The 55628-nt window shown below is 64.5% G+C and carries 58 protein-coding genes and 1 tRNA gene (1 of these 59 running past the window's edge); 26 read left to right on the plus strand and 33 right to left on the minus strand.

Annotation, left to right across the window (positions count from 1 at the left end; translation table 11 throughout):
- The 3 genes from FJ957_RS00005 to FJ957_RS00015 all read left to right on the plus strand — a co-directional run.
- Window positions 1-1200: VCBS domain-containing protein (locus FJ957_RS00005; protein WP_181180457.1), on the plus strand; the 1200-nt coding region annotated here is incomplete at its 5' end.
- A gap of 18 nt (window positions 1201-1218) precedes the next feature.
- Window positions 1219-2958, plus strand: a complete 1740-nt coding sequence (locus FJ957_RS00010; protein ID WP_246685738.1) for a type I secretion system permease/ATPase — start codon at window positions 1219-1221, stop codon at window positions 2956-2958.
- The gene (locus FJ957_RS00015; protein ID WP_140827154.1) at window positions 2955-4286 is read left to right on the plus strand and encodes an HlyD family type I secretion periplasmic adaptor subunit; all 1332 of its coding nucleotides are present in this window, start codon (window positions 2955-2957) and stop codon (window positions 4284-4286) included. The genes FJ957_RS00010 and FJ957_RS00015 overlap by 4 nt, the downstream gene beginning before the upstream one ends.
- A gap of 31 nt (window positions 4287-4317) precedes the next feature.
- Here the strand turns inward: FJ957_RS00015 and FJ957_RS31725 are convergent, their stop codons facing one another.
- The 9 genes from FJ957_RS31725 to FJ957_RS00055 all read right to left on the minus strand — a co-directional run bounded on the left by FJ957_RS31725 (window position 4318) and on the right by FJ957_RS00055 (window position 14083).
- Window positions 4318-4476, minus strand: coding sequence for a hypothetical protein (locus tag FJ957_RS31725; protein ID WP_181180458.1), 159 nt, complete (start codon window positions 4474-4476; stop codon window positions 4318-4320).
- A gap of 480 nt (window positions 4477-4956) precedes the next feature.
- Complete coding sequence (locus FJ957_RS00020; RefSeq protein WP_140827158.1) at window positions 4957-5943, minus strand: ABC transporter permease; 987 nt, start codon at window positions 5941-5943, stop codon at window positions 4957-4959.
- Window positions 5940-6926, minus strand: a complete 987-nt coding sequence (locus FJ957_RS00025; protein WP_140827161.1) for an ABC transporter permease — start codon at window positions 6924-6926, stop codon at window positions 5940-5942. The genes FJ957_RS00020 and FJ957_RS00025 overlap by 4 nt, the downstream gene beginning before the upstream one ends.
- On the minus strand, window positions 6923-8467 hold the full coding sequence (locus FJ957_RS00030; RefSeq protein WP_140827163.1) for a sugar ABC transporter ATP-binding protein: 1545 nt from the start codon (window positions 8465-8467) through the stop codon (window positions 6923-6925). Before FJ957_RS00030 ends, FJ957_RS00025 begins: the two co-directional genes overlap by 4 nt.
- A gap of 200 nt (window positions 8468-8667) precedes the next feature.
- Window positions 8668-9702: an ABC transporter substrate-binding protein gene (locus FJ957_RS00035; protein ID WP_140642493.1), complete on the minus strand. Its 1035-nt coding sequence runs from the start codon at window positions 9700-9702 to the stop codon at window positions 8668-8670.
- A 72-nt stretch (window positions 9703-9774) separates the two neighbouring features.
- On the minus strand, window positions 9775-10686 hold the full coding sequence (locus FJ957_RS00040; RefSeq protein WP_140827165.1) for a sugar phosphate isomerase/epimerase: 912 nt from the start codon (window positions 10684-10686) through the stop codon (window positions 9775-9777).
- A 19-nt stretch (window positions 10687-10705) separates the two neighbouring features.
- Window positions 10706-12232: a mannitol dehydrogenase family protein gene (locus tag FJ957_RS00045; RefSeq protein WP_246685739.1), complete on the minus strand. Its 1527-nt coding sequence runs from the start codon at window positions 12230-12232 to the stop codon at window positions 10706-10708.
- On the minus strand, window positions 12229-13011 hold the full coding sequence (locus tag FJ957_RS00050) for an SDR family oxidoreductase (protein WP_140827169.1): 783 nt from the start codon (window positions 13009-13011) through the stop codon (window positions 12229-12231). The genes FJ957_RS00045 and FJ957_RS00050 overlap by 4 nt, the downstream gene beginning before the upstream one ends.
- Window positions 13012-13183: 172 nt before the next feature.
- Window positions 13184-14083, minus strand: a complete 900-nt coding sequence (locus FJ957_RS00055) for a MurR/RpiR family transcriptional regulator (RefSeq protein WP_140827171.1) — start codon at window positions 14081-14083, stop codon at window positions 13184-13186.
- A 313-nt stretch (window positions 14084-14396) separates the two neighbouring features.
- Here FJ957_RS00055 and FJ957_RS00060 point away from each other — a divergent pair, with 313 nt between their 5' ends.
- The gene (locus tag FJ957_RS00060) at window positions 14397-15581 is read left to right on the plus strand and encodes a Gfo/Idh/MocA family oxidoreductase (protein ID WP_140827173.1); all 1185 of its coding nucleotides are present in this window, start codon (window positions 14397-14399) and stop codon (window positions 15579-15581) included.
- Between the two features lie 7 nt (window positions 15582-15588).
- A complete protein-coding gene (locus FJ957_RS32400) occupies window positions 15589-15711 on the plus strand; it encodes a hypothetical protein (RefSeq protein ID WP_281405135.1) in 123 nt (40 codons plus the stop codon).
- A gap of 43 nt (window positions 15712-15754) precedes the next feature.
- Here FJ957_RS32400 and FJ957_RS00065 read toward each other — a convergent pair whose 3' ends face one another.
- Window positions 15755-15934, minus strand: coding sequence for a hypothetical protein (locus tag FJ957_RS00065; RefSeq protein WP_140827174.1), 180 nt, complete (start codon window positions 15932-15934; stop codon window positions 15755-15757).
- Between the two features lie 288 nt (window positions 15935-16222).
- On the opposite strand from FJ957_RS00065, the gene FJ957_RS00070 reads away from it, so the two are divergent.
- A complete protein-coding gene (locus FJ957_RS00070) occupies window positions 16223-16657 on the plus strand; it encodes a hypothetical protein (protein WP_140642478.1) in 435 nt (144 codons plus the stop codon).
- Between the two features lie 203 nt (window positions 16658-16860).
- On the opposite strand, the gene FJ957_RS00075 is transcribed toward FJ957_RS00070, so the two are convergent.
- The 3 genes from FJ957_RS00075 to FJ957_RS00085 all read right to left on the minus strand — a co-directional run bounded on the left by FJ957_RS00075 (window position 16861) and on the right by FJ957_RS00085 (window position 19204).
- Window positions 16861-18051, minus strand: coding sequence for an NADH-quinone oxidoreductase subunit D (locus FJ957_RS00075; RefSeq protein ID WP_140827176.1), 1191 nt, complete (start codon window positions 18049-18051; stop codon window positions 16861-16863).
- A 63-nt stretch (window positions 18052-18114) separates the two neighbouring features.
- Complete coding sequence (locus FJ957_RS00080) at window positions 18115-18504, minus strand: hypothetical protein (RefSeq protein ID WP_246674331.1); 390 nt, start codon at window positions 18502-18504, stop codon at window positions 18115-18117.
- Between the two features lie 88 nt (window positions 18505-18592).
- Entirely contained in the window at window positions 18593-19204 is a 612-nt protein-coding gene (locus tag FJ957_RS00085; RefSeq protein WP_140827179.1) for an alpha-ketoglutarate-dependent dioxygenase AlkB, read from the minus strand.
- Window positions 19205-19299: 95 nt separating this feature from the next.
- Here FJ957_RS00085 and FJ957_RS00090 point away from each other — a divergent pair, with 95 nt between their 5' ends.
- Window positions 19300-19530 (plus strand): KTSC domain-containing protein, encoded by a 231-nt coding sequence (locus tag FJ957_RS00090; protein WP_140827181.1) that lies wholly within the window; start codon window positions 19300-19302, stop codon window positions 19528-19530.
- A gap of 17 nt (window positions 19531-19547) precedes the next feature.
- Here FJ957_RS00090 and FJ957_RS00095 read toward each other — a convergent pair.
- Window positions 19548-19637 (minus strand) — tRNA-Ser (locus tag FJ957_RS00095).
- 441 nt (window positions 19638-20078) lie between these two features.
- Here FJ957_RS00095 and FJ957_RS00100 point away from each other — a divergent pair.
- From FJ957_RS00100 to FJ957_RS00115, 4 genes are all read left to right on the plus strand, one after another.
- Window positions 20079-20774 (plus strand): DUF2569 family protein, encoded by a 696-nt coding sequence (locus tag FJ957_RS00100; protein ID WP_140827183.1) that lies wholly within the window; start codon window positions 20079-20081, stop codon window positions 20772-20774.
- A gap of 70 nt (window positions 20775-20844) precedes the next feature.
- Window positions 20845-21171, plus strand: a complete 327-nt coding sequence (locus tag FJ957_RS00105) for a hypothetical protein (RefSeq protein WP_140827184.1) — start codon at window positions 20845-20847, stop codon at window positions 21169-21171.
- 258 nt (window positions 21172-21429) lie between these two features.
- Window positions 21430-22419 carry a BMP family ABC transporter substrate-binding protein gene (locus FJ957_RS00110; RefSeq protein WP_140827187.1) on the plus strand — a complete coding sequence of 330 codons (990 nt, stop codon included), beginning with the start codon at window positions 21430-21432 and terminating at the stop codon, window positions 22417-22419.
- Window positions 22420-22575: 156 nt separating this feature from the next.
- Window positions 22576-23034, plus strand: a complete 459-nt coding sequence (locus tag FJ957_RS00115) for a GNAT family N-acetyltransferase (protein WP_140827190.1) — start codon at window positions 22576-22578, stop codon at window positions 23032-23034.
- A gap of 71 nt (window positions 23035-23105) precedes the next feature.
- Here FJ957_RS00115 and FJ957_RS00120 read toward each other — a convergent pair whose 3' ends face one another.
- Window positions 23106-23513: a hypothetical protein gene (locus FJ957_RS00120; protein WP_140827193.1), complete on the minus strand. Its 408-nt coding sequence runs from the start codon at window positions 23511-23513 to the stop codon at window positions 23106-23108.
- A gap of 20 nt (window positions 23514-23533) precedes the next feature.
- Complete coding sequence (locus tag FJ957_RS00125; RefSeq protein WP_127306341.1) at window positions 23534-23743, minus strand: SlyX family protein; 210 nt, start codon at window positions 23741-23743, stop codon at window positions 23534-23536.
- A 209-nt stretch (window positions 23744-23952) separates the two neighbouring features.
- Between FJ957_RS00125 and FJ957_RS00130 the strand changes: the two genes are divergently transcribed.
- The 6 genes from FJ957_RS00130 (at window position 23953) to deoA (ending at window position 30179) form a co-directional block, all read left to right on the plus strand.
- A complete protein-coding gene (locus FJ957_RS00130; protein ID WP_140827196.1) occupies window positions 23953-25485 on the plus strand; it encodes an ABC transporter ATP-binding protein in 1533 nt (510 codons plus the stop codon).
- Window positions 25482-26621 carry an ABC transporter permease gene (locus FJ957_RS00135; protein WP_140827197.1) on the plus strand — a complete coding sequence of 380 codons (1140 nt, stop codon included), beginning with the start codon at window positions 25482-25484 and terminating at the stop codon, window positions 26619-26621. Before FJ957_RS00130 ends, FJ957_RS00135 begins: the two co-directional genes overlap by 4 nt.
- 1 nt (window position 26622) lies before the next feature.
- Complete coding sequence (locus FJ957_RS00140; protein WP_140827198.1) at window positions 26623-27594, plus strand: ABC transporter permease; 972 nt, start codon at window positions 26623-26625, stop codon at window positions 27592-27594.
- Window positions 27595-27670: 76 nt separating this feature from the next.
- Complete coding sequence (gene cdd / locus FJ957_RS00145; protein ID WP_095766692.1) at window positions 27671-28063, plus strand: cytidine deaminase; 393 nt, start codon at window positions 27671-27673, stop codon at window positions 28061-28063.
- The gene (locus FJ957_RS00150) at window positions 28060-28863 is read left to right on the plus strand and encodes a purine-nucleoside phosphorylase (protein ID WP_140827199.1); all 804 of its coding nucleotides are present in this window, start codon (window positions 28060-28062) and stop codon (window positions 28861-28863) included. The genes cdd and FJ957_RS00150 overlap by 4 nt, the downstream gene beginning before the upstream one ends.
- Window positions 28863-30179: a thymidine phosphorylase gene (gene deoA / locus FJ957_RS00155; protein ID WP_140827200.1), complete on the plus strand. Its 1317-nt coding sequence runs from the start codon at window positions 28863-28865 to the stop codon at window positions 30177-30179. The genes FJ957_RS00150 and deoA overlap by 1 nt, the downstream gene beginning before the upstream one ends.
- 6 nt (window positions 30180-30185) lie before the next feature.
- Here deoA and FJ957_RS00160 read toward each other — a convergent pair whose 3' ends face one another.
- From FJ957_RS00160 to FJ957_RS00170, 3 genes are all read right to left on the minus strand, one after another.
- A complete protein-coding gene (locus FJ957_RS00160) occupies window positions 30186-30752 on the minus strand; it encodes a TIGR02281 family clan AA aspartic protease (protein WP_140827201.1) in 567 nt (188 codons plus the stop codon).
- 106 nt (window positions 30753-30858) lie between these two features.
- Window positions 30859-31488, minus strand: coding sequence for a uracil phosphoribosyltransferase (upp, locus tag FJ957_RS00165; protein ID WP_140827202.1), 630 nt, complete (start codon window positions 31486-31488; stop codon window positions 30859-30861).
- Window positions 31489-31645: 157 nt separating this feature from the next.
- Window positions 31646-32620, minus strand: coding sequence for an adenosine deaminase (locus FJ957_RS00170; RefSeq protein WP_140827204.1), 975 nt, complete (start codon window positions 32618-32620; stop codon window positions 31646-31648).
- Window positions 32621-32788: 168 nt separating this feature from the next.
- Between FJ957_RS00170 and ubiE the strand changes: the two genes are divergently transcribed.
- The 3 genes from ubiE (at window position 32789) to coaBC (ending at window position 36731) form a co-directional block, all read left to right on the plus strand.
- Entirely contained in the window at window positions 32789-33565 is a 777-nt protein-coding gene (ubiE, locus tag FJ957_RS00175; RefSeq protein ID WP_140827208.1) for a bifunctional demethylmenaquinone methyltransferase/2-methoxy-6-polyprenyl-1,4-benzoquinol methylase UbiE, read from the plus strand.
- 43 nt (window positions 33566-33608) lie between these two features.
- On the plus strand, window positions 33609-35183 hold the full coding sequence (gene ubiB / locus FJ957_RS00180; RefSeq protein ID WP_140827212.1) for a 2-polyprenylphenol 6-hydroxylase: 1575 nt from the start codon (window positions 33609-33611) through the stop codon (window positions 35181-35183).
- 75 nt (window positions 35184-35258) lie between these two features.
- On the plus strand, window positions 35259-36731 hold the full coding sequence (coaBC, locus tag FJ957_RS00185) for a bifunctional phosphopantothenoylcysteine decarboxylase/phosphopantothenate--cysteine ligase CoaBC (protein WP_210243226.1): 1473 nt from the start codon (window positions 35259-35261) through the stop codon (window positions 36729-36731).
- Window position 36732: 1 nt separating this feature from the next.
- On the opposite strand, the gene FJ957_RS00190 is transcribed toward coaBC, so the two are convergent.
- From FJ957_RS00190 to FJ957_RS00225, 8 genes are all read right to left on the minus strand, one after another.
- The gene (locus FJ957_RS00190; protein ID WP_140827216.1) at window positions 36733-38169 is read right to left on the minus strand and encodes an MFS transporter; all 1437 of its coding nucleotides are present in this window, start codon (window positions 38167-38169) and stop codon (window positions 36733-36735) included.
- Between the two features lie 222 nt (window positions 38170-38391).
- Window positions 38392-39396, minus strand: coding sequence for a hypothetical protein (locus FJ957_RS00195; protein WP_140827220.1), 1005 nt, complete (start codon window positions 39394-39396; stop codon window positions 38392-38394).
- An 8-nt stretch (window positions 39397-39404) separates the two neighbouring features.
- Window positions 39405-40415: a hypothetical protein gene (locus FJ957_RS00200; RefSeq protein WP_140827224.1), complete on the minus strand. Its 1011-nt coding sequence runs from the start codon at window positions 40413-40415 to the stop codon at window positions 39405-39407.
- A gap of 395 nt (window positions 40416-40810) precedes the next feature.
- Window positions 40811-41287, minus strand: a complete 477-nt coding sequence (locus FJ957_RS00205) for a DUF992 domain-containing protein (RefSeq protein ID WP_140827228.1) — start codon at window positions 41285-41287, stop codon at window positions 40811-40813.
- Window positions 41288-41499: 212 nt separating this feature from the next.
- Window positions 41500-42351 (minus strand): tetratricopeptide repeat protein, encoded by an 852-nt coding sequence (locus FJ957_RS00210; RefSeq protein WP_140651413.1) that lies wholly within the window; start codon window positions 42349-42351, stop codon window positions 41500-41502.
- Between the two features lie 133 nt (window positions 42352-42484).
- Window positions 42485-42751 carry a 30S ribosomal protein S21 gene (rpsU, locus tag FJ957_RS00215; protein WP_027165252.1) on the minus strand — a complete coding sequence of 89 codons (267 nt, stop codon included), beginning with the start codon at window positions 42749-42751 and terminating at the stop codon, window positions 42485-42487.
- A gap of 179 nt (window positions 42752-42930) precedes the next feature.
- Window positions 42931-43317, minus strand: coding sequence for an SET domain-containing protein-lysine N-methyltransferase (locus FJ957_RS00220; protein WP_140827231.1), 387 nt, complete (start codon window positions 43315-43317; stop codon window positions 42931-42933).
- A 111-nt stretch (window positions 43318-43428) separates the two neighbouring features.
- Window positions 43429-44187 (minus strand): SDR family oxidoreductase, encoded by a 759-nt coding sequence (locus tag FJ957_RS00225; protein WP_140827233.1) that lies wholly within the window; start codon window positions 44185-44187, stop codon window positions 43429-43431.
- 252 nt (window positions 44188-44439) lie between these two features.
- On the opposite strand from FJ957_RS00225, the gene FJ957_RS00230 reads away from it, so the two are divergent.
- The 5 genes from FJ957_RS00230 to FJ957_RS00250 all read left to right on the plus strand — a co-directional run bounded on the left by FJ957_RS00230 (window position 44440) and on the right by FJ957_RS00250 (window position 49940).
- Entirely contained in the window at window positions 44440-45693 is a 1254-nt protein-coding gene (locus FJ957_RS00230) for a sarcosine oxidase subunit beta (RefSeq protein ID WP_140827234.1), read from the plus strand.
- 72 nt (window positions 45694-45765) lie between these two features.
- Window positions 45766-46062, plus strand: coding sequence for a sarcosine oxidase subunit delta (locus FJ957_RS00235; RefSeq protein WP_140827237.1), 297 nt, complete (start codon window positions 45766-45768; stop codon window positions 46060-46062).
- Window positions 46059-49052, plus strand: coding sequence for a sarcosine oxidase subunit alpha (locus FJ957_RS00240; protein WP_140827241.1), 2994 nt, complete (start codon window positions 46059-46061; stop codon window positions 49050-49052). The genes FJ957_RS00235 and FJ957_RS00240 overlap by 4 nt, the downstream gene beginning before the upstream one ends.
- Window positions 49045-49629 (plus strand): sarcosine oxidase subunit gamma, encoded by a 585-nt coding sequence (locus FJ957_RS00245; RefSeq protein ID WP_140827245.1) that lies wholly within the window; start codon window positions 49045-49047, stop codon window positions 49627-49629. Before FJ957_RS00240 ends, FJ957_RS00245 begins: the two co-directional genes overlap by 8 nt.
- A gap of 86 nt (window positions 49630-49715) precedes the next feature.
- Entirely contained in the window at window positions 49716-49940 is a 225-nt protein-coding gene (locus FJ957_RS00250) for a hypothetical protein (protein WP_140827249.1), read from the plus strand.
- 84 nt (window positions 49941-50024) lie between these two features.
- On the opposite strand, the gene FJ957_RS00255 is transcribed toward FJ957_RS00250, so the two are convergent.
- The 6 genes from FJ957_RS00255 to FJ957_RS00280 all read right to left on the minus strand — a co-directional run bounded on the left by FJ957_RS00255 (window position 50025) and on the right by FJ957_RS00280 (window position 54389).
- Window positions 50025-50258, minus strand: a complete 234-nt coding sequence (locus FJ957_RS00255) for a DUF680 domain-containing protein (protein WP_140827253.1) — start codon at window positions 50256-50258, stop codon at window positions 50025-50027.
- Between the two features lie 168 nt (window positions 50259-50426).
- Window positions 50427-51071: a TetR/AcrR family transcriptional regulator gene (locus tag FJ957_RS00260; protein ID WP_140827257.1), complete on the minus strand. Its 645-nt coding sequence runs from the start codon at window positions 51069-51071 to the stop codon at window positions 50427-50429.
- Between the two features lie 141 nt (window positions 51072-51212).
- Complete coding sequence (locus FJ957_RS00265) at window positions 51213-51989, minus strand: SDR family oxidoreductase (protein WP_140827261.1); 777 nt, start codon at window positions 51987-51989, stop codon at window positions 51213-51215.
- 18 nt (window positions 51990-52007) lie between these two features.
- Window positions 52008-53045, minus strand: coding sequence for a phosphotransferase family protein (locus FJ957_RS00270; protein WP_140827265.1), 1038 nt, complete (start codon window positions 53043-53045; stop codon window positions 52008-52010).
- The gene (locus FJ957_RS00275) at window positions 53042-53527 is read right to left on the minus strand and encodes a MaoC family dehydratase (protein ID WP_281405136.1); all 486 of its coding nucleotides are present in this window, start codon (window positions 53525-53527) and stop codon (window positions 53042-53044) included. Before FJ957_RS00275 ends, FJ957_RS00270 begins: the two co-directional genes overlap by 4 nt.
- 46 nt (window positions 53528-53573) lie before the next feature.
- Complete coding sequence (locus FJ957_RS00280) at window positions 53574-54389, minus strand: SDR family oxidoreductase (protein WP_140827269.1); 816 nt, start codon at window positions 54387-54389, stop codon at window positions 53574-53576.
- Window positions 54390-54498: 109 nt separating this feature from the next.
- Here FJ957_RS00280 and FJ957_RS00285 point away from each other — a divergent pair, with 109 nt between their 5' ends.
- Window positions 54499-55628: the 5' portion of an acyl-CoA dehydrogenase family protein gene (locus FJ957_RS00285; protein ID WP_140827275.1), read on the plus strand. Its footprint extends 112 nt past the window's final position; the window shows 1130 of its 1242 coding nt (coding positions 1-1130); the start codon lies at window positions 54499-54501; its stop codon lies off the right edge, out of view.

A 55628-nucleotide genomic window follows, 5' to 3' on the forward strand; every position in this document is an offset into this window, starting at 1 on the left:
GTGGGCGGCCAGGACTATACCGACAGCATCACGGTGGCCACCGCGGACGGCACCACAAAGGTGCTCACCGTCACCATCCACGGCACCAACGACGCGGCGGTGATCACCGGCACGAGCAGCGGTTCCGTGACCGAGGATGCCGTGCTGACCGTAAACGGCGCTCTGACCGTCGCCGATCCTGACGCCGGCCAGAGCTCGTTCTTGGCGCACAACAGCATCAATCCGATCGCGGGCACATACGGCTCGCTGACCATCGATGCCAGCGGCAACTGGGTCTATACGCTAAACAATCCCGCCGCCAACGTTCAGGCGCTGAACACGGCGGACCACCCGCACGACCAGATTCATGTGACGTCGGCGGATGGTACCGACCATGTCATCGACATCACGGTGAACGGTGCCAATGAGCCCGTGACCAACCATGCGCCGAGCGCCCCGGTGTTCGTCCCGGGCTCGGCCCCGATCGCCGATGGGAATCCTATCGATTTGGGCCACTTCTTGTCTGTGGATCCCGATGCGGGCGATAGTGTCTCCTTTGCAGCTACCTGGAGTGGCTCCGGGACAGTCGCGGTTGCAGCAAACGGAGAACTGACCGCCAGCGTCGGACTAGGAAGCTCGGCAACAGGCACTCTTACTGTCACCGCCACTGATAATCATTCGGCTTCATCGGCTCCACAGTCGTTCACCGTTTGGATCGGCAACGCCAATGGGAGCAACGTCGACAACACGATCACACTGGTAAGTACCGATCCGACTATCGCTGACGGTCGAGCAGGCACGGACAGCGTCACCGGAACCTCTGCCGTCGACTACATCTTCGGTGGTGCGGACAACGACACGATTATTGGAAAGGCGAACGCCGATTGGTTGGTCGGCGGCGACGGTGCCGACCATTTCGTCTACACGGCGGTTGCCGACTCCACCCATGCCGCCTTCGATACCATCCAGGACTTCGTCCACGGGGCGGACAAACTCGACTTCCTGAACGCACTCAATCTGACTGGCACTCCGACCAACTTAGGTGCTTCGACAATGCTTGGCGCGCACAGCGTCGGTTGGACGACGGATGGAACGAACACCGTTGTCTACGCAAATGTCGGTACGTCAGCCGAGGCGATTACAAGCGGTGCGGACGTCATCGAAATCCACCTCCTGGGGATGACCAATCTGAGCAGCGCAGACTTCAATCTGCATGCCTGATCGCAGGAAGACGATGAAGTGGCAGATAAGATGATGCAGGACCATTCTGCGCTTAAGCTTGCCCTCTCCCGTTGCCGCGGCGGTTTCGCCGCGGTGGCGGGGTTCAGCTTCTTCATCAACCTGCTCGTACTCTCGACCTCGATCTATATGCTGCAGGTCTATGATCGCGTGCTGACGGGACGCAGCGTGGAAACGCTCGTCTATCTGACGCTGATTACGACGGCGGCGCTGGCTGCAATGGGCGCGCTCGAATTCTTCCGCTCCCGGCTGCTAGTGCAACTCGGTACCTGGATCGACCGCGTGCTGTCGCCGCAGGTACTGGGCCGCGGGCTTGAGAACGCGTTGCGCGGCTCATCTTACCGCACCGAGGCGCTGCGCGACCTCGCCACGCTGCGCGGCTATCTTGGCGGCGGCGGCATCATGGCGCTGTTCGACGCGCCATGGATGCCGCTCTATCTCGGCTTCATCTTCCTGCTGCATCCCCTGCTCGGACTTCTGGCGCTGGGCGGCGCGATCATCCTGTTCGGCCTCGCCCTTGCCAACAACGCACTGACGGCCAACACGCTCAAACAGGCCAACGCCGCTTCCGCGCGCGCCTACCAGGCGGCGGATGCCGGTTTCCGCAATGCCGAAGTCATCGACGGGATGGGCATGGGCGGCGTGCTCGCCCGACGTTGGGACGCGGCCAATGCGTCCGTGCTCGCGCTGCAGACGACCGCCAGCGACTGGGCCGGCCTGATCAATGCATTCACCAAGCCGTTCAGGATGTTCCTGCAGGTCGCGGTGCTGGGGCTCGGCGCCTGGCTGTCGCTGCGCCATGAAGTCTCGCCCGGCGCCATGATCGCGGCCTCGATCATCATGTCGCGCGCGCTCGCCCCGGTCGAGCAGGCTATCGCAACCTGGAAACAGACGACCGCCGCTCGCGAGGCCTGGCGTCGGCTGGACCGGCTGTTCGAGATGCCGTCGCTGCGCCCGCCGGGCATGGAATTGCCGCGTCCCCAGGGACGGCTCTCGGTCGACGCCGTCACATATATGCCGGCCGGCGCCAAGGAGCCCGTGCTCAAAAACCTCTCCTTCGCCGTTTCGCCAGGTCAGGTGCTTGCGGTGATCGGGCCGTCGGCCGCCGGCAAGTCGACGCTTGCCCGCCTGATCGTCGGCATGCTTTCGCCACAGCAAGGGCGGGTTCGGCTCGACGGTGTCGACGTGTTTGCCTGGAACCGCGCCGATTTCGGCTCCTATGTGGGCTATCTCCCCCAGGACGTCGAACTCTTTCCCGGCACCGTGCGCGAGAACATTGCCCGCATGGAGCAAGGCGATCCGGCCGAGATCGTGGCCGCCGCCCGGATGGCGGGCGTGCACGAGATGATCCTCAGGCTCCCAAATGGCTACGATACCGAGATCGGCGAACAGGGTTCGGTGCTCTCCGGCGGGCAACGCCAGCGCATCGGCCTTGCCAGGGCGCTCTATCGCCGTCCGGCGCTGGTGGTGCTGGACGAGCCGAATTCTAATCTCGATGCCGTTGGAGAAGAGGCGCTGAACCAGGGGATTGCCGCAATGAAGGAGGCAGGCTCGACGGTGATGATCGTCGCCCACCGCCCGTCGCTGATGGTGAACGTCGATTGCGTCCTGGTGCTCAACGAAGGCCAGTCGCAGATGTTCGGCCCGCGCGACGTCGTGCTTGCGCAACTGCGCCGCCCCGAGCAGCAGTCCGCCCCGCCGCAGGTCCGGGTCGTCAGCTCCGAAAGGACCGGGTCGTGACGGAAGCCGCGTTGTCGTTGAAAATGCCGCCGCCACCGCCCGCCTGGCCGGCGGTGAGCGCCCATGTCTTCGGCGGCCTGACTGTCATCGGCCTGCTGTTCGGCGGCTTCGGCCTCTGGGCAGCCACCGCGCCGCTGACGAGCGCGGCGGTCGCGTCCGGGGTGGTGAAGGTCGACAGCAACCGTAAGACCGTACAGCACCTGGAAGGCGGCATCATCCGGGAAATCCTGGTCCGGGAGGGAGACTTGGTCAAGCAGGGTCAGATACTGGTCCGCCTCGACGGGCTCGACGCGGAATCCGACCGCGACGCCGTGCGCGGCGAACTCGATTCCGCGCTCGCCGGCGAAGCCCGCCTGATCGCGCAGCGCGACGGCCTGAAGACAATTCCTTTTTCTGCGGACCTGTCGGCCCGGCGAAGCGAACCGACCGTCGCCGAGGCCATGGCTGGGCAAGAGCGCATCTTCCAGGACCAGGCCAACGTTCAGGCGTCGGAGGTCGAGGTCTGGCAGCAGCGGATCGCCCAATACCATGCCCAGATGTCGGCGCTCGCTGCGAGAGTTGCGGCCTTCGAGATCCAGTTGCCGTCTCTGCGGGAAGAGCTGGCGGACGCCCGCACACTTCTCAAGAAAGGCTATGGGGTGAAGTCGCGCGTGCTCCAGCTCGAACGGCAGGTCATCGCCGCGCAGGGCGAGGCTGACTCGAACCGTGGCAATATAGAAAGCCTACGGCAGCAGATCGCCGAGGCGGACGCGCAGATCGACAATGGCCGGCTCTCCTATGTCAAGAAGGCCGCCGAAGACCTTCGTGACGTCCAGACCAAACGCTCCGAGCTCGAAAAGGCGCTTCAGAAGACCGACGCGCGCGCGGCGCGCCGGGATGTCGTTGCGCCGGAAGATGGGGCGGTAATGAACCTTCGGTATTTCACGCCGGGCGGCGTCGTGCCCCCCGGCGGGGTTATTCTCGATCTGGTTCCCGGCCAGGACAAGATGGTGCTGGACGTCAAGATTCAGCCGCTGGATATCGATGTCGTTCGCCCCGGTTTGCCGGCGACGGTGCGGCTCGTCGCCTACAAGCAGAGAACCACGCCCACGGTGAAGGGCGCCCTTACCCGGGTTTCGGCCGATGCCGAGATCGACGAGCGCAGCGGCGCGACGTTTTTCAGGGGGACGGTCGAGGTGGGTGCCGATGAACTCAAGAACCTCCCGCAAGTGAAGCTATATCCGGGAATGCCGGTGGACGTCTCCGTTGTCACCGGCAAGCGAACCCTGCTCGAATATCTCTTTCAGCCGGTCGCCGACAGTTTCGCTCACGCCTTCAAGGAGGAGTGAAAAGGCCGCCAGCCTCCAGTTGGCATGGCATTCACGACCGCAGCTCCATCGTGCGGGCGCCGCGAAGCGGCGGCGCCCGACGCTCGCTCGCCGACAGGATGCAGTCGCCGGCGGCAAAGGCATCGTCGCCGATCCAGCCGGCGATCTGCTCGAGCAGGCTGGTCTTGCCGGAGCCGATCGCGCTGAGCATCGTCGGATGGCCTTTTGCGAGGGGCAGGGAGATGGGTGCTCCGATTGCCCGGCCGTCTGTCGCGGCGCTGCAGCGCGCCGCGGCGCAGCGGTCCGGGCTTGTCCGGTGCAGATTCGCGTCTGTCGGCCGCGGTGCCGCGCGTCCCTCGGCCGATCTCGGCCCGAGCGGCGTTGCGGCGGAGCATGGCAACCAGCATGCGCGATGCGCCATTCATGGCTTCGCCCAGCGCCAGCCAGGAAGGCCTCGGCCAGCGTTCCTTCCGGCACGTAAGCTCCGTCGAAGCCCAGGCGATTTCCTTGTCTGCCAACGGGTGGGTTCCCGGCGTCGGCTTGCCGTCCGGCTCTGGCTGGTGTCGCTGCTCGCAGCGCGCGCCGGCACCAATTGCGGCGCTCGTGCCGCTCGGAGATCAGGGCGATCATCGATGCCCGCCAGATACAGGCGGCGGAGTGAGCCGCGCCTGTCACGGCCACGTCGCTTGGTCTATCGGTCCTCGACGATCCGCAGATACGCCGCCGTCACGAACAGCACGATGAAGCCGAACAGGATGCGGCGGCCGCCTTCGGGCATTTGCAGGATGGTGAGCAGTGTCGTCAGCACGGTCAGGATCAGCGCGCCGATGATGGTGCCGGCGTAGCCGCCGCGGCCGCCGAAGATCGAGGTGCCGCCGATGACGGCGGCGGCCACGGATGGCAGCACCAGCGGTTCGGCGAGCGACAGCGAGGGCGCCTTGATCAGGCCGATATAGAGCAGGCCGGTGATGCCGGCGAGCAGGCTGGAGAGGACGTAGAGGGCGGTGATGACCTGCCAGTAGCGCACGCCCGACAGTCTGGCGGCGCGTTCATTGTCGCCGACGGCGTAGAGCAGGCGGCCGAAGCCGGTGCGGTTCAGCATGAAGACGATCAGCACCGCCACCGGGACGAACAGCAGAAGCGCATTGGGAAAACCGTAGGTGACGCCGGTGCCCAACCAGCTGAGGAAATCAGGAATCTTGGCGCCGGAGGCGATCACGGTGCGCTGGTAGACCTGCAGGAAGCCGGTGCCGATCAGGCTGGTGCCCAACGTCATGATCAGCGGATGCACGCGGAACACGCCGACGCCGATGCCGTTGACGAGGCCGATCAGCACGGCGGGCAGCATGGCCAGCAGGAAAGCCACCGCCGGATCCTGGTTGACGATCTGCGTCGCCATGATGAAGGCGCTCATCGTTGCCACCGTGCCGACGGAAAGGTCTATGCCGCCGGTCAGCATGGTCATGGTCTGGCAGCCGGCGAGAATCGCCAGCGGGATGGCGAATTTCGCCGTGTTGGCGAGCCAGCGCTCGTTGACGATGCCGGGGCGCAGCACCTGCAGGATCGCCACGAGGATGATCAAAAGGATGATCAGCGGGATGAGCGGCCGGTCCGCCATGAAGCGCTTGATCCGGCGGCCGAACGAGACCGGCTGGGGCAAGGTCGCGATGTCGGTCATGGCGTTGCTCCTGCCGGGCGGCTCCGCATGGTGATGAAGGCGCCGAACATCACGACCGCGACCATGATCGCGCCTTCGATGATCGCGGTGACGTTCGGATCGATGGCCAGAAGCGTCAGGTCGGTGCGCACCAGCCTCAGCACGAAGACGGCGATGATCGGCCCGAGCAGGCCGCCCTTGCCGCCGCCGAGCGCGACGCCGCCCAGCACCACCGCGGCGACGCTGGCCAGCAGATAGGGCCCGGGGATGGGCGCGCCGATGCCGGTGCTGACGGTGAGCGACAGGCCGCCCATCGCCGCGAACAGGCCGGAGAGCGCATAGGCGATGATCCTGGTGCGCGCCACCGGCACGCCGCTCCGGAAGGCGGCGAGCTCATTGCTGCCGATGGCGTATATGGAGAGGCCGAGGCGTGAGCGCCTAAGCGGAATCCACACGATGCAGAGGCAGACGACGAGCAGCACCAGCGCCTTCGGCACCCAGGCGTCCGCCCAATCCGGCAGGCCGGGGATCGGCACGGTGCCGATGACGCTTGCCTTCAGCCATTCGGCGGCGGCGCCGCCGGGGGCGCCCAGCACAAGCAGCGCCGCGCCCTGCAGAACGAACAGCATGGCCAGGGTGACGACGATGTCGGGCACCCGGGTGACGACGATGAGGAGGCCGTTCAGCGCGCCGAGCACCAGCCCCATGGCCAGCACGAAGGGCACGACGAACAAGGCATATTCCTCGCTGGCGCCGTTCATCATCGAGGCGGCGGTGACGCTGGTCAGCGCCATCATGGCGGCGACCGACAGGTCGATGCCGCCGGCGATGACGACGACGGTCTGGGCCGCGACGGCAAAGGCGTAAGGCAGAACCGCGCGCGCCAGCGAACCGAAGTCGCCGCTGCCATAGCCCGGCTGGATCAGCTTGGTGACGACGAAGAGAAAGATCAGCAGGGCGAACAGGCCTGCGACCCAACCCTGGTTGCGGAGAAAGCGGCTCATGACGCGGCCTCCGCGCTGGAACCGGGTTTGACCTCGGCAAGGATGCCGACATCCGCCTTGGCGCCGCGCGGCAGGCCGTAGGCTGCGCGCATCAATGCCGCTTCATCGGCTTGCTCGACCGGGAAAGTGTCGACGACGCGGCCGCCGAAGATGACGATGACGCGGTCGCAGACACGCTGCACCTCTTCCATTTCGGATGTGTAGAACAGCACCGACTTGCCCTGGCCGGCGAGTTCGCGCAGCAGCTTGTAGATCTCCTGCTTGGTGCCGACATCGATGCCGCGCGTCGGATCGAAGCAAAGGATGGTGCGGGCGTTGGCGGCGATCCAGCGGGCGATGGTCACCTTCTGCTGGTTGCCGCCGGAAAGGCGTTGCACCTCGCCCTGGGCGCGGGTGTCGATCTGCAATCTGGCGATGGCGCTGGAAACCACCACCTGCTCGCGGCGCATGCGGATCGGGCCCCATTTGCGCAGCGCGGCGCTGAAGGGCAGCGCGATGTTCTCGCGCACCGAGCGCTGCATGGCCAAGGCCTCGGCGCGGTCGCCCGGCACATAGGCGATGCCGGCCTGGATGGCGTCACTCGGATGCGAGAATTTCACCGGCGCGCCGTCGACGTCGATGGTGCCGCTGGTCGGACGGATCGAACCGGCAAGCGCTGCGAAGAGCTCGTCCTGGCCCTGGCCCTCGAGCGCAAACACGCCAGCGATCTCGCCATTGGCGAGATCGAAGGAGACGTCGTTGAGCTTGGTGCCGAGCTGCAGGTTGCGGACCGACAATCGCGGGCGGCCGCCGCCGGCAACCGCCACATCATTTGCCGCGCGCGCGGTGACGCGTGTCTTCTCGATGCGGGTGCCGAGCATCATCTCGACTATTCTTTCCTCGACGCCCGGCTCGATGTCGACGACACCGACCGTGGAGCCGTCGCGCAGCACGGTGGCGCGGTCGCAAAGCGCGGAGATCTCGACGAAACGGTGCGAGATGAAGATGACGGAGCGGCCGGCATCGCCTTGGCGCCGCACGACCTCGAGCACCTTCTCAGCAAGGTTCGCGGGCAAAGCCGCGGTCATCTCGTCGAGCAGAAGCACGTCGGGTTCGACGGCAAGCGCGCGCGCCAGGTCGAGCACGCGCAGGATGGCCAAGGGGATATGGCGCGCCGTCTCGCGGATATCGAGGTCGGGAATGCCGAGCTCGCGCACCCAGGCGCGGAACGGCTCGACCGGCGTGCCGGTCAGCCGCAGATTGGATAAGACATCGAGATCGGGGATCAGCGCCGGCTCCTGGTAGACCGGCAGCAGTCCGGCGCGGCGGGCGTCGGCGGGCGAGCGGACATCAAGCTGCTGGCCGCGGATCAGGATGCGCCCGGCGTCCGCCTTGATCGCGCCGGTCAGGATCTTCACCAGAGTCGACTTGCCGGCGCCGTTGGCGCCCATCAGCGCATGCACCTCGCCCGGCAATACGGACAGCGAGGCGTTGCGCAACGCGGCAACCGCACCGTAGTTCTTCGCTACGCCTGTGGCGTCGAGGAGGAGGTTGCTGGTCAAAGCTTTCTCGATCCAGAGCGTTTCACCGTTTCATGGAAACGGCGAACCGCTCTATCCTTTTGTTTTACGCAATTCCGGACGGAAAACCGCTCACACTTTTCCTGGAATTGCTCGAGGGCTCAAATTATGCGTGCCAAATCAAATGGCAAGGACGCCAGACCTTGGTCCAGCGTCCTCGCGCTTGCGTCCGGATCAGGCGCTTATTCGCCCGGGCCCTTGCAGGCTACAATCTGCTCCTTGGTGTAGGTCGTCCAGTCTGGGATCGAGATCGAGACCGGCCATTCGGGGCTGAGCGAGGGATCCACGACGCTCTTCAGCTTGGCCTTGCCTTCGTCGGTGGCGTTTTCCCAAAGCTGCGGCTCGACCAGCACGGTCTGCTGCGCCGGTTTCTTGCCGTCGAGGATCTGCAAGGCGAGCGTTACGCCGGCGCCGCCGATCGAGCCGGGATTGGTGACCGCGGCACCGACCAGGCCCTTGACCGAGCTGAGCTGGCCGACGAAGCCGGCATTGTCGGCGCCGACTACAGGCACCATCGGCGCCTGCTGCTCGACCAGCGCGTCGACAATGACGTTGTCGATGCCAGAGGTCCAGATGCCGTTGATCGGGGTGCCGGTGGCGAGGAAGGACAGGATCTGCTGCTTGGCCTGGTCCTGCTGCCAGCCGGTGAAGACTTCCTGCGCGACCTTCACGTCGGGGAATTCGGCGAGCGCCTTCTTGAAGCCTTTGTCGCGATCTGAGTCGGCCGAAGCGCCGGCGGCGCCGCGCATGTAGAACACCTCGCCCTTGCCGCCCATCTGCTGGAACAGCCACTTGGCGCCGAGATAGGCATATTGTTCCTGGTTGTTGGAGATGATGTAGGCGGACGGCTCGGTCACCGCCTGGTCGACGGCGACGACGACGATGCCGGCCTTGGTGGCTTCCTCGAGGCCGGCCTTGATGCCGGCCGGATCGGCCGGGTTGACGACGATGGCGTCGACCTTGGCGCTGATCAGGTTACGGATGTCCTCGAGCTGGCCGGCGGCGTCGGTGTTGCGGTGGGCGATGTTGAGCTTCGTCACTTCGCCGGATGCGAGCGCCTGCGCCTTCATCGCGCAGATCATTTCCTCGCGCCAGCCATTGCCCTGCACGGTGTTGGAAATGCCGATCGTATACTTGCCGGCGGCGGCCGAAACGCCCACCGAGGCAAGCAAGGCGGCGCCGGCAAGGAGCGAGGCCACGGTCAGATGTCTTTTCATTTCAGTACTCCTCCACATTGATCTTTTCAGTTCAGTTCCAGGGCTCCGACGCGGTCGGAGCCGAGCTTTTCGTCATTTGATGAAGGGGCGCAGCACGTCGCGGGCAAGCAGGAAGCCGCGCTTGACCTTTTCATCCGTCCCCTCGAAGCGCCGGTCCTCATGCTCGATGATGACCGGCCCGTCATATCCGGCCCGGTAGAGGCCCGAAAAAATCCTGCTCCAGTCGATGTCCCCAAGCCCCGGCATGCGCGGCACCTGCCAGCCTATGCCAGCCGAAAGGATTCCGCGCTCGTACAAACCATCATGATCAATCATCAGATCCTTGGCGTGCACATGCAGCATGTTCTTGCCGAACTCGCGGATGAAGCGCTCCTTGTCGATCATCTGCCAGACGAGATGCGAGGGGTCGAAGTTCATGCCGACGTCGCCGCCCCAGGCTTCGAGGATGCGGCGCCAGACATAGGGCGAGTAGGCGATGTTGTGCCCGCCCGGCCATTCGTCATAGCTGAAGATCATCGGGCAGTTCTCGAAGGCGAGTTTTACACCGTGCTCCCGGGCGTGGGCGATGATCGACGGCCAGATTTTCTGCGCGTCTTCCCAGTTGGCGTCGATAGTCTTCGAAGCGTCGCCGCCGCAGAAGGTGTTGACGAGCGGGACCCCCATGCGGGTCGCCAGCACGATCACTTTCTTCAGATGATCGATCACCGCTTCGCGATGCGCCCGGTCGGGATGGAGCGGATTGGGATAGAAGCCGAGGCCGGAGATGGCCAGGCCCTTGCCGGCTAGCTCGGCGGCTATGTCCTTGGCCTGCGCGACCGAGACGTCCACGTCGATGTGGCTGGTGCCGGCGTAGCGCCGGCTGGCGCCGGAAGTCTTCGGCCAGCAGGCGATTTCCAGCGCCTCGAATCCGACAGAGCGCGCCCAGTCGGCGACTTCGCCGAGCGACGTATCCGGAAACGGTGCTGTCAGCAGTCCAAGCTTCATGTTCCCTCCCAGTTGCTAACTATGCAGATCGCGCCGGCTGCTTCAACCGCGCATCGGTTGGCCCAGCGCAGACTTGTCCGACAAAGCCCATCGGATCGCCTGAAAGCAAGCCGTCGAGCCCGGCGACCACATGCGCCCCGAAGATCGCGTTGGCGGCCAAGGACGGGTCGAAGATGGCGTCGATGGCGAGGATCGAACCGACAAGCGCGTTGCTGTCCGCACCGATGCGGTCGGCGATCGCCGCAATTTTCTCGGCAAAGGGGTCGGACACCTGCCAGGCGCGGCCGAAACGCGCGGACGCCTTTATCAGATAGGCCATCCAGCCGGCGACCGCGACCGACAGCAGCGCAATGCTCTCGCCCTTCGCGAGGCGGTCGCGGATCGGGTTGAGCAGGCGCTGCACGATCTTCTGCGAGCCGTCGGTGGCGATCTGGTGGTTGCGATGGCGGATCGCCGTGTTGGCGAGGCGCGAAAGGCTCTGCTCGACATAGGCTGTCGGCGCCATGCCGGGCACGGGCATCAGCGTCGGCAGAGTCTCCTCGGTCAGCATGCGGCGGACGAAGCCTGCCAGAAGCGGGTCGGCGATGGTCTCGAACGTGTGCTCGAAGCCGCCCAAAACGCCGAGATAGCTGAGCGTCGTCTGGGCGCCGTTCAGGGCGCGCATCTTGAGATGCTCGAACGGTGTGACATCGTCGACGAAAGTCGCGCCGACGCGGTCCCAACGCGGGGCGCGGCCGGCGAAGCGGTTCTCGATCACCCATTGGCGGAAGCGCTCGCCCACCGCCACGGCGCCGTCGCGGTAGCCGAAGCGCTTCTCGACGGTGTCGATATCGGCTTCGGTCGTCGCCGGCGCGATGCGATCGACCATGGCCGAGGGGAAAGCGACATTGGCCTCGATCCAGTCCGCCAGCCTCCTGCCGCGGCGCTCGGCGAAGGTGCGCACGACATTGCCGAGGATAAAGCCGTTGGTGGGGATGTTGTCGCAGGACAGCAGCGTCACCGGCCGGCCATGCGTGGCCATGCGCAGTTCCAGCGCCCTTGCCAGAATGCCTGGCACGCTGCGGGGTGTCTCGGGATTGGCGAGATCGTGCGCGATGTCAGGATGGTCGGGGTCGAGCGCGCCGCTCGACGGAATGTGGCAATAGCCTTTCTCGGTCACCGTCATGGTGACCATCTCGATGTCGGGCGAGGCGAGCACGTCCAGCGCCGGCGCCGCACTTTCCTGGCTGTCGACGACGCGAACGATGCTGCCGATGATGCGCGCTTCGACCTCGTCGTTCTGACGGATCAGCCGCGTGTAGAGGCCGTCCTGGCGCCCTAGCGTGGTGGCCAGCAGGGGAGGGCGGATATTGATGCCGACCAGTCCCCAGCGGTCGAAATCCTTCGCCAGCAGATCGTCGGTGTATTCGGCCTGATGGCAACGGTGGAAGGCGCCGACGCCGATATGGGCGATCCCGGGCTTCAGCGCGGCGCGGTCGTAAGCCGGTTTGCGCACCTCCGACGGCACTCGGCCGAGCAGGGCAGGGCCGAGCTTCTCGGCGCTCACCGGTTGGCTCCGATCACCCATTGCTCCTGGTCGATCAGCGCGCCGGTCATCGGGCCGGCCGCGTCGGAAAGCAGGAAGACGGCAAGGTTGGCTATGTCGGTGACGGAGAACAGCCGGCCGAAGGGCTGCGTCGCGTTCGCGGCGTCGAGCCAGCCCGGACCCTGGCCGAGCGTCTCGGCCTGCATGGTCCGTTCCGCCGGCGTGTCGGTCCAGCCGACATTGATGCCGTTGACGCGGATGCGGTCGAAGCGGTGGGCGTTGGCGGCGTTCTTGGTCAGCGTCGCCAGCGCGCCCTTGGTGGCGGAATAGACGGCAAGCTCCGGCGAGCCGCAATGCGCGTTGATCGACAGGATGTTGACGATCGAGCCGCCTTGACCGCGGTTCTTCATGTCGGCGATCGCCGCCTGCATCAGGAAGAAAGGCGCGCGGGCATTGACGGCAAACAGCGACGACCAATCGTCGAGCGTGGCGTCGACGAAAGAGGCGCGATCGGTCAGCCCGGCGGCATTGACCAGGCCGTCGATGCAGCCGAAACGTTCGATGCAGGCCTGCGCCAGCCGCGCCGGGGTTTGCGGATCACCGAGGTCGGCGGAAGCGAAGGCGGTAGCGGTGCCCATGGCCGAGAGCTCTGCCGCGGCAGCGTCGCCACGTTCCTGGTCACGGCCGGTGATCAGCAGTCCGGCGGCGCCGGAACGCGCGGCGATCTCGGCGATCGCGCGGCCGATGCCTTGCGTCGCGCCGGTGACCAGCACCACCTTGCCGTCGAGACGAACCTCCATTCCTCCTCCCGGAACAAAGTTTCCATTTTTTAAAATATGGAACGATGGTTCTCTTTAGTCAATCGTGCTAGAGCGGTTCGCCGTTTTCATGGAACCGGTGAACCGCTCTATCTCCTTGTCTTTCGCAATTCCGGACGGAAAACCGCTCACACTTTTCCTGGAATTGCTCTGGTCAACCTGTCCGCTGCGCGACGACGCCGTGGACCAAGGCCATGCCGACCGCGAGCGAGGCGGCGAGCGAACGGAAGCCGCCGAAATCCTGCTCGACCACTTCCAGCCAGGTGTCGGAGAGTTTTACCAGCGGCGAAAAGGTGCTGTCGGTGATGGCGACGATGCGGGCCTTGCGCTCATGCGCGACGGCGACGAGGTCGGGCGTGATCGAATTGTAGGGGCTGAAGGAGACGGCCAGCACCGCGTCGCGCGGCGTGATGCAGCCGACCTGGTCGAGCGCGGTCGAGCCGACATTGTCGACCAGCACGTTGCGCACGCCCTGCTGTGAGAGCGTCAGCGACAGATAGGTGGTGACGGGGAAGGCGCGCTTGCTGCCGATGACATAGATCAGCTCCGCCGCCGCCAGATGGTCGATCATCGTCTCGAAACTCTCGATGTCGACCCCATTGCCGATGCGGCCGAGCGAGGCCTGGCAGGCACCGACCATGCCGTTCAGGAAATGCAGGTTCGCATTGGGCTCCGGGGCTTTTTCCTGGTTGCCTTGTGTATCCGACCAGGAGCCTTTCATGCGGTCCTTGAACAGGACCTGGAAATCGGAAAAGCCGGAATAGCCGAAGATCTGCGCGAAGCGCACCAGGGTCGAGGGCTGCACGCCGGCTTGGTCCGCCACTTGCGCGATCGTGCCCAGAGCCACGTCGCTCGGATGCTGCCAGAGGAAGATCGCGACCTGGCGAAGCCGTTTCGGGAAATGCACGGTGCCTGACGAGAGCACCGCCCGCAGCTCTTCATAGGTTTGCGGCTTGGTGTAGCCAAGTGCCGCCAGCGACCGGCTCCGCTTTCTTGCCGCCGTCTCCAGACTATGGGCGGACCGCTCGTCGGCCGCTTTGCCGCGGCCGCTCATAGGATATGCCTCATCGTGACCCCAACCGTCGGATGCGTCATCCGATCCCTGCCCTCCGGATGCGGTCCGCTGGATCAGGACGACGTTTCGTTGAACCGTCGTCCTGATCCAGCTCGCTGTTGAAGCATGATCTTTTCCGAAAACCGGTTCCCACTTTTCGGGATCATGCTCTAGCTGGACCTGGATCAAACGCTAACGCGGTACAATCGTTTTACAAACCAAAAAATAGAAATATCATTCGAAAACAACTGCGGTCGGTCCGATAAACATCGGCGGCGACCGGCACATCGAACTTGGGAGAATATTCGCAATCATGGTCTATGCAACCGCCGACGGTACGTCGCGTCAACGTCTCCGGGTCGGCATGGTCGGAGGCGGCCGCAACGCCTTCATCGGCGCCGTGCATCGGCTGGCCATGCGGCTGGACGACCAGATCGCGCTGGTTGCAGGCGCGCTGTCCTCGGATCCGGAGAATGCGATCGCCTCCGCCGCGGAGATCGGCATCGCGCCCGAACGCAGCTACGCCGACTACCGCCCCATGGCGAAGGCCGAAGCGGCACGGCCGGACGGCATCGAGGCGGTGGTCATCGTCACGCCCAACCATCTGCATGCGCCGGTCGCCACCGCCTTCCTCGAAGCCGGCATCGACGTCATCTGCGACAAGCCGCTGTCGACGACGCTTGAAGAGGCGCAAGCGCTGGTTGCGCTGACCAAAGCGAAGAAGCGCCGCTTCGTCGTCACACTCAACAACACCGGCTACGCCATGGTGCGCCAGGCGCGCGAGATGGTAGCGGCGGGTGAACTCGGCCGGGTCGTGTCGGCGCACAGCGCCTATATCCAGGACTGGCTGACCAAGCCGATCGACGCCGAGGGCCAGAAGCAGGCGGAATGGCGCACCGATCCGGCGCGCGCCGGCCAGTCGGCGGTGCTCGCCGATATCGGCGTGCATGCCTTCAACCTGGCGAGCTTCATTTCCGGTTTCGAAGCCGAGGCGGTTAGCGCCGACCTCTTCACCGCCGTGCCGGGCCGGCGGCTCGACGACAATGCGCATGTGCTGCTGCGCTGGGCGGGCGGGGCGCGCGGCACGATCCTCGCCAGCCAGACTTCGCCCGGCCACTACAACGACCTCTCGGTGCGCATCTATGGCGAGAAGGCCGGGCTCGAATGGTCTGGATCGCGGCCGGAGGAGTTGCGCTTCTCGCCCTATGGCGAGGAAACGCGCATGCTGGTGCGTGGCGGCCATGGCTCGACGGCGGAAGCGCGGCGCGTCTCGCGCATGCCGGCCGCCCATCCGGAAGGCTATATCGAGGCCTTCGCCAATTTCTACCGTGACGCCGCCGACATTATTCGCGCGCACCGCTCGGGTGGCACGGTCGATCCGGCGCGCGTGGCGCAGATCCCAGATGTGGTCGATGGCGCGCGCGGCGTAAAGTTTGTCGCCGCCGCGGTGGCGTCGAACGCGGCTGGAGGCGCGTGGACGCCGGCGCGGTTCGGGTGATTACCCCTTGATCGCCGAGCCCGTGACGCTGCACGACACCGACGTCATCTACGGCGTCTACCGCGAACGCATGATCGAGGCGCAGAAGAAGCACCTGCCGACCTTCCAGGCGACCATGCGTGGGGAATGAGTGATTGCCATGGGCGGCGCCTCCAGCGCCGCCCATGAGCCATTCAAAGCCGGCGCCGCCTCGGCGTGGAATGCTTCGGCGGCGTGTCGTTCTCGTCGGGATTGGGGATCGGCTCCTCGTCAGGCAGCCGATCCGGATCCGGCTCGCGCACCGGCTTCGGTTCGGGGATGGGCGGCGTGGGCACTGGCGTGGGAGCCGGGTCCGGATTGGGGAGAATGGCCATCGCGTTTCCTTCCGCCGGTGCTCTGCTGCGATCCCAACAAGCGGGATGTCCTGCCCGACCTGAAATGATGAAGGTGATCGCCGCGCTCGGACGCTTCGTCGGGGGCGATCGGCGGCACAGGCTGACAGAACGGTCGCGCCTGCGGATGGTTCCAACACGATCGGGCCGCGCGATGGCGGCAGATGACGATCAAATGATTCTACGTGCCTGTTTCGGCTCTTGCCGGCGTCGGTCGGCGCCTTAAATCCCGTTGTGGACGGGGGCCATCTGCCGACACAGGAGACGGCCGTGAAGCACCAAACCCTTGACCAGATCAATGCCGTTGCCGACGTTCATGCCGAAGCACCGGCTCTCATCGCCAATCGCGGCCAGCGCCTTGAACGCTGGGCGCAACTTCTGGAGGATAGTCCGAGCCGCCGCCTCACGGCGCTGGCAGGCACCGAATACGCCGCACCCGACGTGCGTGAAAGAATGCGCACAGACGGATCGGCGATCACCATCGCTTTCGAGGACCCGATCTTTCGCGCGCAAGGCTTGCGCGACGACACTTACGGCGAAGCCAAGCGCTTTTTCGAGATGAGCGACTGGCAGTTGCATGAGGTCGTCTGCCATTGCCATGTCGGCGCCAACATGCCGGCCCGCTGGGCGGCATCGCGCGTGCGGGCGGCGATCTCGCCAGGTGCGGGCATTCTTGCTTGGCTGAGAGCGGTGTTCATGCGTTAGAGCGGTTCACCGTTTTCATGGAAACGGCTTTCCGCTCCACCGCTTTGTCCGACGCAATTCCAGACGGAAAAACGTGGGCGCTTTCTCTGGAATTGCTCTAGCGCTGGCCGCGATGCCCGCGATCGCGACCGTTCAAGACCTCGATGGGAATGACGGAGACGTGGCGGGGCTCCGCGCTCCCTTTTGTTCAGCGATCGATTTGTTCAGCGATCGATCTCGCCGAACACGATGTCGAGCGAGCCGATGATCGCCGCGACATCGGCCACCATGTGCCCGCGCGACAGGAAATCCATGGCCTGGAGATGGGCGAAGGACGGTGCGCGTATCTTACAGCGATAGGGAACGTTGCTGCCGTCCGAAACCAGATAGACGCCGAACTCGCCTTTCGGCGCCTCGACCGCGGCATAGACCTCTCCGGGCGGCACGCGGTGGCCTTCGGTATAAAGCTTGAAATGATGGATGGTCGCTTCCATCGAGCGCTTCATGGTGGTGCGCGGCGGCGGCGTGATCTTCTGGTTCGGCACGGCGACGGGACCTTGGCCATCCGATGAGCGCAGCTTTTCCAGGCACTGCCGCATGATCCGCACCGACTGGCGCATCTCTTCCATGCGCACCAGATAGCGATCATAGCAGTCGCCGTGCTTACCGATGGGGATGTCGAAATCCATTTCGGAATAGCATTCATAGGGCTGCGCCTTGCGAAGGTCCCAGGCGGCGCCCGAGCCGCGCACCATGACGCCGGAGAAGCCCAGGCCCCAGGCGTCGTCGAGCGAGATCGCGCCGACATCGACATTGCGCTGCTTAAAGATGCGGTTGTCGGTGAGCAGGCCCTCGAGATTGTCACAGGCCTCCAGGAACGGATCGCAGAAATCCCAGATGTCATCCAAGAGCTGACCCGGCAGATCCTGGTGGACGCCGCCGACGCGGAAATAGTTCGCATGCATACGGGCGCCGGAGGCGCGTTCATAGAACACCATCAGCTTCTCGCGTTCGGCGAAACCCCATAGCGGTGGCGTCAGCGCGCCGATATCCATGGCCTGCGTGGTGACGTTGAGAAGATGCGACAAGAGCCGCCCGATCTCGCAAAACAGCACGCGGATCAGTTGGCCGCGCCGGGGGACGGACAGTTCGAGCAGCTTTTCGGCGGCAAGGCAGAAGGCATGCTCCTGGTTCATCGGCGCGACATAGTCGAGCCGATCGAAATAAGGCAGAGCCTGCAGATAGTTCTTGTATTCGATCAGCTTTTCTGTGCCGCGGTGAAGCAGGCCGATATGCGGATCGGCACGGTCGACGATTTCTCCGTCCAGTTCCAACACCAGCCTGAGCACGCCATGCGCCGACGGGTGCTGCGGCCCGAAGTTGAGCGTGAAATTACGGACCGCGGCTTCGGTCATGACGACCTCGCAAGAGTGAGTATCGAAGGCGGACCGCGGCCCGTCAGCCGCCGTCCAGCCGGGTCATGCCGTCGTCTGGATGATCAGGGTCAGCGTGCCGTCGCCGTCGATGTTGGCTGCGACGACCTGCGAGGAATTCAATCCGTTCGCATGCAGAACCGACGTCGCCTCGGGCGAAGCGTCGACCGAACTCTGCAGCTTGGCCAGTTCCTTGGCGGTCGTCCTGGTGACGATGGCCTCGGCCTGCGCCTTCACTTCCGAAGGCAAATCCTCGAATGCGACCACGACAATATTGGTGACGTTCTGGCCGGCATTGTCCTCGCCAGGCTGGGCCTGGTCGGGGGCGGGCTGCTGGGCCGGCGGCAGGGCTTGCGGCGGCTGCGGATCGGCGCGTTGAGCAGAAGTGGGCTGCGCCAATGCCATTGCCGACAGCGTCAGGACTATCGTCAACATGCGCATCGTCTTTCCTTTCCATCTGGAAACCTGACGACACAACCCCCGGAGCCGGACGATGGTTCCCGCGCATTCGCCGTACGGCAACTCAAAGGGCGCGCATTGTACGGAAGGTCACCGAATAGCGGTGGTATTCGACCGGTGGGATGGAGTGTTCCCACTCGTTTCGCGCCGGTCCGGCCATGAGATAGAGCGATCGCGGCTCGACCTCGATCGTTTCACGGTCCCATGCCGCGCCGTTCTTGCGGCGCAGCCGGAAGCTGCAGGGCGCGAGCAGCGAAACGCCGGCGACCAGTTCGAAATGAGGCTTGTCCCGGTGCCAGCCTATGCCGGCGCCCGGGCGATACTCATTGATCAGCACTTGCGCGAATTCGGTGGCCGGGACCGCCGCGAAGGCGGCAACCTTGGCGCGAAGCGGCAGCAGGAAGTCCGGAATCGGCGGCGCTTCGAGCACCTGGCGGCGCTCATAGTCATAGCGCAGGCCGAAGCCGACGACCTGCCTGTTGGCAAGATGGCCATGAAAATCGAACGGTTTGAAAGGCAGGCCCTGGATATGACGGACCAGCTCGTGTTCTTCGTCGCGGGTAATCAGGCCCGGCTGGTAGGAGAAACCTTCGGGCGCGGGCGGCAGGCTTGCGGGCGCACCGAAGAGATCGCCCTGGAAATCGTCGTCGCCGGCTCGGCTTTTCAATGAAGTCATGCGGCTCAGATAGGTGATCGGAGCCCCTGTGCAAGCCGGCGCGGCGGAACCGCGCGGCGCACGACGAATTAAGAGTTGGAAGCAGGAGCCTGCACGTGCCTTCCACCGCGATCCGGAATATCCACTACGATCCGTCGAAGCGGGTCCTTTCGGTATGGTTCGTCCCGACTGGCAAGCGCTATGACTATGAGGACGTAGGACCCGAGGTCTACACGGCTTTCAAAGCGGCTTTCTCAAAAGGGCAGTTCTTCAACGAATTCGTGCGCGACCGTTTCAGATATCACCTGGTCGAGCATAAAGGCTCGGCCTGCTCCGAAAAAATATAGAAATCAATCAAGTTAAATGGCGGAGAGAGCGGGATTCGAACCCGCGTTACGGTTTCCCGTAAACACACTTTCCAGGCGTGCGCCTTCAACCACTCGGCCACCTCTCCGTCTTAGCATCTCGCGTCGGCCGGTTTCGCCGCGCGGGTTGGGGAGATGCTCCCGTGGGAAGTCCTCAACGGACATCTGGTGCCTTCAACCGGCGGGCAACCTTCCCGGCACCGCTAGCCGTCTAGGCAAACAGGCGCGGGGCTCATCTAGTCGATCCGAAAGCGAATGCCAAGCCATATTGGCGTTGCCGTGGCTTTTGCCGTGTATGGCGCAAAGGCGGGTTCGGGAGGGCGATGCGTTCGAATGATGTGTACAGGCCGATCGTGGCGCGCCGGTGATGCTTGACTTCGGCTGCGCCCGGCTGTCGACTGCCGTTAATCATGCAATCCCGGTGAACGGTTGCGGGCTTTCCCTGGAATTGCCGGTTCGGTTTTGCAATCCCGACGAAAGCCGGTAGGCGGCCTTCCTGGAATTGCTTGGGCGAGGGGCATCGTCCCGACATGGCATCGATCGACCAGCAACCCGTGGGGCGGCCGGACAGCGGCCTGTCCTTCATCCCGATGGCGTGGCTCGTCATCGTCATGGGACTGGCGGCCTACGGGCTGATCGCAAACTGGCGGCTGATCGGCGACTTCAGCCTGCCGGAAAATGCATTCTTTCTCATTTATGGCGGCTTGACCGGCGGTGTGATCACCATCCTGTGGGGATTGTACCTGCTTGGCCTTGCCTTCAACCGCTCGGCCCGCTTTCCGCGCCATTACACGATCTGGCAGGTCGCCATCATCGTCTGGCTCGTCGTGCGCCAGGCCTATGTGTTTTACAGCTTCGCCTTCTCGGCCGAAGCGCTGGGCTTCACCGTGGCCGAGATCGCCATCGGCCTGCTCTGCATCTATCTCCTGCGCAACGGGGCCGGCGCGGACACGATCTACGCCAATCCGGAGACCGAGCGGCCGCCGGTCTTCGTCTCGATCCTTGCCGCGCTGCTCGGCATCATCCTTGGCGGCGCGATCGGCGCCTGCGCCGGGTTCTTCGCCGGCTCGCTGATCGCGGACCTGACGCATATGAGCTGCTTCGAGGGCGCCTGCGGATTTTTCGCGGCTTTTGTCGGCCTGGGCGGCCTGATCGTCGGCGCGATCGCCGGCGGTATTTTCGCCGTCTGGCGGGTGAATCGGCGCGGACCGGCGCGGGCTCGCTAATTTCACGGGCCGCGATTGCGCGGGAACCACGCACGCTCTATGTCGATTGCGGGGTAGACGGAGAGCGTCGATGTTGCGTTTCATCTTTCGGCTGGCAGCCATGGTTGCGCTGTCGATTGCCGTCATCATGGCGGTGATCGACACGACACGCTCGGTCGCAGCGTCGTCGCTGGTGATGACGCCGCTCAATGCGAGCTGGCTCGCGGTGTCGCCCGATACCCGCGCGGCTTTCGAGACTTTCGTGCGCGCCAGGGCAAACCCTCTGGTCTGGGACGGCGCGGTCGCCTGGGTGCTCGCGCAACCTGGTTTCGCGGTGTTCGCGGTGCTTGCCTTGCTGCTCTACGCCATCGGCTACCGGCGCAAGCGCCGCGGCGCGGAATTCGCTCCAAGCCCTTGAAGGCTTTTGTTCTGACGCAATTCCGCACGCAAACCGCAGCACATTTTTCCTGAGATTGCTTTTAAGAGACGTGCCGGATCGCCGGTAACCGCTTTTTCCAACAGGTCAAAATTCCACGTGAATTTTGTTTCGCGCCGTGCCAGATTGACCGGGAGCGGGAGGGGTCAAACACTTCCTGCCTGGCGCCGCAAGCCCGCCGGAGAACCGGGCGCGCAGGCGGTGCAAAAACGGAAAAATAACCGACAGGGTGTGGATCACATGAAACGTATCGTTCTCGGCCTTCTGGCCGCAACCGCAATGGTTCTTCCGGCTTCCGCCGCGGACGTGCAGCCGGCCATCCTCTACGATCTGGGCGGCAAGTTCGACAAATCCTTCAACGAGGCCGCCTATAGCGGCGCCGAGAAGTTCAAGAAGGAAACCGGCGTCGCCTATGTCGAATTCGAAGTCTCCAACGCCTCGCAGCGCGAGCAGGCGCTGCGCCGCTTCGCCGAGGACGGCCGCAACCCGATCGTCATGGCGGGCTTTGCCTGGGAGGACGCGCTGAAAGCGGTCGCGAAAGATTATCCCGACCTCAACTTCGCCATCATCGACGATGCCGTCGACCTGCCCAATGTCCGCTCGCTGGTGTTCAAGGAGAACGAAGGCTCCTACCTCGTCGGCATCTTGGCGGCGATGGCGTCGAAGTCGAAGAAGGTCGGCTTCGTCGGCGGCATGGACATCCCGCTGATCCGCAAGTTCGAATGCGGCTATGTCGGCGGCGCCAAGTCGGCCGGCGCGACCGATGTCATCCAGAACATGACCGGCGATACGCCGGCCGCCTGGAACGACCCGGCCAAGGGCGGCGAGATCGCCAAGACGCAGATCGATCAGGGCGCCGACGTGGTCTATGCCGCTGCCGGCGGCACCGGCGTCGGCGTGCTGCAGGCGGCGGCGGATGCCGGCAAGCTCGGCGTCGGCGTTGATTCCAACCAGAACGGCCTGCAGCCCGGCAAGGTGCTGACCTCGATGATGAAGCGCGTCGACGTTGCCGTCTACAACACCTTCATGGACGGCAAGAACGGCACCTTCAAGGGTGGTCTGGAGAATCTCGGCCTCAAGGAAGGCGGCGTGGACTACGCCATGGACGACAACAACAAGGCGCTGGTGACCGACGAGATGAAGGCGGCCGTCGAAAAGGCCAAGGCCGACATCATCTCCGGCAAGGTCCAGGTGCACGACTACACCGCCGACAACGCCTGCCCCTATTGATCGGCAGCTGAAGCGGAGCGGTTCAGTGATTGAACCGCTCTAACTTTTGTTTTCACGCAATTCCGGACGGAAAACCGCCACGCACTTTTCCGGGAATTGCTCTGGGGTTCGAACCGCCGGGCCAATGCCCGGCGGTTTTGTTTTGGAGACGGTACGATGCGACCGGCAATCGAAGCCATGGCCGAAGGCGACGTCGAGCCAATGGCGCGGCTTCGGCTCAAGGCTTTCTTTGAGGGTACGGATCGGACCCTCGACGAGGACATGGCCGGGCTGCGCGGGCTGATCGCCGGCGACGGCTTCGAGGCGGCCTTTGTCGCCCGCGCCCGCGACCGGCCCGTCGGGAGCTGCCTGCTCGTCCGCGACGAAATCAGTTCACCGCACGACCTGGCGCCATGGCTGGCCGGACTGATCGTCGAGGAAGCCTATCGAAGCGGCGGTGTCGGCACGGCGCTGGTCAGAACCGTCGAAGCTCGTGCCACTTCGGCCGGTGTCGGCAAGCTCTATCTCTACACATGGCAGGCGCGCGGCTTCTACGAGGCGCTTGGATGGACGGCGGTCGAGACCTTCGAGCAGGACGGCGCGCCGATGCTTCTGATGTCGAAGTCTCTGCTTTGACGCAATTCCGGACGGAAGGCTACGACAAAGGCGCCGAGCCCAACCGCCCCGCACTTTTCCTGGAATTGCTTTTATAGCGTGCCGGCGAGATAGCCGAGCGCAAAGGCCGCCACCAGGGCAAGCGCGATGACGAAGCCCAGCCTGCCGCCAAGCGAATGCAGGCCGATGCCGTAGGGCTTGCGCTCGAGCCGGTGGATCATCGGTGGCGGCGCTTCCGTCTCCGGGACGGCTACGCCGGCCAGCCGCGTCTGCATCTGCGGCAGTTCGGCAAGGCGTTGCGTGACCAGTTCCCAGCGATCGCCACGCCCTTCAGGCTCCTCGGGATCGAAGGCGCGCAAACGTTCGGCCAGCCACAGCACCGTGTCGCGAAAGGCGGGATCGATCTCGAGGTCGCGCTCGGCGCGGGCGCGTTCCCTGTCGTTCATCAAGCCAAAGACATAATCGCCGGCTCGAGCGACGCGGTCGCTTTCACTGGACATGGCCGTCTTTCCCCATGGCCTCACCAATGCGGCGGCTTGGTCACCGGCACATCGGAGGCGGTCTGCTCCTCCAATTCCAGGAAGCGGTCGGTCAGGGCTGCGAGCTTGCGCTCCATGCGCTCGATCACCTTCCACTGTTCGGCGATCTGGCCGGACAGCTCCTCGATGGTCTTCTCCTGCTCGGCGGCGCGGATTTCCAACGTCGTCAGCCTATCGTCAGGCATGGCCATGCAAAACCGATCCTTGCGAATGTGTAGCTCTGTTGGTTTTCGCAGGTTCAGATCGCAAAACCGTGGGATACTTTTGCGGAACCTGCTCAGGTTCGAAATTGACAAGGACGCGGGGATTTGTCGAGAGTGAACGGCCGATTGGCATAAGCGGGGCATCATGCTAGGCATTTTGACCAAGCGATAAAAAAATAACAGTGGGAACAGGCTGCATGGCGCAAGCCGCAATCGAGCTCATAGGCATCAACAAGAGCTTTGGCGCGGTGCGCGCCAACCGCGACATCAACCTGGAAGTCGCGCGCGGCACGATCCACGGCATTGTCGGCGAGAACGGCGCCGGCAAGTCGACGCTGATGTCGATCCTCTACGGCTTCTACCAGGCCGATAGCGGCGAGATCCGCGTCGGTGGGAAGCCGGTGTCGATCAACACCTCCAACGACGCAATCGCGCTCGGCATCGGCATGGTGCACCAGCACTTCATGCTGGTCGACAATTTCACGGTGCTGGAGAACATCATCCTCGGCGCCGAAAACGATGCGCTGTTGAAGAGCAGCATCGCCAAGGCGCGCTCCGAGCTTGACCGGCTGGAGCGCGAATACGGCCTCGAGGTCGATCCCGACGCCGTCATCGAAGAGCTGCCGGTCGGCCTGCAGCAACGCGTCGAAATCCTCAAGGCGCTCTATCGCGGCGCCGAGATCCTGATCCTTGACGAGCCGACGGGCGTGTTGACGCCGGCCGAGGCCGATCACCTTTTCCGCATCCTCAAGCAATTGAAGGAGCAGGGCAAAACGATCGTGCTCATCACGCACAAGCTGCGCGAGATCATGGCGATCACCGACACGGTTTCGGTAATGCGCCAAGGCACGATGGTGGCGACCCGGGTAACGAAGGAAACCACGGTCGGCGAATTGGCCGAACTGATGGTCGGCCGGCGGGTGTTGCTCAGGGTCGAGAAAGGCCAGTCGGAAGCCGGCGCGGTAAAACTCTCGGTCAAGAACCTGACGGTCAAGGATTCGCGCGGCGTCACCATGGTCGACAATGTCTCCTTCGACGTGCGCGGCGGCGAGATCGTCGGGATCGCCGGCGTTGCCGGCAACGGCCAGTCCGAGCTGCTCGAGGCGATCTCCGGCATCCGGCATGCGGTTTCCGGCGAGGTGATGCTCGACGGCAAGCCGATCGACCTCACCGGCAAGGCCGATCCCGGCGAACTACGCGACCGCGGTCTCGCCCATGTGCCGGAAGACCGTCACCATGTCGGACTGGTGCTCGCCTTCGAGGAAAACGAGAACTCGATCCTCGGCTATCACGACGACGAGCGCTATTTGAAGGGGCCGTTCCTCGACATCGATGCCATCATGGCCGACGCCAAGGACAAGATCGAGAAATACGACATCCGCCCCGGCAATCCGCGCCTCAAGACCGCCAATTTCTCCGGCGGCAACCAGCAGAAGATCGTGCTGGCACGGGAAATGGAACAAGACCCCGGCGTGCTGATCGTCGGCCAGCCGACGCGCGGCGTCGATGTCGGCGCCATCGAATTCATCCACAAGCGGCTGATCGCCATGCGCGACCAGGGCAAGGCGGTGCTGGTGGTCTCGGTCGAGCTCGACGAGATCCGCTCGCTCTCCGACCGCATCCTGGTGATGTTTGCCGGCCGCGTCGTCGGCGAGCGCGGCCCGGACGCGACCGAAGGCGAGCTTGGGCTGTTGATGGCCGGCGTCGAGCACCAGGAGGCCGCCGAATGAGCACGCCTTACGCCAAATTGCCGGCCTGGGCCGACTATGGGTTGATTCCGTTGATCAACTTATCGGTCGCCTTCATCGTCGCCGGCTTCGTCGTCATGCTGGTCGGCGAAAACCCGTTCCGCGCCGCCGTCATCCTGGTCGAAGGCGCCTTCGGCAAGGGCACAGGCATTGCGTTCACTTTGTTTTACGCCACGACCTTCATCTTCACTGGACTGTCGGTGGCGGTGGCGGCGCATTGCAGCCTGTTCAACATCGGCACCGAGGGCCAGGCCTATATAGGCGGCCTCGGCATCGCGCTCGTGTGCCTGAGTTTCGACAGCACTTTGCCCTGGTGGGCGATCTTTCCGATCGCGATCGTGGCCGCGGCGGCGTTCGGCGCGCTTTGGGGGCTGATCCCCGCCTATCTGCAGGCCAAGCGCGGCTCGCACATCGTCATCACCACCATCATGTTCAACTTCATCGCCGCCTCGGTGATGGTCTACCTGCTGGTCGGCCCGCTGAAGCCGGCCGGCTCGCAGGCGCCGCAGACGCGCAATTTCCTCGCCGGCGCCGAATTGCCGAAGCTCAACTGGATCATCGAATTGTTCGGCGCCAAGATCCGGTCCGCGCCGCTCAACATCTGCTTCCTGCTGGCGCTGGTCATGGCCTTCCTGGTCTGGCTTTTGATCTGGCGCACCAGGCTCGGCTACGAGATGCGCACCTATGGCCACAGCCCGAAGGCGGCGCGCTACGCCGGCATTTCGGAAACCCGCATCATCATCACCGCGATGATGATCTCGGGCGCGCTGGCCGGCATGATGGCGCTCAACCCTGTCATGGGCGACCAGCACAATGTCGCGATCGATTTCGTGTCCGGCGCCGGCTATGTCGGCATCGCGGTCGCGCTGATGGGCAGGCTGCATCCGGTCGGCATCGTCTTGGCGGCAATCCTGTTCGGCATGCTCTACCAGGGCGGCGCCGAGCTTGCCTTCGAGATGCCGGCGATCAGCCGCGACATGATCGTCATCATCCAAGGGTTGGTCATCCTGTTCGCCGGCGCGCTGGAACACATGTTCAGGCCCTACATCCAGGCGCTGTTCGCCTCGGTCAGTCCGAAATCGGTCGGCATGCAGGCAGTGAACGGGAAGGGGGCCTGAGATGGACATTTTCAACGCCGTCGTCCAGGTGCTGGATTCGACCATCCGCCTTTCGGTGCCGCTGCTGCTCGCCTGCCTGGCGGGCCTCTATTCGGAACGGGCCGGCATCTTCGACATCGGTCTCGAAGGCAAGATGCTGGTCGGCGCCTTTGCCGGCGCCGCCGCTGCTTCGGTCTTCCATTCCGCCTTCCTCGGCCTCGGCATGGCCATCCTGATTTCCGTCGCTTTCGCGATGGTGCATGGATTTGCGTCGATCACGCATCGCGGCAACCAGATCGTGTCCGGCGTGGCCATCAACTTCATCGCCGCAGGATCGACCATCATCCTCGGCCAGGCCTGGTTCCAGCAGGGCGGGCGCACGCCGGCGCTGCAGCCGGGCGAACGCTTCGCAGCGATCATCTGGCCCGGCGCCGACGCGATCAAGGATGTGCCGATCATCGGCCCGATCTATGCCGAGTTGATCTCCGGCCACTCGATCCTGGTCTACTTCGCCTTCGCCATGGTGCCGTTCACCTGGTGGGTGCTGTTTCGCACCCGCTTCGGGCTGAGGATGCGCGCCGTCGGCGAAAATCCGGCCGCCGTCGACACCGCCGGCATCTCGGTCGCGTGGCTGCGCTATCGGGCGCTGATCTGCACCGGCGTGCTTACCGGCGTCGCGGGCGCCTATCTGTCGATGGTGCAGAATGGCGGTTTCGTGAAAGACATGACCGCGGGCAAGGGCTATATCGCGCTTGCCGCGCTGATCTTCGCCAAATGGAGGCCGGTCAACGCCATGTTCGCCTGCCTTTTGTTCGGCTTCCTCGATGCCGCGGCGATCCGCCTGCAGGCCTCGCCGCTGCCGATCATCGGCAAGGTCCCTGTACAATTCATGCAGGCGCTGCCCTATGTGCTGACCGTCATCCTGCTCGCCGGCTTCATCGGCAAGGCTATCCCGCCGCGCGCCGGCGGCGTGCCTTATGTGAAGGAACGCTGAAGTCGGAGACGCTGGGGCCGGATTTTCGTCCGGCGGCGACCGGCATTTGAACAAGATCGTGGGAGAGAAGAACCGGATGTCGCATGATCTGTTCGAGGCGGCGAAGACGGCGATGGCCAAGGCCTATGCGCCCTATTCGAAATTCCCGGTGGGTGCGGCGTTGCGCACCGAGGACGGGCGCGTCTTCACCGGCGCCAACATCGAGGTAGCGTCCTATCCGGAAGGCTGGTGCGCCGAGACGACGGCGCTCGGCCACTATATCATGGGCGGCGGAGGCAGGATCGTCGAGATCGCGGTGATCGCCGAACGCATGGCCAAATGCTCGCCCTGCGGTGGCTGCCGGCAACGGTTGGCGGAATTCTGCCGGCCGGACACGAAGCTCTATCTGTGCGACAACGCCGGCGTGGCCGAGACCGTGACCATGGGCGACATGCTGCCTTACGGCTTCAGGGGCGACATCTTGAAATGATGGAAGCGCTGGATCATCTGGTCGAGAAGCTGGACGGGCTGGCGCCCGCGGCCGCGCTTGTGCTGGGCTCAGGCCTTGGCGGTCTGGTCGACCAGGTCAAGGATGCCAGGCGCATCTCCTATGCCGAACTGCCGGGCTTCCCGCGCAGCGGTGTTTCCGGCCACGCCGGCGAGGTGGTTGCCGGGCATTTCGCCGGCACGCCGGTACTCATGCTGTCCGGGCGCGCGCATTATTACGAGCATGGCAATGCCGCGGCGATGCGGCCGGCGCTTGAGGTGCTTGCCGGCATCGGCATCTCGCGCCTCATCCTCACCAACGCCGCCGGCTCGGTCGATCCTGAAATGGGGCCGGGTTCGGTGATGCTGATCACCGACCACATCAATTTCTCCGGCTCCAACCCGCTGATCGGCGAGCCGAGCGACCGCCGCTTCGTCGGTCTCACCGAGGCCTTCGATGCCGGCTTGCGCGGCGCGATCGAGAAGGCGGCGAAGGCGACCGGCACGGCATTGCACCAAGGCGTCTATATGTGGTTTTCCGGACCCTGCTTCGAGACGCCGGCCGAAATCCGCATGGCGCGCGTCATGGGCGCGACGGCGGTCGGCATGTCGACCGTGCCGGAGGTCATCCTCGCCCGCTTCCTCGGCCTCAAGGTCGCCGCCTGCTCGGTGATCACCAACCTGGCGGCCGGCATGACCGGAGCGGAGCTCTCGCACCAGGAAACCAAGGACATGGCGCCGGTCGGCGGCGCGCGGCTGGCGACGATCCTGCGGCGCGTCTTCCAGAACGGCTTGCCCGACTGATGCTGCCGCAGGAGATCATCCGCCACAAGCGCGACGGCCACAAACTCTCGGCCGACGAGATCGCGGCCTTCGTCGCAGGGCTGACGGCCGGCACCATCTCCGAGGGCCAGGTCGGCGCTTTCGCCATGGCCGTGTTCCTCAACGGCATGAGCCGCGAGGAGGCGGTGGCGCTGACGCTCGCCATGCGCGATTCCGGCGACGTGCTCGACTGGTCCGACCTGCCGGGGCCGGTCACCGACAAGCATTCGACCGGCGGCGTCGGCGACAATGTCTCGCTGATGCTGGCGCCGATCGTCGCCGCCTGCGGCGCCTATGTGCCGATGATCTCGGGGCGCGGCCTCGGCCACACCGGCGGCACGCTGGACAAGATGGATGCCATCCCCGGCTATGCCAGCCAGCCGGACGTGGCGCTTTTCCGCAAGACGGTGCTGGAAGCGGGCTGCGCTATCATCGGCCAGACCGCCGGTTTGGCACCCGCCGACCGCAGGCTCTACGCGATCCGCGACGTGACGGGGACCGTCGAATCGATCCCGCTGATCACCGCCTCGATCCTGTCGAAGAAACTTGCGGCGGGCTTGGGCTCGCTGGTGCTCGACGTCAAGGTCGGCAACGGCGCCTTCATGGAAAAGTCGCGCGATGCGGTCGCGCTGGCGAACAGCCTGGTCGAGGTCGCCAACGGCGCCGGCCTGAATGCATCCGCGCTGGTGACGGGCATGAACGAGCCGCTGGCTTCGGCGGCTGGCAACGCGGTCGAGGTGCGAAATGCCGTCGATTTCCTCACCGGCCGATATCGCGACCGCCGGCTGGAGGACGTGACGCTGGCGTTGGCGGCCGAGATGCTGCAGTCGGCGGGGCTCGTCTCGTCCCACCAGGACGGTATCAGGCGCGCCACCGAGGCGCTTGCCGGAGGCCGTGCGGCAGCCGTCTTCGCGCGAATGGTGGCGGTGCTTGGCGGTCCCGGCGATTTCATCGAGAGACCGGAAAAGTATCTGCCGACGGCGCCGGTCGAATTGGCCGTGAAAGCGGAACAGGATGGGTTCGTGACCGGCGTCGCCACGCGCGATATCGGGCTTGCCGTCGTCACGCTCGGTGGCGGGCGTTCGCATCCCGACGACAAGATCGATCATGCCGTCGGTCTGACCAGGCTGTTGCCGGTCGGCGCCGAGCTGCGCCCGGGCGAGGCACTGGTGCTGGTGCATGCCCGCACCGACGCCCAGGCCGGGGCGGCAGCGGCCGCCGTGCGTGCCGCCTATACGATCGGGGGTTCCAAGCCGCCCGCCGAAAAGACCGTGCTCAGGCGGATATTGCCTCGCTGATCGGCCTTACTGAACGAGCAGCAGCGAGCCGTCCTGGACCTGGTATTTCTGCAGGCGCTGCAGGAAGCTCATGCCGATCAGGTTGGTCTGCAGCGCCCTGTCGTCGAGCACCATCGCCTGGACGTTGTCGACCGATATCTTGCCGATCTGCAGGCGCTCGACCGTCACCACGGCGGCCTTGATCGCCCCGTTGGCGGTGTTCACCTGGCGATTGAAGTCGGACGGGTTGAGCGAGATGCCGATCCTGCGGGCGGTCGAGGTGTTGATGGCGACCAGCGTCGCGCCGGTGTCGATCATACCGTCGATCTGACGGCCGTTGAACTTGAACTGCGACGTGAAGTGACCGCGCCCGTCGGCATTGACCAGCACCTGACGGCCGAGCGGCATCGGCGTCGCCGGCTTGTCCGGGACCGAAGCGAGATTGACCTGCGGCTCTGCTTTCGGCGCAGCCGGCCGCGAGGCAACGGTCGATTTCAACAAGCCGTCCACCAGATGCGGATTCGCCTGATAGACGATCGGAATCGAGGCCGAGGTTCCGGCAAAGATGCCAAGGATGAGAAGCTTGCGCAGCATGGATGCCCCTTAAATCGAGGCCGCATCCTTACGCCGACATGGTGGTTTCCGCTTTAACGTGCGCCGGAACCGCGCGGTTGTGTAAACGCGTGGTAAACGGATGCGCTCATTTTGTCCCGTACATGCGGTCGCCGGCGTCGCCGAGGCCGGGCATGATGTAACCCTTGTCGTTCAACTGCCGGTCTATCGAGGCGGTGAAGATCGGCACGTCCGCATGCGCCTTGGTGAAGCGTTCGATGCCTTCCGGGGCGGCAAGCAGGCAGAGGAAGCGGATGTTGGTGGCGCCGCGGCCCTTCAGCTTGTCGATCGCGGCGATCGCGGAATTGGCGGTCGCCAGCATCGGATCGACGACGATCACCAGGCGGTCGGCAAGATCGCTCGGCGCCTTGAAGAAATACTCGACCGCTTCCAGCGTCTCATGGTCGCGGTAGAGGCCGATATGGGCGACGCGTGCCGCCGGCACCAGGTCGAGCAAGCCTTCGAGCAGGCCGTTGCCGGCGCGCAGCACCGAGGCGAAGACCAGCTTCTTGCCTTCCAGCGTCGGCGCTTCCATCTCCTCGATCGGCGTCTCGATCATGGTCGTGGTCAGTTCAAGATTGCGGGTCACCTCATAGCCGAGCAGAAGTGAAATCTCGCGCAGCAGCCGCCGGAAACCTGCCGTGGAGGTCTCCTTCTTGCGCATGATGGTCAGCTTGTGTTGGACGAGGGGGTGGTCGACGACGGTGACGCCCTGCATGATGTGCTCCGACTGGTTCGGGGTAGTAGTCAGTAGTGAGTAGTGAATAGTGAGCCGATTTGCGAGTCCTCGCCTCGGGGAAAGCTCTGGCCTTCAACCGATCTATGCGCGCTCGGCCAAATCCATAACTGCTGACTACCGACTACTCCCTACTCACTCACCGCACCTTCAGGTCCAACCGGCCCAGCAGCATCGCCTTGGTCTTCTTGTCCACGAAGGCCGCCTCGATGGCCGTTCTGGTGATCCCTGCGAGCGCCTTGTCGTTCATGGCGAAATGCTCGGCGGCGATATCGTATTCGCGCTTCAGCGAGGTCCAGAAGTAGGGCGGGTCGTCGGAGTTGAGCGTTACCTTGCAGCCGGCGGCGCGCAGCGCCGGGAAGGGATGGTCGGCGAAGCTGTCGAACACCTTCAGCGCGATGTTTGAGCCTGGGCAGCATTCCAGCACCACGCCTTCGGCGGCGATGCGGCGGACAAGGTCCGGGTTTTCGATGGCGCGAACGCCGTGGCCGATGCGTGAGGGGCGGATGTGGTCGAGCGCCGCCTTGACACTTTCCCAGCCCATCAGCTCGCCGGCATGGATGGTGATGCCGAGGCCCGCCTCGCGCGCGATCTCGAAGGCGCGCACATAGTCCTCGAAATCGCCGATGCGCTCGTCGCCGGCGACGCCGAAACCGGTCACCAGCGGATTGCCGCAGCGCGCCGCGAAGCGTGCCGCCTGCTCGATCGCCTCGACCCCGACATGGCGCACGCCGGTGACGATCATGCGGCCCTCGATACCGGTCTTGGCCTTGGCGCGGGTCATGCCTTCGCCCAGCGCGTCCGTATAGGCTTTTGGCGACAGGCCGGCCTTCTTGGCATGGTCCGGCGAGGTGAAAACCTCGGAATAGATGGCGCCGTCGCGGGCGAGGCTGGTCAGGTAATGGTCGGCGAGGCGCGCATAGTCCTCTTCCGTGCGAAACAGGTCGGAAGCGAAATCGTAAGCGGCGAGAAACGAGGTGAAATCGTGCCAGACGAAGGAGCCGTTGCGGATGTAGGGCGAAGGGTCCTCGCCGTATTTGCGGGCCTGGCTGACGACGAGCTCGGGCGCCGCCGCCCCTTCGATGTGGCAATGCAGTTCGGCCTTCAAAATCATGCGGTCATCTCGTCCGATATGCTGCTCTCGCGCAGATTCTGGCCGGAAAATCATGCGTGACCTTTCCCTGCGGGGTTTTGAAGGCGCGGCCGAAAACCGCGCCTTGGACAATAGCGTCGGCACCATCGATCGGCTATGGTCCCGCCGGTTTTATGACGGATCAAAATAATGTCAGTTGAGAGAACCACGGCCGCGGGCGGCATGGAAACTTCCTATGGTTTCAGGAAGGTCGGGGAAGGCGAGAAGCAGCCCCTCGTCAACGACGTCTTCCACAAGGTGGCCAATCGATACGATCTGATGAACGATCTGATGTCGGCTGGGTTGCATCGGTTGTGGAAGGACGCGATGGTCGCCTGGCTGAACCCTCCCAAAAAAGTGGGCTGGAAGGTGCTCGACGTCGCCGGGGGCACCGGCGATATCGCCTTCCGCATCGTCGAGGCCAGTCAGCGACAGGCCCATGCCACGGTGCTCGACATCAATGGCTCGATGCTGGCTGTCGGCCGCGACCGCTCCGAGAAGCAGGGTCTTGCGGCAAACACCGACTTTGTCGAGGCCAATGCCGAGGAATTGCCTTTCGAGGATGAGTCCTTCGACGCCTATACGGTCGCGTTCGGCATTCGCAACGTGCCGCGCATCGAAGTCGCCCTTGCTGAAGCCTATCGCGTGCTGAAGCGCGGCGGGCGGTTGCTCTGCCTCGAATTCTCCGAGGTCGATATGCCGCTGCTCGACAAGGCCTATGAGGCCTGGTCGTTCAATGCGATTCCCAAGATCGGCAAATCGGTCACCGGCGATGGCGAGCCCTATTCCTACCTTGTCGAATCCATCCGCAAATTCCCCAACCAGCAGAATTTCGCGGCGATGATTGCCCGCGCCGGCTTCGACCGCGTCACGTTCCGCAACTATTCGGGCGGCATCGCCGCCCTTCATTCCGGCTGGAAGCTTTGAGGCGCGGCCCCTTGCAGCAGGCCCCTTTGACACAGGCAGGGCTATGAGCAGCGTCGCCGCCGCCTTTCGGCTCGCCAGGGCCGGCTGGGTGTTGGTCCGCGAGGGCGTCGTCGCGGCGTTGCCTGGCGAAGAACTCTCCGGCATGCCGAAATTCGGCTGGCGCGTGGCGCGGCTTTTTACCCGCCGCCGGGCGCTGAGCTATCAGCGCGGCGACAGGCTGGCGCGAGCGGTGGTGCGGCTCGGACCCTCCTACGTCAAGCTCGGCCAGTTCCTGGCGACGCGGCCCGATGTCGTCGGCAACGACATGGCGCTGGACCTCGCGCTGTTGCAGGACAAGATGCATACCTTCCCGAAAGCGGAAGCGATCCATGCGATCGAAGCCTCGCTCGGGCGCAGGATCGACGATCTCTATGCCAGGTTCGGGGACCCCGTTGCCGCCGCCTCGATCGCGCAGGTGCATGGCGCCGACGTGGCTCGTGACGGAACGACGTCGCGCGTGGCGGTGAAGGTCATCCGGCCCGGCGTGCGGCGCCGCTTCTTCCAGGATCTCGAAAGCTATTTCCTCGCGGCCCACCTGCAGGAGAGATACATCCCTTCCTCGCGCCGGCTGCGTCCGGTCGAGGTGACCCAGACGTTGGCGCAGACCACCAAGGTCGAGATGGACTTGAGGCTCGAGGCGGCCGCGCTTTCCGAACTCGGCGAGAACACCAAGGACGATCCGGGCTTTCGCGTGCCCGCGGTTGATTGGGAGCGCACCGGCCGCGACGTGCTCACCATGGAGTGGATCGACGGCACCAAGATGAACGACATCGCCGGCCTTGCCAATGCCGGTCACAACCTCAAGGCGATCGCCGCCAATCTGGTCCAGTCGTTCCTCAGGCACACGCTGCGCGACGGCTTCTTCCATGCCGACATGCATCCGGGCAACCTGTTCGTCGAAGCCAACGGCACCATCGTCGCCGTCGATCTCGGCATTGCAGGCCGGCTCGGCAAGAAGGAGCGGCGCTTCCTCGCCGAAATCCTCTATGGCTTCATCGTGCGCGACTATCAGCGCGTCGCCGAGGTGCATTTCGAGGCGGGCTATGTGCCGCGTCAGCACAATGTCTCGGCCTTCGCGCAGGCGATCCGCGCCATCGGTGAGCCGATCCACGGCCAGTCGGCCGAGACCATTTCGATGGCGAAGTTGCTGACGCTGCTGTTCGAAGTCACCGAGCTGTTCGATATGGCGACGCGGACCGAGTTGGTGCTTTTGCAAAAGACCATGGTGGTGGTCGAAGGCGTCGCCCGCACGCTCGATCCGGCCTTCAACATGTGGAAGACTTCCGAGCCTGTGGTCAGCGACTGGATCGCGGGCAATCTCGGCCCGCGCGGCATGCTCACCGACGCGCGCGACGGCGCCAAGGCGCTATTGACGCTGGCACGGCAGGCGCCGGACCTTGCCGCCCGTACCGACCGGCTGTCGCGCGAGATCGACCTGATGGCCGAGAACGGCCTGCGCTTCGACGAAGCGACGGCCCGCGCGATAGGTAGGGCCGAAGCGCGCCACACCCGCTCCGGTCGGGTGGCGCTGTGGGTGATTGCGCTGACGCTGATCTACATCGCGTTGAAATTGCTCTGAGTCCCATGCGGCTTGCGATTAACTGACTGCATTGCTATCATTGCAGGCGCGCTATCTGAGCGAGTGCAATCACACATGGCCAGCATCACGATCCGCAATCTGGATGACGCGGTCAAGGACCTGCTGCGGCAGCTCGCCGCCGAAAACGGCTGCTCGATGGAAGAACAGGCACGGGCAATGATACGCGCCGCGGTCGAAGGAAGGGCAGGGCAGGCTGACCGCATTGGCGAGATCGAGAAGACGCTGCGTGCGCTGACAGGCTCCAAGGAGCAGGCGGCGCCGGTTGTCGCCGCGTCCGCCAAATCAATTTCTCGGGGTTCTCTCTCCGGCAAGCGCATCCTGCTCATCATCGGCGGTGGCATCGCCGCCTATAAATCGCTCGACCTCATCCGGCGGCTGCGCGAACGCGGCGCGTCGGTGCGGGTGGTGATGACGTCGGCCGCGCAGGAGTTCGTCACCACGCTGTCGGTCGGCGCGCTTTCGGCCGACCATGTCTTCACCGAGCTGTTCGACCGCAAGGACGAGCACGATGTCGGCCATATCAGGCTGTCGCGCGAGGCCGATCTGCTGGTGGTGGCGCCCGCCACCGCCGACCTAATGGCGAAACTTGCCAACGGCCACGCCAACGACCTTGCCTCGACGGTCCTTCTGGCAACCGACAAGAAGGTGCTGATGGCGCCGGCGATGAACCCGAAGATGTGGGCGCACGCCGCCACGCGCCGCAATCGGGCGACGCTTCAGAAGGACGGCATCGCCTTTGTCGGTCCCGCCAAGGGCGAGATGGCCGAAAGCAACGAAGCGGGCGAGGGCCGCATGGCCGAGCCGCTGGAGATCGTCGCCGCGATCGAAGCCGTGCTCGACGAGAAGCCGAAGCCGCTTGCCGGCCGCAGGATCATCGTCACCTCGGGGCCGACGCATGAGCCGATCGACCCGGTGCGCTACATCGCCAACCGCTCCTCGGGCAAGCAGGGTCACGCTATTGCGGCGGCGCTGGCGAAGCTCGGCGCCGATGTGCGGCTGGTTTCCGGTCCGGTCACCATCGCCGATCCGGCAGGCGTCGCGACCACTCATGTCGAAACAGCCGCGCAGATGAAGCAAGCGGTCGAGAGCCTGTTGCCGGCGGACGCCGCCGTGTTCGTTGCCGCCGTTGCCGACTGGCGCACGGCGAACGCCGCCGGCGAGAAGATCAAGAAAGTGGCGGGCGAGGGACCGCCTTCGCTGCAGATGGTCGAAAATCCAGACATCCTGGCCGGCATCGGCCATCACGCGCAGCGGCCGGGCCTCGTGGTCGGCTTCGCCGCCGAGACACAGGATTTGATCGCCAATGCCGAGGCGAAGCTGAGGAAAAAGGGCGCCGACTTCATCGTCGCCAACGACGTCTCGCATGAAAGCGGCATCGGCCCGTCCGGCGTGATGGGCGGCGACCGCAACAAGGTGCGCATCGTCTCCAGGACCGGCGTCGAGGAATGGCCGGAGATGGGCAAGGACGAGGTGGCGGCGCGGCTCGCCGCGCTGATTGCGGAGCGGCTGCAGACCGTCGTGGTTTAGTTTAGCCGGTCGCTTGCTGAGGCCGCGGCGTCGGCAGCGCGACCCTCAGCGCGGCGATGCACCCCAGGATAGCTAGAGGCACGAAGGCGAGGAACAGCCAGCCGGCAACGCCTGCGGCGGCTTCACGGGTCAGGCCCTCCGAGAAGCCGCTGGCATTGGCGACGATGCCGGCAAGCGCCGCGCCCACCGCATAGCCGATGCGCTGCATGGTCGGCACGGCTGCGGAGGCGATCGTCTGCTCGCCGTCGCGCGCCGAAGCGACGATGACGCGCGTGAGGAAGGGCCAGCAAACGCCGAAGCCGCCGCCCTGCAGCAGGGCGCAGAGCAGGATGAGCGGGATCGAGCCTGCCGGGATCGTGTAGGCGAAGCCAGCGAGGCCGGAAGCGATCATCAGCGCGCCGACGACGATGATCAGCCTCTCGCGCTCCAGCGGGGCATTGGCGATGAGGATCGACAGGATCGACCAGGCGATCGATTCTGCGGCGATAATGTAGCCGGTGGTCAGGATCGGAATGCCGTGCAGGGTGGTCAAAAGCAGCGGCCCGTAAATGGTGAAGGTGCAGGTCGCCACGGAGAATGCCGCAACCATGGTCATGCCGCTGCCAAGCGGCGAGCGCCATGAAAACAAAGGTGACGGAAAGAGCCGCGATTGTGGCCTGAGGGCATCGATGCGAAAGAACAGCGACAGGCCGATCAGGCCGAGGAAGAGCAGCAGTGACGAGCGCAACAGGGCAATGTCGATGCCGGCAGCGGCGATCAGCACCACGCTGAGGGCGAGACAGGCGAGCGCCGGATAGGGGAAAGGTGGTGCCCTGCCGCTGACCACCTGCGGCTTCCTCGCCTCGGGCGTGTCGAGCACGATGAAGCTTGCCAACGCCATCGCCGCCCCGCCGAAGGTGAAGATGCCGAAAGCCCAGCGCCATGACAGGAACTCGGTCATGAGCGCGCCGAGCATCGGGCCGCTGAAGGCCGCGACGCCCCAGATCGCGGACATGATGCCGAAGAGCTGCGGCCAGATGTTGCGCGCAAACAGGCGCTCGACCGACACGAAGGCGAGCGACACAAGCGCGCCGCCGCCAAGCCCCTCGACTAGGCGCCCGGCAAGGAACAGCGGCATCGAGGGCGCTGCGGCGCAGATCAGCGCGCCGATCGCGTAGAGCAGCGCGGCGACCATCATGTTGGAGCGCAGGGCGACATAGCTGACCAGCCGGCCGGCGGCGGCGCCGGCGACGATCGCGCCGAGCTCATAGATCGCCAGCGACCAGCCGACCAACTGCACGCCTGCGAGATCGCCGACCATGGCCGGCATCACCGTCGCCACCATCGTCTCGTTGGTGGCATGCAGCAGGATGCCGAGGCTTACGAAGCAGAAGCGCGCCAGATCGCCGCTCGCCCACAACGCCCGCCAGTCGACCTTGTTCTCTGATTCCGTATTCAAGACGCTCACCGATCTTTAGAGCAGTTCAGCGCTCGTAGAATCGCCGACCTGCTCTAACTCCTTATTTTTCGCGCAATTCCGGACGGAAAACCGCAGCGCATTTTTCCTGGAACTGCTCTGCCGGGCATGTCTCTAGAACCTCAACCGAGCTTGAGCTCAAGCGAATTCTTTTGCAGCAGCGAGGCCGTCAATTCGCCGTGGACCCGGGATCTGGTCCGGAAATCAGTGAATGGGGTCCGGCTCGGTTTCGGATTCACGCCGGCAGCCGTCGATGACGGGGTGTATGGTCCACTGGTTTTCCGGATCCTGCTGGGCTGCGGCGGTCAGCGGCGAGCCGGCCGAATTCACGGCTTCGCACCAGCGGGCAGAGCTGCCGTCCGGAACCGGAGATTCATTCCAACTGCCGTTCCAGGTGCCGATCTTCTGACAATGCTTGATCGGATGGATCTCGTTCCAGCCTTCGTGGGCGGAATCATAGACCCACGTCCCCTTGACGAACAGGATGTCGGCGCCTCGCCTTGTCGGATCATTGACGTGAAGGTCGCCGAGATTTTCGTCGACATCGGTTGGATTGGCTGTGTCGAGAATCCCCACGATGCCCCCGACTAGGACAATTGCGGCCGCGATGACCGTCAGGATCGCACAGGCGATCCAACCGAAGAAGGGAATGGCGCAAGCCACCGCCGCGGCGGTGGCCACGGGGATCGCGGCAAGGCATGCGATCATCAGATCGTAGACGCCGGCTCCTTCGAATTCGCAGTGAAGCACCGCGGTAGGGTCGTCGTTGGCCCACTGACGAGCCTCCAGTCCCTGCCAGTCGAGGCCCGCATTCTTGATCGCGGGCGTGTTGGCGATCAGCCGCCCGAACGGCGTGATCTTCTCCGCCTCGGCCTGCGGCGTGAATTCGAAGACGTTTCCCGGAACCAGATTGAGACTGTAGTCGGTGTCAAAGCGATCGAGACCGGACTTCTCCTGGGGCGGATCGATCTTGAGCAGCCAGCCGACTGCGCATTCGTCGCCGCCGAGGCAGACCAGCCGGTCGTAGAGCCACCAGCGGCAGTATGCGAGGATGGCCGCGAGCGCGACCAGCATGACCGCCGGTCCGGCAACGACGCCGACCAGGATCAGCGGAAGCGCAACCACGGCAGCAGCAACGATCACCTGCGCATATTGCTTGCCGATATGATTTCCGACCGAAATGCATCTTGTGTAGTGCCGGTAAGCCATGGTGGTTCCTACCGTCCGACATAAAGCGTCACGCCGCCGGCAAGTCCGCGCGCCGAGAAGGCATGGACGTTGACCGCCTTGCGGCCGGTGAAGCCGGCAGGTGGCTCGACATTGACGGCGACGGAAATCTCTTCTCCGGGACCGAGGGCGGCTTGCGCCGGGTCGAAGGTGACGAGCCAACCGGCAGGGATGGGATGTGCCCGGCGGGTATGGCCGGCAGGCAGCGCCGCTATGGTGCCGGGAAAGGTGCGCAGCGGCCGGCGGGAGGGCCTCGGGCGGGGCCGCTCGCCGCAGACCGGCAATTCAGGCAATGCATAGGTGTCGGCTTCAAGCCGAAACTCGGCCCTTTCCCGTTCGCCGTTGCGCAAACGGAATTCGAACTTTGCCGGGGAATGGGCCACGCCGACGGTGGTGTTGTCCTGCCCGAGGTTGTTGTTGGGGTTCACGTCGTCCAGCCAGTCGAGCAGCACCTGGATGCAGTAATGACCCGGCTCGGCCGGCGTGCGCCATTTGACCGAAGCAAAGGCCGGATGATTTGCGCCGCCTTTGACTCCGAGATCGGTCTTTGTCTCGTCTATCCAGGTCGAGGTGGTCCCGATGCCGAAACTCAGATAGGAGAACTTCACTGGCAGGTCGACGATCGGCGCCTCGGTCGAGTTGTTCCAGATGCGCGCGACGACCTCATATTCGGTATCTGGCTCCAGCATATGCGGCGGTACGGTGACGCCACCGCGCTTGATCTCGATATCCGGATTGTCCCAGGTGACAGCCAGGCCCTGGCCCATCAAATAATACTGAGCATAGATCAAAGGGTCTGGCCGCTTGTAGGCGGGATCGCTGATCTTGACGCAGCGTTGCGGCCCGCTCCGATCGAGCCGGCTGGGAAGCTTGGCTCTTTCGCAGATCAACCTGATGAGCGCGCAAATCTGCCCGGCTATCCGGCGCAGATTGTCTGGCCAATGCCTGAAGGCGTCAACGATCGCCTGCAGAAATTCCAGTATTTTGGGGACCGGGGTCACGGCCTGTCTCGGGCGGTCAGCGTCGCTGCCGACGCATATAGAACCAGATCGCAGCGACTAGGAACGGAGCAAGGATCAAAAGAAGTTCGAAAGATCCTGAGCCATCGTCAGGCGAAAAGCCGAATAACTTCTCGATGAAATCCACCACAGCCTCCCCGGCCTGCAACAAGAATTGCAGTTAACGATGTCTTTGCATCTGTTGGGCGGCTGCCCCTCTGCCGGCGATTGCCACCAACACCCCGGCTTGATAACACAAGATAAGCAAAGCTGCCACACGCAATTGACATTCTCGCGGGCGCTTGTGTTTCCGAACTATGTTCGGGGGCTCCATATATGCGAAGGCCGCGCCCTTCGTAGAAGGCGCGGCCCTGCTGAGTACCGTGGTTCCGCGGCGGCTACTTGTAGGAGTGGACGAGATCCAGCGACGCAACCGCGACGGCCAGGTTGAGGCCGGTCTGTGCCTGGACGCTGAGCGGCTCCAGCATGAAGGCGCCGTCAAGGCCGCCGACCAGGAGGTTGGCGCCGCCGCCGGTCACGACGCTCGCCTCGGCGTTGACGCCGTAATAGCTGCCGGCGAGGTCGCCCGCGTCGTGATGACGCGTGGCGGCAAGCACCGCCCAGACGAGCTGGCCCTGATGCGTCTGGCCGAGGTCGACGCCGAGCTTGGAGATCATGCCGGTGTACTGCTCGGCTGGACCGTGATGATAGGGGCGAAAGGTGCAGGAGACGCCCTTGTTCGACGTGATGACGTAGCCGACGCCGCCGTCGATCGTGCAATCGAGCGTACCGAGCTGGAGCGTGCCGGCGCTGACCGGAGAAGCGAGGACCGTGGCGGCAAGCGCGGCAGCGGCACAGGCAAGTGTTTTGATCATTGGAAAGGTCCTTTCGCGAAATCTTGGCCCCGGCTTAAACGATCGAGGTGCACGGAGCGTTCCGCTGAAAACTTGGCGCGAACATGGCAAGGGTTAATGCATTGGTCTGGGCGGTTAACGGATCGCTATCGGCGTCTCCGCGGCGCAACACTGCGCTCGCAGGCGGACCCGTGGGCCGTGCAAGATACCTTACTTTCGGCGCCAGCTTCCGATCAGCTGGCGTTGCCACCGGTGCGCGACAGGCCGTCCTTGGCCGGCTGATAGTTCGGGTCGAGGTGGATGGCCTCGCGGTAGGACTTGGCTGCCCTTCCCTTGTCGCCGCGCTTTTCGTAGATCAGCGCCTGGTTGGCCCAGGCCTCGGCGTTCTTGCCGTCGAGCTTGATGGCCATGTTGAAGTCGGAGAAGGCGTTGTCCTCGTCACCCGTTGCCAGATAGGAGAGGCCGCGGCCGTTGTAGGGCTCGGCGGCGTCCGGCGCCAGCGAGATGGCGGTCGAGAAATCCTCGATGGCGAATTTGTGCTGGCCCTGGCTCTGATAGATCAGGCCGCGATTGTGGTAGGCGCGGGCATCGGTGGTGTCGAGCTGGATCGCCTTCTGGAAGTCGTTGAAGGCATCCTGGGTGCGACCTGCCTTGCGGTAGAGATTGCCGCGGCCGATATAGGCTGCGTCGTAGTTGGCATTGATCTGGATCGAGCGGTTGTAGTCGGCCAAAGCTGCTTCCTGATTGCCGAGGAAGCGCTGGATCAGCGCGCGGTTCGAATAGGCCTGGTAGAAGTTCGGGTTGAGCTGGATGGCCTGGTTGAAGTCCTTGAGCGCCGCCTGGTACTGGCCGCCGCGGCCATAGGCCGAACCACGCACATTATAGCCCTCGGGATCCTGCGGATTTCGCTGGATGACCGCCGAAAGCGAGGAGATGTTCTCGCTCGACCCTTGCGCCTTGTCGATCGAGTTGAACTCACCCGTCGGGGTCGTCTGGCATGCTGCAAGCGTCAGACCCGAAAGCAGGGCCGCCGTCAGGGCGAAGCCGCGAAAAGCGGTTTTGCGCTCCACGGAAATTGCGTTCATCTTTGTCCTCACTGCCGCAGCGCCGTCAGTCCGTTCCCTCTCCGAACCGGCTCCTATGCATAAACAAAAAAGGTGGCGGCGATTCCGCATCGCGCCACCCTCGGTATCCTTCGAAAAGGACGAAAAATAGGCGTTATGAGCGCGGCGAGCGCGATGCGCCGGCAGCACCAGCCGGAGCCGGGCGCGGGGTCATCGGCAGCAGGCCTTCGCGCTGGGCGCGCTTACGGGCCAGCTTGCGGGCGCGGCGCACGGCCTCGGCCTTCTCGCGGGCACGCTTCTCGGACGGCTTCTCGTAGTGACCGCGCATCTTCATTTCGCGGAAAATACCTTCGCGCTGCATTTTCTTCTTCAGCGCGCGAAGCGCCTGATCAACGTTGTTGTCGCGGACGAGTACCTGCACGGGCAATCCTGTCTTCGGGTTTGATATCGATAGGCATACAGCCATAGCCGCCATGCCTCCGCGGCGGGTTGCACCGCGAATTGTGGGCGGCTGATAGCAGAATCATGCCGCCCTGTCCACCGCTGATTGCACGAAACCGCGATCAAAAGCCCACGTGTCCCGGCGTGACGGCTGAAGCACTATGCGGTCGCCAGATGCAGGCGGGCGAAATCCTCGAAAAACTCGCCATAATCGCAGGTGATTTCCTCGCCGGCGGCGATGTCGCGAATGGCGGTGGCGCCGCCATATTGCGAGAAATCCGTGTTCGGTCGCTCGGAATGGTTCATGAAGCGGCCATTGTCGACCTCGTAGACCATGAAGCCGGGTTTGTCCGGACTCGGATAGGCGTAGCGGTCGAGCAGTTCCTTGAGATGCGGGGGTGCGGCTTCATATTTCTCCATCGGGATCAGCCGGTCGAAATCGGGATCGAGGCGCCAGATCGAGGCGCCTTTGCGGATCGGTTCGGCGGCGAAAACGCCGACGCCTTCGATGGCGCTCTGGGCGACATAGGTTCTGATCAGCAGCATCGTTCCGGTCCGTTTTTCGACGGAAAACGAAAATCGTCAAAACAGACCGGAATGCAAGGGTGCAGTCGCAAGATTTTAGCGGATGAGCATGTCTGCCGTCCGCCAAACGGATCACGTCCGGTTGATTGACACGCCGCCATCGGCAAACAGCGCGGTTCCGGTGGTGAAACTCGACGCATCCGAGGCGAGATAAAGCGCCGAACGGGCAATCTCTTCCGGTTGCGCCATGCGTTTCAAGGCATGGATGCCTTCGACGAAGGCGCGCGCCTCAGGCGTGGTCGTGGTCGCGCCGGGCGTGTCGGTGCCGCCGGGCAGCAGCGCGTTGACGCGCAATCCCCTCGGTCCGTATTCGGCGGCCAGCACCTGCGTCAGCCCGATCAGTCCGGCCTTGGCGGCGGCGTAGGCCGCCATGCCTGGCATGCCGGCGGTGTAGCCGACGAAGCTCGAGGTGAAGATCAGCGAGCCGCCGCCGCGCTCCAGCATCGCCGGTATCTGGTGCTTCGCGGCGAGGTAGGCGCTGGTCAGGTTGGTGTCCATCGTCTCCTGCCAGCTCGCCGGCGCCATGTCGGTCACCGGTCCCATCACGCCGACGGCGCCGGCATTGTTGAAGGCGATGTCGAGGCCGCCGAACCTTTCGACCGCGAGGTCGACGAGCGCCTTCGCGTAGGCCTCGTCCCTTACATCGCCGGCAAGCGTAACCGCTGTGCCGCCGGCATCCTCGATCTCGCCGACGAGCGCGTCGAGTTCGGCCTGGCGGCGCGCCGCGACGACGAGGCTCGCGCCCTGGTCGGCGAACAGCCTGGCTGTGGCGCGGCCGATACCGGAGCTGGCGCCCGTCACGATGGCGACCTTATCTGTGAGTGCGAACATTCTCGTCATCCTTCCGTTGTGCCGAGCTTGCCGGCGGATGGATGCTTGGTCGCAAATCGGTATGAATGCAGCCACCCGAAAGCTGCCTTGCCATCGGCGGGCGGGCATTACGCGGCACGGGCGCAAAACGGCAAGCGCCGTCGCAAACAGCGCAAAGATGACAGCGCGGTTTCGCTAGTGATACACCTCGCGCGCCGAGGCGGGGATGCCCGGCCGCAAATCCGCGAAAGCTACTGGCGCGAGGCCTGAAACGTGAAGAAATACTCGGTATTCGCCATTGCCCGGGAGGCCATGCGCGGCCACAAGGGCTGGGAAGAGCAGTGGACGTCGCCCGAGCCGAAGAAGGAATACGACGTCATCATCGTCGGCGCCGGCGGGCATGGCCTGGCGACGGCCTATTATCTGGCGAGCAAGCACGGCATCACCAACGTCGCGGTGCTGGAAAAGGGCTGGCTCGGCGGCGGCAACACCGGCCGCAACACCACCATCATCCGCTCCAACTATCTCTATGACGAAAGCGCCGGCATCTACGACCATGCGCTGAAGCTGTGGGATGGGCTGAGCCAGGAGCTCAACTACAACGTCATGTATTCGGCGCGCGGCGTCATGATGCTGGCGCACAACGTCCACGACGTCCAGGTGTTCAAGCGCCACATCCATGCCAACCGCCTCAACGGCATCGACAATGAATGGCTGACGCCGGAGCAGGCGAAGGAATTCTGTCCGCCGCTCAACATCTCCAGGGACGCGCGCTATCCGGTGATGGGCGCCGCGCTGCAGCGGCGCGGCGGCACGGCGCGGCACGACGCGGTCGCCTGGGGCTATGCGCGCGGCGCCTCGGCGCGCGGCGTGCACATCATCCAGAACTGCGAGGTCACCGGCATCAAGCGCGCGGCCAATGGCGCGGTCAGCGGCGTGGAGACGACGCGCGGCTTCATCGGCGCCAAGAAGGTCGGCGTGGTCGCGGCCGGTCATTCCTCCGTTATCATGAACATGGCCGGCGTGCGCATGCCGCTCGAAAGCTATCCGCTGCAGGCGCTGGTGTCGGAGCCGATCAAGCCGGTCGTGCCCTGCGTGGTGATGTCGAACACCGTGCACGCCTATATCTCGCAGTCGGACAAGGGCGAGCTGGTGATCGGCGCCGGCACCGACCAGTATGTCTCCTATTCGCAGACCGGCGGCCTGCACATATTGCAGCACACGCTCGACGCCATCTGCGAGATGTTCCCGATCTTCACGCGCATGAAGATGCTGCGCTCCTGGGGCGGCATCGTCGACGTGACGCCCGACCGCTCGCCGATCCTGGCCAAGACGCCGGTCCAGGGCCTCTACGTCAATTGCGGCTGGGGCACCGGCGGCTTCAAGGCGACGCCGGGCTCGGGCAACGTCTTCGCGCATACGATCGCCAAGGACGACCCGCACCCGATCAACGCGCCGTTCACGCTCGAGCGCTTCCGCACGGGACGCCTCATAGACGAGGCCGCCGCGGCCGCGGTGGCGCACTGATGTTGGCTCAGCCGCTTTGCTTTCACTCGGCCGGTGCGCGCGCCGGTCACGGCAAGTTCTAGGATCACCCAGATGCTTCTCATCCGCTGCCCCTATTGCGAGGAAGATCGCCCGGAACTCGAGTTCCGTAATGCCGGCGAGGCGCATGTCGTGCGCTCGGCCAACATTGCCGGCGAGAGCGACGACGATTTCGAGAAATTCTTCTTCATCCGCGCGAACCCGAAGGGCGTCATCTATGAGCGCTGGCGGCACATCCATGGCTGCGCGCGCTTCTTCAACGCGGTGCGCGACACCGTCACCGACAAGTTCGTCATGACCTACAAGGCCGGCGAGCCGAAACCGGCGAAGCTGCCTGGAGCCTCGAAATGAGCGCCGCATTCCGTATCTCCGGCGCCGGCCGCCTGAAGCAGGCCAAGACCGCGTCCTTTAGCTTCGACGATAGGTCTTATTCCGGCATTGAGGGTGACACGCTCGCCTCGGCGCTGCTTGCCAATGGCGTGCATCTGGTCGGCCGTTCGTTCAAATATCACCGGCCGCGCGGCTTCCTCTCGGCCGGCGCGGAAGAGCCCAACGCGCTGGTGCAGATCGTGCGCGACGATGCGCGCAAGACGCCCAATGTGCGCGCCACCGTGCAGGAGCTCTATGACGGGCTGACCGCCAATTCGCAGAACCGCTGGCCGTCGCTTGCCTTCGATGTCGGCGCCGTCAACGACATCGCCTCACCGATGTTCTCCGCCGGCTTCTACTACAAGACCTTCATGTGGCCGAAGTGGGCCTGGAAGGATCTCTACGAGCCGAAGATCCGCGCTGCGGCGGGCCTCGGGATTTCACCGGAGAAGCCGGATCCGGACCATTATGCCGCCCGCTACGCGCATTGCGAGGTGCTGGTGCTGGGAGGCGGCGCCGCCGGCATTGCCGCTGCCCTTGCCGCAGCCGAGGCTGGAGTCAGGGTGATCCTCGCCGACGAGCAGGCCGAATTTGGCGGCAGCCTGCGCTTCGAGAGCGGCGCCAGGATCGACGGCCAAGACGGTTATGCATGGGCTCAAAGCGCGATCGCCAAGCTCAGGGCGATGGACAATGTGCGCGTGCTGTCGCGCACGACTGCCTTTGGCTATTACGCGCAGAACTTCGTCGGCCTGGTCGAGCGGGTCAGCGACCATCTCAAGAACCCGGGACGCGAGTTGGCGCGCGAGCGCTTGTGGCAGGTTCGCGCCAAGCGCGTCATCATCGCCACCGGCGCCATCGAGCGCCACATGGTATTCGCCAACAACGACCGTCCGGGCGTGATGCTCGCTTCGGCGGCGCGCACCTACCTCAACCATTATGGCGTGGCGGTCGGCAGGAATGTCGGCGTCTATACGGCGAACGATTCCGCTTATGCCGCCGCGATCGACCTCAAGAAGGCCGGCGTCAATGTCGCGGCCATCGTCGACCTGCGCGACAATCCCGCCGGCCCGGTGATCGACGAGGCGAGGGCGCTCGGCATCGAGATCAATTTCGGCCGCGCGGTGGTCAGCGCCGGCGGCAAGCTGCGCGTATCCTCGATGACCGTGCAGCCGAAGAATGGCGGTGGCGAACGAACGATCCCGGTCGACGCGATCCTGATGTCGGCAGGCTGGACGCCGTCGGTGCATCTGTTCTCGCAGTCGCGCGGCAAGGTCGCCTTCAACGACGAGACCAGGCGCTTCGTGCCCGGCACCTATGCGCAGGACTGCGTCTCGGTCGGCGCCTGCAACGGCACGGACGGGCTGGACGCGACGATCGACGAGGCCTACGCAGCCGGCGCCAAGGCGGTGAAGGAGGCCGGCGGCAAGGTTGGCAAGGGCGCCAAGCCGAAGGTCGACGCCGGCGAGAGCTGGTCGCGCGGCATGCTGGGCGCTGGCCCCGGCGCCGGGCAGGGCACCACGGTCAAGGCCTTCGTCGATTTCCAGAACGACGTCACCGCCAAGGACATCCGCCAGGCGGTGCATGAAGGCATGCACTCGATCGAGCACGTCAAGCGGTTCACCACGAACGGCATGGCGACCGACCAGGGCAAGACGTCGAACATGCATGGCTTGGCGATCGCCGCCGAGGAACTCGGCAAGCCGATCCCGCAGGTCGGCCTCACCACATTCCGCGCGCCCTACACGCCGGTGACGTTCGGCTCGATCGTCGGCCACGCGCGCGGCGCGCTGTTCGACCCGACGCGCCGTACGGCAACGCATGGCTGGGCGGCGTCGCAAGGTGCTGTGTTCGAGGATGTCGGCCACTGGAAGCGCGCCTGGTATTTCCCGAAGCCCGGCGAGGACATGCATGCCGCCGTCGACCGCGAATGCGTGACGGTGCGAAAAGTGGGCGGCCTGTTCGACGCCTCGACGCTCGGCAAGATCGAAGTGGTCGGGCCGGACGCGGCGAAGTTCATGGAACTGCTCTACACCAACCCGTGGGAGAAGTTGGAAACCGGCCGCTGCCGCTACGGCATCATGCTGCGCGAGGATGGCTTCATCTATGACGACGGCGTCGTCGGCAGGCTGGCGCCGGACCGCTTCCATGTGACGACGACGACCGGCGGCGCGCCGCGCGTGATGAACCACATGGAGGATTATCTCCAGACCGAGTTCCCGCATTTCAATGTCTGGCTGACCTCGATCACCGAGCAATGGGCGGTCATTGCCGTGCAAGGGCCGAGCGCGCGGAAAATCATCGCGCCGCTGGTTGAAGGCATCGACATGTCGGACGAGGCGATGCCGCATATGTCGGTGCGCGAGGGCAAGATCTGCGGCGTGCCGACGAGGCTGTTCCGCATGTCCTTCACCGGCGAGCGCGGCTTCGAGGTCAATGTGCCGGCCGATTACGGCGAGGCGGTCTGGGAAGCGCTGTGGGCCGAAGGCCAGAAACATGGCGCGACTGCTTACGGCACCGAGGCGATGCACGTGCTGCGCGCCGAAAAGGGCTACATCATCGTCGGCCAGGACACCGACGGCACGGTGACGCCGAACGATGCCGGGCTCGACTGGGCGGTCGGCAAGAAGAAGACCGATTTCGTCGGCATTCGCGGCCTGACCCGGCCGGACCTCGTGGCCAAGGGCCGCAAGCAACTCGTGGGCTTGAAGACCAAGGATCCGAAGGTCATGCTGGAAGAGGGCGCGCAGATCGTCGCGGATCCGAAGCAGCCGATCCCGATGAAGATGATCGGCCACGTCACCTCCAGCTACTGGTCGGAGAATTGCGGACGCTCGATCGCCCTGGCGCTGGTCGCCGGCGGTCGCGACCGCATGGGTGAGACGCTCTACGTGCCGATGCCGAACGGCACGATCGAGGTGGAGGTCACCGGCATGGTGTTCGTCGACGAGAAGGGAGAACGCCTCAATGGCTAAGGCCGCCGCCAAGACAAAAGCCGCCGCCGCTTCCGCTTCCGTCGAGCGCCGGCCGGCACTCGCCGGCCGCACGGTCTCGGCGCCGGGCGTAAAAGTGGAGATGCTGCCGCCGGCCGAACGCATCTCGCTGCGCGCGCCGCAGGCTTCGGTCGCAGCACTTTCCAAGGCGCTCGGTGTGATGCTACCGGCCAAGCCGAAGACCTCGGCGACCAAGGACGGACGCACTGCGCTGTGGCTTGGGCCGGACGAATGGCTGATCATCGACGAGGCGGGCAACGATCCGCTCGCCGACTGCGCCAAGGTGACGGCGCTGCATTCGGCGGTCGGCATCTCGCACCGCAATGTCGCAATCTCGGTCACCGGGCCAGCGGCCTCGATGACGGTCAATTCGGGCTGTCCGCAGGACCTGTCGCTCGAGGCGTTCCCGGTGGGTGCTGCCTCCCGCACCATTCTCGGCAAATCCGAGATCGTGCTGTTGCGCACTGCGGCCGATGCGTTCCGTGTGGAGTGCTGGCGTTCCTTCGCGGACTATGTCTTTACTCTGCTGTCGGAAGCGGCGAGCGACGCGGCGAACTGATCTTTGCGCCACGCTATCCGAAGGGATGCGGCGTGGCAGGAACCATCGCCGATCCATCCCGTTCTTGCGACTTGAGGGAGACCGCGATGCCATCCAAATCCGCGCCGAAATCGCCCAGGAAGAGTTTGGCCGTCCGTTCGCTGGAGCGCGAGCAGCATCGCGAGGTCGAAGAAGAGGAACTCGAGGAAGGCCTCGAGGACACGTTTCCGGCCAGCGACCCGGTGTCGATCACCAGCAGCGCCATCCCCGGCGCGCCGGCAAAGCCGGGCAAGGCCAAAACCGTGGCTGGAACGAAGCCGCGCAAGAAATAGGCCGGGGCAGTTCTCTCAAGGCGACAGGCAAAACGAAAAGGGCGGCCAAGTGCCGCCCGTTTTCGTTGATTGTGCCAGTCGTGGTTACAGGCCGGGCACGAACCACGGGCTGACGTCGATGCCGAGGCGCGGGCTCTTGGTCTGGGTCTTGCTGGCGTCTGCCTTTTCGACCGAGCCGGTCGCGGTGCAATCAAGGACCACATTGGCGTTGGTCTGGGCGCAGGCAGCCGGGGCGTGCTTGACCGGCTGGTTCGTGCCGGCAAAAGCGGCGCCCGAGAAAGCCAGAACGGCGGCGAGGGTAAGAATGGTCTTCTTCATTTTCCGTCTCCAGTCATCTCTTTTCGTACATGTACAATGAAGCGTACACATACGGCGCCTGGAAACGGAATTCAAGAGGAAATCTGTACGCGTACGACAACTTTTTTTGAACGTGGGAACTCGCCATGGCGAATCAAGCCGATGGTGGCGCAAAAACAGCTGTGGCGATCAGCAGCCGACCGGGGTTTCGGTGAGCGGCGGGATTTCCTGCTGCGACAGCGAGGCCATCATGAAGTTGCACATGCGCTTCACGTAGGTCTCGGGGTCGCCGAAAGGATAGAAGGGAAAGGTGATCAGCAACGAAATCGTGCCGTGGCCGACCGTCCACAGCATAGTGGCAATAGCGCGCGGGTCGCCCTTGAGCCTGCCGGCGGCAACGCAGGCCTCGACGCGTTTGATCAGCACTTTCATGGCCGGGTTGCCCTCTTCCATGTCCTCGTAGCTGCGTCCTTCGGGCAGCTTGGTCTTTTCGGTCATGAAGACGGTGCGGTATTCGTTGGGATTGCCGAGCCCGAAAGCCGCATACTCGGTCATCACCGCCTGCAGCGCCTCGATCGGGTCGTCCGCGGGGTGCTCCTCGATGCGGCGGGCGAGCGTCTCGAAGGCGTCCTCGGCCAGCGCGAAGAGAATGTCCTGCTTGTCGGCGAAATAGGAATAGACCGACATCGGCGCGTAGCCGACGCGCTTGGCCAGCTTGCGGATGGTGAGGCCCTCATAGCCCTCTTCCTGCACCAGCTTGTGAGCCGCCGCGACCAGTTCGGAGCGAAGCTCCGCCTTCTGTTTTTCGCGGCGTTTCTGAACGCTCAGCGTCAATGTCCGCTGCCTTTGTCGTTGGTTGCCCGACGAAATTATATACGCTGTACGGAAACGGGCAAGAGAGCGTTCCGGTTCCGCAACGTCCGTTCAAGCTCTTCGGTTAACGCGATTGCGGACGCAAGCCGTTCCCCGGCATGCTCAAATGGCGCCAATGCCGCCGTCGAGCGCCAGCGCGTGACCGGTCATGAAGGAATTGGCAGGGTCGGCAAGGAACAGGACACCGGTGGTGATCTCGTCGACCTCGCCGACACGCTTCATCGGCACGCCTCGCGTGAGTTCGGCAAGCGCTTCGGCTTCGGGCGCTCCGGTGAAACGCACGAAGCCGTCGACCATCGCCGTGCGGGTGTGGGCCGGGCAGACGGCGTTGATGCGTATCCCTTTGCCGGCATATTCCACGGCGGCCGAGCGCGTCAGCCCGACGACGCCATGCTTGGCGGCGGCATAGACCGAAAGTTTCGGCGCGCCCGATAGACCGGCGACCGAGGCGATGTTGACGATGACGCCGCCCTTGCCGCTTTCCCTGAACTGCCGTTCCAACTGAGGAATCTGGTGCTTCATGGCATAGAAGACGCCCAGCAGGTCGACCTCGACCACGCGGCGCGCTTCCTCCGAGGTGACCTGCGGCAGGCGCACGAAGTTGTGTATGATGCCGGCATTGTTGACGGCGATGTCGAGCCGACCGAATTTCTCGACGGCCAGTTTCACCAGATCCTCCGAGAGCTTTTCGTCGGCGATGTTGCCGGCAAGGTGAGCGGTCTCGGCGTCGAACATTGCCGCAAAATCGCCGAGCGCCGCCTCGTCGAGATCGGAGAGCACCAGCCGCGCCCCTTCGGCGGCGAAGGCCTTTGCCGCGCCGCTGCCAAGGCCGCCGGTCGCGCCGGTGACCAGCACCGTCATCCCATCGAAACGGCCCATCGCTCAGCTTTCCTTTCTTCAGTTCTTCCCGCCGCTCAGCTCCGCCGCGAGTATCGCGATCAGCTTAACCGCTTGCCCGTAGGTCTTTGCCTTTTCCGGATTGGAGGCATTGCCGTCCAGCGCGCGGCGATAGACGCCCTGGCAGATCGCCGCCAGCCGGAAGAATGAGAAGGCGAGGAAGAAGGTCCAGTTGTCGATCTTTCCGATGCCGCGCCGTTTGCAATAGGCTGCGACATAGGCCTCCTCGGACGGCAGGCCGGCAGCGGCGCGGTCGACGCCGCCAAGGCCGCGAAAGCCCGAGGCATGCGGCAGGCGCCATTGCATGCATTGATAGGCGAGGTCGGCGAAGGGGTCGCCGAGCGTCGACAGCTCCCAGTCGAGCAGCGCGATGACTTTCGGCGCATCGAGCGCGAACATCATGTTGTCCAGCCGGTAGTCGCCATGGACAAGCGAAACGCGGCCGTCATCGGCCGGTATGTGGGTTTCGAGCCACGCAATCAGCCTGTCGATATCGGCTATGGTTTCGGTTTCGGAGGCCCGGTATTGGCCCGTCCAGCGTGCGAGCTGGCGCTCGAAATAGCTGCCGGGCTTGCCGAAATCGCCAAGGCCGGCGGCGCCGACATCGATATCGTGCAGGGCGGCAAGCGTCGCGTTCATCGCATCGTAGATCGCGGCACGCTCTTCATTGCCGGAAACGTCAGGCAGCGACGGATCCCAGAAGATGCGGCCGTCGAGATATTCCATGACGTAGAACATGCGGCCGGCCGGGGAGTCTTCGCCCGACAGATGCAGCATGCGCGGCACCGGCACAGCCGTGCCGGCAAGTGCCTGCATGACCCGGAATTCACGGTCGACCTGATGCGCGGATTTCAGCAATTGCCCCGGCGGCTTGGCGCGCAGCACATAGCGGCCGCTGGCGGCGGTCAAAAGATAGGTCGGATTGGATTGCCCGGATTTGAATTTTTCAATCGCGGACAGGCCGGTAAAACCCGGAATATGCGCCTCGAGATAGGACGCAAGCGCCGCCTGGTCTATGGCACCCGCCCCGCCGCTCATGCGTTCTCGGGCTGGCGCTCGATCAGCGTCAAGGTCAGCCAACGCGCCGTCAGCGCCGGCTTCTTCGAGCCTTCGATCTCGATGGTCACATCATGCGCCGTCTGCACCCAGCCGGACGGCCGCACCTTGACGTCCGCCAGCACGAAGCGGGTGCGGATGCGCGAGCCCGTCTTCACCGGCGCCAGGAAACGCAGCGTGTCGAAGCCGTGGTTGACGCCCATCTTGGTGTTTTCCAGCGGCGGCATGGTCTCGAAGGTCATTGCCGACAGAAGCGACAGCGACAGAAAACCATGCGCGATGGTACCACCGAAGGGCGTTTCGCGCTCGGCACGCTCCGGATCGCAATGGATGAACTGGTGGTCGTCGGTCGCATCGGCGAACTGGTCGATCATGCGCTGCGTCACCGTTCGCCAGGGCGAGACGCCGACCTCCTTGCCGACGCTTGCCACAAGCGTATCGAGACTGATCGGTTCCACGCTGATGTCCTCCGCACCCCCGCCCGGATTACGATTCCTCGAACCGGGCACCTTATTCCTTGAACAAAGTCATTCCATGCTGCACCGACTGGCCGCCGTCGATCGGCAGGATGGCGCCGGTGACATAGCTGCCGGCTCGGCTGCACAAATAAAGCGTTGCGCCGGCAATGTCATCCGCCACGCCGATGCGGCCGAGCGGTACATGGTTACCAACATGTTTCGCCTGCTCCTCGGTCGCGGTGGCGAACGCCGTCATCCGGCTCTGGAAAGGACCGGGCGCAAAGGCGTTGACGGTGATGCGGCGGGCCGCGAACTCGATCGCCAGCGTGCGCGTCAAATGATGCACCGCCGCTTTCGAGGCCGCGTAGGAATAGGCATCGTCGGCCAGCGGCTGGGTACCCATCACCGAGCCGAGATTGACGACGCGGGCAGGATCCTCGCTGCTCGCCGCGGCATCGAGCAACGGCAAGAGCTCCCGCGTCAGGTGGAAGACGGCGGTGACGTTGACGCCGAACACCTTGGCCCAGGCGTGGTAAGGGAAATCCTGCAGCGGCGCGCCCCAGGAAATGCCGGCATTGTTGACCAGGATGTGCAGGCGCTCCGTGCGCGCCTTGACCTCGGCGACCAGAGCGGCGATGCCCGCTTCGCTGGACACGTCGCCGGCAAAGCCCTCGGCGTGGCCGGAGCCGCCGAGCGCGTTCAATTCGTTGGCGACTTTGGCGCAATCCTCGCCCTTGCGCGAGGCGATCATCACATGGGCGCCGGCGCGCACCAGACCGGTCGCCACCATGCGGCCGATGCCGGTCGCAGCACCCGTCACCAGCGCGGTCTTGCCGGCGACCGAGAACAGCTTGTCCAGATAGCTCATCGTGTTTCTCCGCATCCTGCCCGGCTGGGGGACTCGCGTTGACAAGGCTAGCCGAAGTACGGTCATCCTTGCCACGGGTAAAGATTTATCTTCGGAAAGGCCGGAAGCGATGACGGACATGAATCTCGGTATGACCGAGCGGCTGAAGCCGATCCACCAGCGCGTGGCGGCGATGGTGCGCGACGAGATAGCGCCGCTGGGGGAGGAATTTCTCGCCGAGATCGGCAAGGGCGGCGACCGCTGGTCCTATACGGCCAGGCAGACGGAAATCCTCGAAGGCTTGAAGAAGACGGCGCGCGAACGCGGCCTGTGGAACTTCTGGCTGACCGATTCCAAGCGCGGCTATGGCCTTTCCACGGTCGAATACGCTTATCTGGCGGAGGAGATGGGCAAGGCGCATCTCGGCGCCGAGACCTTCAACTGCTCGGCGCCCGACACCGGCAACATGGAAGTGCTGGAGCGCTACGGATCGGAAGCGCACAAGCGGGACTGGCTGGAGCGGCTGCTCGAGGGCAAGATTCGCTCGGCCTATCTGATGACCGAGCCTGACGTCGCCTCCTCGGATGCGACCAACATTTCGATGCGCTGCGAGCGGCACGGCGACGACTATGTGCTGAACGGGGAGAAATGGTGGGCTTCCGGCGCGGGCGATCCGCGCTGCGCCATCTATATCGTCATGGTCAGGACCGGATCGGACGAAGAGCCGCAGCATCGCCGGCATTCGATGATCCTGGTGCCTTCCGACAGCAAGGGCATCACCAGGCTGCGGCCCATGCAGGTCTATGGCGACGATGACGCTCCGCACGGCCATATGCATCTGAGATTCGAGAATGTGCGGGTGCCGGCGGCGAACCTGATCCTCGGCGAGGGCAGAGGTTTCGAGATCGCGCAGGGGCGGCTGGGGCCTGGCCGCATCCATCACTGCATGCGCGCCATCGGCCAGGCCGAGATGGCGCTGGAGATGCTGTGCCACCGCTCGGTGCGGCGCGAGGCCTTCGGCCAGTCGCTGGCCAAGCTCGGCGCGAATTTCGACATCATCGCCGAATGCCGGATGGAGATCGAGATGGCGCGGCTGCTGTGCCTCAAGGCCGCCTGGATGATCGATCAGGGCGACGCGCGCGCCGCCGCGCCCTGGATCAGCCAGATCAAGGTGGTGGCGCCGCGCGTCGCGCTGAAAGTCACGGACGAGGCGGTGCAGATGTTCGGCGCGCAAGGCATCAGCCAGGATACCCCGCTCGC

It is taken from the genome of Mesorhizobium sp. B2-4-6 (assembly GCF_006442775.1).
GTDB lineage: Bacteria > Pseudomonadota > Alphaproteobacteria > Rhizobiales > Rhizobiaceae > Mesorhizobium.

Excerpts from the sequence above, each read along its gene's own strand:
- FJ957_RS00115 (WP_140827190.1), top strand. The coding sequence starts at position 22,576 with ATGCGACCGGCAATCGAAGCCATGGCCGAAGGCGACGTCGAGCCAATG.
- FJ957_RS00250 (WP_140827249.1), top strand. The coding sequence starts at position 49,716 with ATGCCATCCAAATCCGCGCCGAAATCGCCCAGGAAGAGTTTGGCCGTC.
- FJ957_RS00255 (WP_140827253.1), bottom strand. The coding sequence starts at position 50,258 with ATGAAGAAGACCATTCTTACCCTCGCCGCCGTTCTGGCTTTCTCGGGC.
- FJ957_RS00060 (WP_140827173.1), top strand. The coding sequence starts at position 14,397 with ATGGTCTATGCAACCGCCGACGGTACGTCGCGTCAACGTCTCCGGGTC.
- FJ957_RS31725 (WP_181180458.1), bottom strand. The coding sequence starts at position 4,476 with ATGCTCAGCGCGATCGGCTCCGGCAAGACCAGCCTGCTCGAGCAGATC.
- FJ957_RS00150 (WP_140827199.1), top strand. The coding sequence starts at position 28,060 with ATGATGGAAGCGCTGGATCATCTGGTCGAGAAGCTGGACGGGCTGGCG.
- FJ957_RS00080 (WP_246674331.1), bottom strand. The coding sequence starts at position 18,504 with ATGTTGACGATAGTCCTGACGCTGTCGGCAATGGCATTGGCGCAGCCC.
- FJ957_RS00055 (WP_140827171.1), bottom strand. The coding sequence starts at position 14,083 with ATGAGCGGCCGCGGCAAAGCGGCCGACGAGCGGTCCGCCCATAGTCTG.
- FJ957_RS00205 (WP_140827228.1), bottom strand. The coding sequence starts at position 41,287 with ATGATCAAAACACTTGCCTGTGCCGCTGCCGCGCTTGCCGCCACGGTC.
- FJ957_RS00130 (WP_140827196.1), top strand. The coding sequence starts at position 23,953 with ATGGCGCAAGCCGCAATCGAGCTCATAGGCATCAACAAGAGCTTTGGC.
- FJ957_RS00075 (WP_140827176.1), bottom strand. The coding sequence starts at position 18,051 with ATGACCGAAGCCGCGGTCCGTAATTTCACGCTCAACTTCGGGCCGCAG.
- FJ957_RS00085 (WP_140827179.1), bottom strand. The coding sequence starts at position 19,204 with ATGACTTCATTGAAAAGCCGAGCCGGCGACGACGATTTCCAGGGCGAT.
- FJ957_RS00240 (WP_140827241.1), top strand. The coding sequence starts at position 46,059 with ATGAGCGCCGCATTCCGTATCTCCGGCGCCGGCCGCCTGAAGCAGGCC.
- FJ957_RS00025 (WP_140827161.1), bottom strand. The coding sequence starts at position 6,926 with ATGAGCCGCTTTCTCCGCAACCAGGGTTGGGTCGCAGGCCTGTTCGCC.
- ubiE (WP_140827208.1), top strand. The coding sequence starts at position 32,789 with ATGTCAGTTGAGAGAACCACGGCCGCGGGCGGCATGGAAACTTCCTAT.
- FJ957_RS00170 (WP_140827204.1), bottom strand. The coding sequence starts at position 32,620 with ATGATTTTGAAGGCCGAACTGCATTGCCACATCGAAGGGGCGGCGGCG.
- FJ957_RS00280 (WP_140827269.1), bottom strand. The coding sequence starts at position 54,389 with ATGAGCTATCTGGACAAGCTGTTCTCGGTCGCCGGCAAGACCGCGCTG.
- upp (WP_140827202.1), bottom strand. The coding sequence starts at position 31,488 with ATGCAGGGCGTCACCGTCGTCGACCACCCCCTCGTCCAACACAAGCTG.
- FJ957_RS00050 (WP_140827169.1), bottom strand. The coding sequence starts at position 13,011 with ATGGAGGTTCGTCTCGACGGCAAGGTGGTGCTGGTCACCGGCGCGACG.
- FJ957_RS00035 (WP_140642493.1), bottom strand. The coding sequence starts at position 9,702 with ATGAAAAGACATCTGACCGTGGCCTCGCTCCTTGCCGGCGCCGCCTTG.
- coaBC (WP_210243226.1), top strand. The coding sequence starts at position 35,259 with ATGGCCAGCATCACGATCCGCAATCTGGATGACGCGGTCAAGGACCTG.
- FJ957_RS00065 (WP_140827174.1), bottom strand. The coding sequence starts at position 15,934 with ATGGCCATTCTCCCCAATCCGGACCCGGCTCCCACGCCAGTGCCCACG.
- FJ957_RS00110 (WP_140827187.1), top strand. The coding sequence starts at position 21,430 with ATGAAACGTATCGTTCTCGGCCTTCTGGCCGCAACCGCAATGGTTCTT.
- FJ957_RS00245 (WP_140827245.1), top strand. The coding sequence starts at position 49,045 with ATGGCTAAGGCCGCCGCCAAGACAAAAGCCGCCGCCGCTTCCGCTTCC.
- FJ957_RS00195 (WP_140827220.1), bottom strand. The coding sequence starts at position 39,396 with ATGGCTTACCGGCACTACACAAGATGCATTTCGGTCGGAAATCATATC.
- FJ957_RS00125 (WP_127306341.1), bottom strand. The coding sequence starts at position 23,743 with ATGGCCATGCCTGACGATAGGCTGACGACGTTGGAAATCCGCGCCGCC.
- FJ957_RS00140 (WP_140827198.1), top strand. The coding sequence starts at position 26,623 with ATGGACATTTTCAACGCCGTCGTCCAGGTGCTGGATTCGACCATCCGC.
- FJ957_RS00020 (WP_140827158.1), bottom strand. The coding sequence starts at position 5,943 with ATGACCGACATCGCGACCTTGCCCCAGCCGGTCTCGTTCGGCCGCCGG.
- FJ957_RS00225 (WP_140827233.1), bottom strand. The coding sequence starts at position 44,187 with ATGTTCGCACTCACAGATAAGGTCGCCATCGTGACGGGCGCCAGCTCC.
- deoA (WP_140827200.1), top strand. The coding sequence starts at position 28,863 with ATGCTGCCGCAGGAGATCATCCGCCACAAGCGCGACGGCCACAAACTC.
- FJ957_RS00105 (WP_140827184.1), top strand. The coding sequence starts at position 20,845 with ATGTTGCGTTTCATCTTTCGGCTGGCAGCCATGGTTGCGCTGTCGATT.
- ubiB (WP_140827212.1), top strand. The coding sequence starts at position 33,609 with ATGAGCAGCGTCGCCGCCGCCTTTCGGCTCGCCAGGGCCGGCTGGGTG.
- FJ957_RS00100 (WP_140827183.1), top strand. The coding sequence starts at position 20,079 with ATGGCATCGATCGACCAGCAACCCGTGGGGCGGCCGGACAGCGGCCTG.
- FJ957_RS00265 (WP_140827261.1), bottom strand. The coding sequence starts at position 51,989 with ATGGGCCGTTTCGATGGGATGACGGTGCTGGTCACCGGCGCGACCGGC.
- FJ957_RS00235 (WP_140827237.1), top strand. The coding sequence starts at position 45,766 with ATGCTTCTCATCCGCTGCCCCTATTGCGAGGAAGATCGCCCGGAACTC.
- FJ957_RS00120 (WP_140827193.1), bottom strand. The coding sequence starts at position 23,513 with ATGTCCAGTGAAAGCGACCGCGTCGCTCGAGCCGGCGATTATGTCTTT.
- cdd (WP_095766692.1), top strand. The coding sequence starts at position 27,671 with ATGTCGCATGATCTGTTCGAGGCGGCGAAGACGGCGATGGCCAAGGCC.
- FJ957_RS00135 (WP_140827197.1), top strand. The coding sequence starts at position 25,482 with ATGAGCACGCCTTACGCCAAATTGCCGGCCTGGGCCGACTATGGGTTG.
- FJ957_RS00210 (WP_140651413.1), bottom strand. The coding sequence starts at position 42,351 with ATGAACGCAATTTCCGTGGAGCGCAAAACCGCTTTTCGCGGCTTCGCC.
- FJ957_RS00270 (WP_140827265.1), bottom strand. The coding sequence starts at position 53,045 with ATGAGCGGCGGGGCGGGTGCCATAGACCAGGCGGCGCTTGCGTCCTAT.
- FJ957_RS00040 (WP_140827165.1), bottom strand. The coding sequence starts at position 10,686 with ATGAAGCTTGGACTGCTGACAGCACCGTTTCCGGATACGTCGCTCGGC.
- FJ957_RS00220 (WP_140827231.1), bottom strand. The coding sequence starts at position 43,317 with ATGCTGCTGATCAGAACCTATGTCGCCCAGAGCGCCATCGAAGGCGTC.
- FJ957_RS00160 (WP_140827201.1), bottom strand. The coding sequence starts at position 30,752 with ATGCTGCGCAAGCTTCTCATCCTTGGCATCTTTGCCGGAACCTCGGCC.